The sequence below is a fragment of the Pseudogemmobacter sp. TB195 genome (genome assembly GCF_058313095.1).
On the sequence record NZ_JBZEGG010000001.1, the window covers coordinates 397074 to 454131 of the forward strand.

Annotated in this window: 51 protein-coding genes (2 of these 51 only partly in view); 31 read left to right on the forward strand and 20 right to left on the reverse strand. The window is 63.2% G+C overall.

The features are described 5' to 3' along the window. The 3 genes from AC4FS3_RS01895 to leuB form a co-directional block, all read left to right on the forward strand. A protein-coding gene (locus tag AC4FS3_RS01895) for a homocysteine S-methyltransferase family protein (protein WP_491019122.1) crosses the window boundary here: on the forward strand, positions 1 to 438 show its 3' portion. It extends 603 nt beyond the left edge of the window; only the last 438 of its 1041 coding nucleotides appear in the window; its start codon lies off the left edge, out of view; the stop codon is at positions 436 to 438. Next, positions 435 to 3149 carry a methionine synthase gene (metH, locus tag AC4FS3_RS01900; protein WP_491019123.1) on the forward strand — a complete coding sequence of 905 codons (2715 nt, stop codon included), beginning with the start codon at positions 435 to 437 and terminating at the stop codon, positions 3147 to 3149. Before AC4FS3_RS01895 ends, metH begins: the two co-directional genes overlap by 4 nt. Before the next feature lie 68 nt (positions 3150 to 3217). Beyond that, positions 3218 to 4324, forward strand: a complete 1107-nt coding sequence (gene leuB / locus AC4FS3_RS01905) for a 3-isopropylmalate dehydrogenase (protein ID WP_198835254.1) — start codon at positions 3218 to 3220, stop codon at positions 4322 to 4324. A 50-nt stretch (positions 4325 to 4374) separates the two neighbouring features. Here the strand turns inward: leuB and AC4FS3_RS01910 are convergent, their stop codons facing one another. Next, complete coding sequence (locus AC4FS3_RS01910; RefSeq protein ID WP_491019124.1) at positions 4375 to 5187, reverse strand: 3-deoxy-manno-octulosonate cytidylyltransferase; 813 nt, start codon at positions 5185 to 5187, stop codon at positions 4375 to 4377. An 11-nt stretch (positions 5188 to 5198) separates the two neighbouring features. After that, on the reverse strand, positions 5199 to 6026 hold the full coding sequence (gene kdsA, locus AC4FS3_RS01915) for a 3-deoxy-8-phosphooctulonate synthase (protein ID WP_491019125.1): 828 nt from the start codon (positions 6024 to 6026) through the stop codon (positions 5199 to 5201). Positions 6027 to 6189: 163 nt separating this feature from the next. Between kdsA and AC4FS3_RS01920 the strand changes: the two genes are divergently transcribed. The 3 genes from AC4FS3_RS01920 to hutC all read left to right on the forward strand — a co-directional run bounded on the left by AC4FS3_RS01920 (position 6190) and on the right by hutC (position 9753). Continuing rightward, positions 6190 to 7221, forward strand: a complete 1032-nt coding sequence (locus AC4FS3_RS01920; RefSeq protein WP_491019126.1) for a Gfo/Idh/MocA family protein — start codon at positions 6190 to 6192, stop codon at positions 7219 to 7221. After that, entirely contained in the window at positions 7221 to 8945 is a 1725-nt protein-coding gene (locus AC4FS3_RS01925) for a D-apionate lactonase family protein (RefSeq protein WP_491019127.1), read from the forward strand. Before AC4FS3_RS01920 ends, AC4FS3_RS01925 begins: the two co-directional genes overlap by 1 nt. A 67-nt stretch (positions 8946 to 9012) precedes the next feature. After that, on the forward strand, positions 9013 to 9753 hold the full coding sequence (hutC, locus tag AC4FS3_RS01930) for a histidine utilization transcriptional repressor HutC (RefSeq protein ID WP_491019128.1): 741 nt from the start codon (positions 9013 to 9015) through the stop codon (positions 9751 to 9753). Here the strand turns inward: hutC and AC4FS3_RS01935 are convergent. The 5 genes from AC4FS3_RS01935 to hutI are packed head-to-tail and all read right to left on the reverse strand — an operon-like array spanning position 9714 to position 15512. Beyond that, positions 9714 to 10268 carry a HutD/Ves family protein gene (locus AC4FS3_RS01935; protein WP_491019129.1) on the reverse strand — a complete coding sequence of 185 codons (555 nt, stop codon included), beginning with the start codon at positions 10266 to 10268 and terminating at the stop codon, positions 9714 to 9716. The genes hutC and AC4FS3_RS01935 overlap by 40 nt on opposite strands. Further along, a complete protein-coding gene (gene hutU / locus AC4FS3_RS01940; protein ID WP_491019130.1) occupies positions 10265 to 11959 on the reverse strand; it encodes a urocanate hydratase in 1695 nt (564 codons plus the stop codon). The genes AC4FS3_RS01935 and hutU overlap by 4 nt, the downstream gene beginning before the upstream one ends. Positions 11960 to 11971: 12 nt before the next feature. Continuing rightward, a complete protein-coding gene (gene hutG, locus AC4FS3_RS01945; protein ID WP_491019131.1) occupies positions 11972 to 12772 on the reverse strand; it encodes an N-formylglutamate deformylase in 801 nt (266 codons plus the stop codon). After that, positions 12772 to 14316 carry a histidine ammonia-lyase gene (gene hutH / locus AC4FS3_RS01950; RefSeq protein WP_491019132.1) on the reverse strand — a complete coding sequence of 515 codons (1545 nt, stop codon included), beginning with the start codon at positions 14314 to 14316 and terminating at the stop codon, positions 12772 to 12774. Before hutH ends, hutG begins: the two co-directional genes overlap by 1 nt. Beyond that, entirely contained in the window at positions 14313 to 15512 is a 1200-nt protein-coding gene (gene hutI / locus AC4FS3_RS01955; RefSeq protein WP_491019133.1) for an imidazolonepropionase, read from the reverse strand. Before hutI ends, hutH begins: the two co-directional genes overlap by 4 nt. Positions 15513 to 15635: 123 nt before the next feature. Here hutI and AC4FS3_RS01960 point away from each other — a divergent pair, with 123 nt between their 5' ends. Continuing rightward, entirely contained in the window at positions 15636 to 16970 is a 1335-nt protein-coding gene (locus AC4FS3_RS01960; protein ID WP_491019134.1) for a formimidoylglutamate deiminase, read from the forward strand. A 27-nt stretch (positions 16971 to 16997) separates the two neighbouring features. Here the strand turns inward: AC4FS3_RS01960 and AC4FS3_RS01965 are convergent, their stop codons facing one another. Further along, a complete protein-coding gene (locus AC4FS3_RS01965; RefSeq protein ID WP_491019135.1) occupies positions 16998 to 17387 on the reverse strand; it encodes a TadE family protein in 390 nt (129 codons plus the stop codon). A 579-nt stretch (positions 17388 to 17966) separates the two neighbouring features. Between AC4FS3_RS01965 and AC4FS3_RS01970 the strand changes: the two genes are divergently transcribed. Beyond that, positions 17967 to 18131 (forward strand): hypothetical protein, encoded by a 165-nt coding sequence (locus AC4FS3_RS01970; protein ID WP_491019136.1) that lies wholly within the window; start codon positions 17967 to 17969, stop codon positions 18129 to 18131. Here the strand turns inward: AC4FS3_RS01970 and hisC are convergent. Further along, a complete protein-coding gene (gene hisC, locus AC4FS3_RS01975) occupies positions 18103 to 19221 on the reverse strand; it encodes a histidinol-phosphate transaminase (protein ID WP_491019137.1) in 1119 nt (372 codons plus the stop codon). The genes AC4FS3_RS01970 and hisC overlap by 29 nt on opposite strands. A 146-nt stretch (positions 19222 to 19367) precedes the next feature. On the opposite strand from hisC, the gene AC4FS3_RS01980 reads away from it, so the two are divergent. The 9 genes from AC4FS3_RS01980 (at position 19368) to AC4FS3_RS02020 (ending at position 29232) form a co-directional block, all read left to right on the forward strand. Further along, positions 19368 to 20138, forward strand: a complete 771-nt coding sequence (locus AC4FS3_RS01980) for an SDR family NAD(P)-dependent oxidoreductase (RefSeq protein WP_491019138.1) — start codon at positions 19368 to 19370, stop codon at positions 20136 to 20138. Positions 20139 to 20293: 155 nt separating this feature from the next. After that, positions 20294 to 21391: an ABC transporter ATP-binding protein gene (locus tag AC4FS3_RS01985; protein WP_491019139.1), complete on the forward strand. Its 1098-nt coding sequence runs from the start codon at positions 20294 to 20296 to the stop codon at positions 21389 to 21391. A 37-nt stretch (positions 21392 to 21428) separates the two neighbouring features. Beyond that, a complete protein-coding gene (locus AC4FS3_RS01990) occupies positions 21429 to 22538 on the forward strand; it encodes an ABC transporter substrate-binding protein (protein ID WP_283176546.1) in 1110 nt (369 codons plus the stop codon). A gap of 144 nt (positions 22539 to 22682) precedes the next feature. Continuing rightward, entirely contained in the window at positions 22683 to 23630 is a 948-nt protein-coding gene (locus AC4FS3_RS01995; RefSeq protein WP_283176545.1) for an ABC transporter permease, read from the forward strand. Next, positions 23627 to 24424: an ABC transporter permease gene (locus tag AC4FS3_RS02000; RefSeq protein ID WP_198835274.1), complete on the forward strand. Its 798-nt coding sequence runs from the start codon at positions 23627 to 23629 to the stop codon at positions 24422 to 24424. Before AC4FS3_RS01995 ends, AC4FS3_RS02000 begins: the two co-directional genes overlap by 4 nt. Before the next feature lie 20 nt (positions 24425 to 24444). Then, the gene (gene hisD / locus AC4FS3_RS02005) at positions 24445 to 25770 is read left to right on the forward strand and encodes a histidinol dehydrogenase (protein ID WP_491019140.1); all 1326 of its coding nucleotides are present in this window, start codon (positions 24445 to 24447) and stop codon (positions 25768 to 25770) included. A 3-nt stretch (positions 25771 to 25773) separates the two neighbouring features. Beyond that, positions 25774 to 26772, forward strand: coding sequence for a zinc-dependent alcohol dehydrogenase (locus tag AC4FS3_RS02010; protein WP_491019141.1), 999 nt, complete (start codon positions 25774 to 25776; stop codon positions 26770 to 26772). Continuing rightward, entirely contained in the window at positions 26769 to 28052 is a 1284-nt protein-coding gene (locus AC4FS3_RS02015; RefSeq protein WP_491019142.1) for a hypothetical protein, read from the forward strand. The genes AC4FS3_RS02010 and AC4FS3_RS02015 overlap by 4 nt, the downstream gene beginning before the upstream one ends. A gap of 1 nt (position 28053) precedes the next feature. Then, complete coding sequence (locus tag AC4FS3_RS02020) at positions 28054 to 29232, forward strand: alpha-hydroxy acid oxidase (RefSeq protein ID WP_491019143.1); 1179 nt, start codon at positions 28054 to 28056, stop codon at positions 29230 to 29232. On the opposite strand, the gene AC4FS3_RS02025 is transcribed toward AC4FS3_RS02020, so the two are convergent. Beyond that, positions 29233 to 29544, reverse strand: coding sequence for a hypothetical protein (locus AC4FS3_RS02025; RefSeq protein WP_491019144.1), 312 nt, complete (start codon positions 29542 to 29544; stop codon positions 29233 to 29235). Between the two features lie 551 nt (positions 29545 to 30095). Here AC4FS3_RS02025 and AC4FS3_RS02030 point away from each other — a divergent pair. From AC4FS3_RS02030 to AC4FS3_RS02045, 4 genes are read left to right on the forward strand one after another with little or no spacing between them, the layout of a single operon-like run. Next, entirely contained in the window at positions 30096 to 33755 is a 3660-nt protein-coding gene (locus AC4FS3_RS02030) for an Ig-like domain-containing protein (protein ID WP_491019145.1), read from the forward strand. Between the two features lie 34 nt (positions 33756 to 33789). After that, positions 33790 to 35139, forward strand: a complete 1350-nt coding sequence (locus AC4FS3_RS02035; RefSeq protein WP_491019146.1) for a TolC family protein — start codon at positions 33790 to 33792, stop codon at positions 35137 to 35139. A 26-nt stretch (positions 35140 to 35165) separates the two neighbouring features. After that, positions 35166 to 37364, forward strand: coding sequence for an ATP-binding cassette domain-containing protein (locus AC4FS3_RS02040; protein WP_491019305.1), 2199 nt, complete (start codon positions 35166 to 35168; stop codon positions 37362 to 37364). Further along, the gene (locus tag AC4FS3_RS02045) at positions 37361 to 38539 is read left to right on the forward strand and encodes a beta-barrel domain-containing protein (RefSeq protein WP_198835282.1); all 1179 of its coding nucleotides are present in this window, start codon (positions 37361 to 37363) and stop codon (positions 38537 to 38539) included. Before AC4FS3_RS02040 ends, AC4FS3_RS02045 begins: the two co-directional genes overlap by 4 nt. 54 nt (positions 38540 to 38593) lie before the next feature. Here the strand turns inward: AC4FS3_RS02045 and speB are convergent, their stop codons facing one another. The 5 genes from speB to fliF all read right to left on the reverse strand — a co-directional run bounded on the left by speB (position 38594) and on the right by fliF (position 42820). Beyond that, positions 38594 to 39559: an agmatinase gene (gene speB, locus AC4FS3_RS02050; RefSeq protein WP_491019147.1), complete on the reverse strand. Its 966-nt coding sequence runs from the start codon at positions 39557 to 39559 to the stop codon at positions 38594 to 38596. 61 nt (positions 39560 to 39620) lie between these two features. Beyond that, positions 39621 to 40334, reverse strand: a complete 714-nt coding sequence (gene fliP, locus AC4FS3_RS02055; protein WP_491019306.1) for a flagellar type III secretion system pore protein FliP — start codon at positions 40332 to 40334, stop codon at positions 39621 to 39623. Positions 40335 to 40372: 38 nt separating this feature from the next. Next, positions 40373 to 40642 (reverse strand): FliM/FliN family flagellar motor switch protein, encoded by a 270-nt coding sequence (locus AC4FS3_RS02060; RefSeq protein ID WP_491019148.1) that lies wholly within the window; start codon positions 40640 to 40642, stop codon positions 40373 to 40375. Then, the gene (locus AC4FS3_RS02065; protein WP_491019149.1) at positions 40635 to 41228 is read right to left on the reverse strand and encodes a FliH/SctL family protein; all 594 of its coding nucleotides are present in this window, start codon (positions 41226 to 41228) and stop codon (positions 40635 to 40637) included. Before AC4FS3_RS02065 ends, AC4FS3_RS02060 begins: the two co-directional genes overlap by 8 nt. After that, positions 41228 to 42820 (reverse strand): flagellar basal-body MS-ring/collar protein FliF, encoded by a 1593-nt coding sequence (gene fliF / locus AC4FS3_RS02070; protein WP_491019150.1) that lies wholly within the window; start codon positions 42818 to 42820, stop codon positions 41228 to 41230. The genes AC4FS3_RS02065 and fliF overlap by 1 nt, the downstream gene beginning before the upstream one ends. A 113-nt stretch (positions 42821 to 42933) precedes the next feature. On the opposite strand from fliF, the gene AC4FS3_RS02075 reads away from it, so the two are divergent. The 10 genes from AC4FS3_RS02075 to AC4FS3_RS02120 all read left to right on the forward strand — a co-directional run bounded on the left by AC4FS3_RS02075 (position 42934) and on the right by AC4FS3_RS02120 (position 52671). Beyond that, positions 42934 to 43425 carry a flagellar basal body-associated FliL family protein gene (locus tag AC4FS3_RS02075; RefSeq protein WP_491019151.1) on the forward strand — a complete coding sequence of 164 codons (492 nt, stop codon included), beginning with the start codon at positions 42934 to 42936 and terminating at the stop codon, positions 43423 to 43425. 9 nt (positions 43426 to 43434) lie between these two features. Next, positions 43435 to 43842: a DUF6468 domain-containing protein gene (locus AC4FS3_RS02080; RefSeq protein WP_491019152.1), complete on the forward strand. Its 408-nt coding sequence runs from the start codon at positions 43435 to 43437 to the stop codon at positions 43840 to 43842. Beyond that, entirely contained in the window at positions 43839 to 44402 is a 564-nt protein-coding gene (locus AC4FS3_RS02085) for a MotE family protein (protein ID WP_491019153.1), read from the forward strand. The genes AC4FS3_RS02080 and AC4FS3_RS02085 overlap by 4 nt, the downstream gene beginning before the upstream one ends. Positions 44403 to 44493: 91 nt before the next feature. After that, positions 44494 to 45363 (forward strand): flagellar motor stator protein MotA, encoded by an 870-nt coding sequence (gene motA / locus AC4FS3_RS02090; protein WP_491019154.1) that lies wholly within the window; start codon positions 44494 to 44496, stop codon positions 45361 to 45363. Further along, positions 45360 to 47603: a hypothetical protein gene (locus tag AC4FS3_RS02095; RefSeq protein WP_491019155.1), complete on the forward strand. Its 2244-nt coding sequence runs from the start codon at positions 45360 to 45362 to the stop codon at positions 47601 to 47603. Before motA ends, AC4FS3_RS02095 begins: the two co-directional genes overlap by 4 nt. Before the next feature lie 245 nt (positions 47604 to 47848). Further along, on the forward strand, positions 47849 to 48367 hold the full coding sequence (locus AC4FS3_RS02100) for a transglycosylase SLT domain-containing protein (protein WP_491019156.1): 519 nt from the start codon (positions 47849 to 47851) through the stop codon (positions 48365 to 48367). Between the two features lie 10 nt (positions 48368 to 48377). Beyond that, a complete protein-coding gene (gene flhA, locus AC4FS3_RS02105; RefSeq protein ID WP_491019157.1) occupies positions 48378 to 50450 on the forward strand; it encodes a flagellar biosynthesis protein FlhA in 2073 nt (690 codons plus the stop codon). After that, complete coding sequence (locus AC4FS3_RS02110) at positions 50447 to 51244, forward strand: flagellar biosynthetic protein FliR (protein WP_491019158.1); 798 nt, start codon at positions 50447 to 50449, stop codon at positions 51242 to 51244. The genes flhA and AC4FS3_RS02110 overlap by 4 nt, the downstream gene beginning before the upstream one ends. Further along, positions 51244 to 52329, forward strand: coding sequence for an EscU/YscU/HrcU family type III secretion system export apparatus switch protein (locus AC4FS3_RS02115; protein ID WP_491019159.1), 1086 nt, complete (start codon positions 51244 to 51246; stop codon positions 52327 to 52329). Before AC4FS3_RS02110 ends, AC4FS3_RS02115 begins: the two co-directional genes overlap by 1 nt. 3 nt (positions 52330 to 52332) lie before the next feature. Beyond that, positions 52333 to 52671 (forward strand): hypothetical protein, encoded by a 339-nt coding sequence (locus AC4FS3_RS02120; RefSeq protein ID WP_491019160.1) that lies wholly within the window; start codon positions 52333 to 52335, stop codon positions 52669 to 52671. Here the strand turns inward: AC4FS3_RS02120 and AC4FS3_RS02125 are convergent. The 5 genes in view from AC4FS3_RS02125 to AC4FS3_RS02145 are tightly spaced (at most 6 nt apart) and all read right to left on the reverse strand, a layout consistent with a single transcriptional unit that may run on beyond the window. Next, positions 52629 to 53624 (reverse strand): 5-oxoprolinase subunit C family protein, encoded by a 996-nt coding sequence (locus tag AC4FS3_RS02125; protein ID WP_491019161.1) that lies wholly within the window; start codon positions 53622 to 53624, stop codon positions 52629 to 52631. The genes AC4FS3_RS02120 and AC4FS3_RS02125 overlap by 43 nt on opposite strands. Next, a complete protein-coding gene (locus AC4FS3_RS02130; RefSeq protein ID WP_491019162.1) occupies positions 53617 to 54309 on the reverse strand; it encodes a 5-oxoprolinase subunit B family protein in 693 nt (230 codons plus the stop codon). The genes AC4FS3_RS02125 and AC4FS3_RS02130 overlap by 8 nt, the downstream gene beginning before the upstream one ends. Before the next feature lie 6 nt (positions 54310 to 54315). After that, positions 54316 to 55080 carry a LamB/YcsF family protein gene (locus AC4FS3_RS02135; RefSeq protein ID WP_491019163.1) on the reverse strand — a complete coding sequence of 255 codons (765 nt, stop codon included), beginning with the start codon at positions 55078 to 55080 and terminating at the stop codon, positions 54316 to 54318. A 2-nt stretch (positions 55081 to 55082) separates the two neighbouring features. Then, positions 55083 to 55736, reverse strand: coding sequence for a response regulator transcription factor (locus AC4FS3_RS02140; RefSeq protein ID WP_283176515.1), 654 nt, complete (start codon positions 55734 to 55736; stop codon positions 55083 to 55085). Then, a protein-coding gene (locus AC4FS3_RS02145; RefSeq protein WP_491019164.1) for an ATP-binding protein crosses the window boundary here: on the reverse strand, positions 55733 to 57058 show its 3' portion. It continues 1047 nt past the right edge of the window; 1326 of the gene's 2373 nt are visible here — the last part of the coding sequence; its start codon lies off the right edge, out of view — the gene reads right to left on this strand; the stop codon is at positions 55733 to 55735. The genes AC4FS3_RS02140 and AC4FS3_RS02145 overlap by 4 nt, the downstream gene beginning before the upstream one ends.

The window sequence follows — 57058 nt, forward strand, 5'->3', positions numbered from 1 at the left end:
GCCGCGATCTTCGCCTGTCTCAGCGCCTTTGCCGAACATGGAAGCCGGCTGCCCGTGATGATTTCGGGCACCATAACCGATGCTTCGGGCCGCACCCTGTCCGGGCAAACCCCGACGGCATTCTGGCATTCGGTGCGCCACGCGAAACCTTTCACCATCGGGCTGAACTGTGCGCTCGGGGCGAGCGCGATGCGTCCGCATCTGGCGGAGCTCTCTGCTGTGGCGGAAACCTTCACCTGCGCCTATCCGAATGCCGGCCTGCCCAATGCGTTCGGTCAATATGACGAGGGGCCCGAGGACACCGCCGCCCAGGTGGCGACCTTTGCCCGCGACGGGCTGGTCAATGTGGTTGGCGGGTGCTGCGGCACCACGCCCGGCCATATCCAGGCCATTGCAGAAGCTGTCCGCCCCCATAAACCGCGCGAGATCCAAAAATGAGCCGCTATCTTCGTCTCTCGGGGCTGGAACCCTTCATCCTCACGCCCGACATCCCGTTTGTGAATGTTGGAGAGCGCACCAACGTCACCGGTTCGGCCAAATTTCGCAAGCTGATCACCAATCGCGACTATGCTGCTGCGCTGGACGTGGCGCGTGACCAGGTGGAAAACGGCGCCCAGATCATCGATATCAACATGGATGAAGGGCTGATCGACAGTAAGGCCGCGATGGTCGAATTCCTCAACCTCGTCGCGTCCGAGCCCGATATCGCCCGCGTGCCGGTGATGATCGACAGCTCGAAATGGGAGGTGATCGAGGCCGGGCTGAAATGCGTTCAGGGCAAGCCGATCGTCAATTCGATCAGCCTGAAAGAGGGTGAGGATCAGTTCCGCCACCATGCCGGTCTGTGCCTGGCTTACGGCGCGGCAGTGGTGGTCATGGCCTTTGACGAGACCGGCCAGGCCGATACGTTCCAGCGCAAGACCGAGATCTGCGCCCGGGCCTACCGCATCCTGACCGAGGAAATCGGCTTCCCGCCGGAAGATATTATCTTTGATCCCAATGTCTTTGCGGTCGCGACCGGTATCGAGGAACACAATAATTACGGTGTCGATTTTATCGAGGCGACGCGCTGGATCCGCCAGAACCTGCCGCATTGTCACATCTCGGGCGGCGTTTCGAACCTTTCGTTCAGCTTCCGCGGCAATGAACCTGTGCGCGAGGCCATGCATTGCGTCTTTCTCTACCATGCCATTCAGGCCGGTATGGATATGGGCATCGTCAATGCGGGCCAGCTCGCCGTTTATGACCAGATCGAGCCGGAGCTGCGCGAGGCCTGCGAGGATGTCGTCCTCAACCGCCGTGACGATGCGACCGAACGGATGCTGGAAATCGCGGAGAAATTCCGGGGTGGCGCGCGCGAGGAAAAGGTTCGCGATCTGCAATGGCGCGACTGGCCTGTGGAAAAACGTCTCGAACATGCGCTTGTGAATGGCATCACCGAGTTCATCGAAGAGGATACCGAGGTTGCACGCCAGCAGGCCGCCCGCCCGCTGCATGTGATCGAGGGCCCGCTGATGGCGGGGATGAATGTCGTCGGTGACCTGTTCGGCGCCGGCAAGATGTTCCTGCCCCAGGTGGTGAAATCGGCACGGGTGATGAAACAGGCTGTCGCCGTGCTCCTGCCTTATATGGAAGAGGAAAAGGCGGCTCAGGGTGGCGAGATGCGCCGTTCCGCTGGCCGGGTGCTGATGGCGACGGTGAAAGGCGATGTGCATGACATCGGCAAGAACATCGTCGGTGTCGTGCTGGCCTGCAATAATTACGAGATCATTGACCTTGGCGTGATGGTGCCGCCGCAGAAGATCCTTGAGATCGCGCGCGAACAACAGGTTGATGTTATTGGGCTTTCCGGCCTGATCACCCCCAGCCTTGACGAAATGGTGCATCTGGCCTCGGAGATGGAGCGCGAAGGCTTCAGCATTCCGCTGCTGATCGGTGGCGCGACGACGTCGAAGGTGCATACGGCGGTGAAAATCGCGCCGCGCTACCATAAAGGCCAGGCGATCTATGTGCTGGATGCCAGCCGTGCGGTCGGCGTGGTCAGCCAGCTGCTCAGTGAAACGCAGAAAGAGCCCTATATCGCGTCGATCCAGGCCGAATATGTCGAGGTGGCAGAGCGTCATGAACGCGCCGAGCTGGCGAAAAAACGTCTGCCACTGGAAGCCGCCCGCGCCAATGCGCTGAAAATCGACTGGGCGGGCTATGCCCCCCCTGCCCCGCACTTCACCGGCGCCCGGGTGATTGAGGACTGGGATCTCGCGGAAATCGCGCGCTATATCGACTGGACTCCCTTCTTCCAGACCTGGGAGCTGAAAGGCGTTTATCCCCGCATTCTCGAAGATGAAAAGCAGGGCGAGGCCGCGCGCCAGCTGTTCGAAGATGCTCAGGCCATGTTGCAGCGCATCATCACCGAGCAATGGTTCCGCCCGCGCGCGGTGATGGGCTTCTGGCCCGCCAATGCGACCGGCGACGATATTCGTCTCTATACTGATGACAGCCGCGCAGAAACCCTGGCCATGCTGCACACGCTGCGTCAGCAGACGACCAAGCGGGATGGGCGTCCGAATGTGGCGCTTTCGGATTTTGTCGCCCCGGACGGCACGCCGGATTATGTCGGCGGGTTCGTGGTGACGGCCGGCCCGGAAGAGGCAGAGATCGCCGCGCGCTATGAGCGGGCAAATGATGATTACGGCTCGATCATGGTCAAGGCGCTGGCTGACCGCTATGCCGAAGCCATGGCCGAGATGCTGCATGAACGGGTGCGCAAGGAATATTGGGGATACGGCGCGGCGGAGACCTTCCAGCCGCATGAGCTGATCGGCGAGCCTTATGCCGGCATCCGCCCTGCCCCGGGCTATCCGGCGCAGCCCGACCATACCGAGAAGCTCACCCTCTTCCGTCTGCTGGATGCTGAAAAAAATACTGGCGTCACGCTGACCGAGAGCATGGCGATGTGGCCGGGCTCGTCGGTGTCTGGCTTCTATATCGGCCATCCCGCCAGCTATTATTTCGGCGTGGCCAGGGTCGAGCGGGATCAGGTGCTGGATTACGCAGCCCGCAAGGGAATGGATCTTACCGAGGCCGAACGCTGGCTGGCGCCGATCCTGAATTACACGCCTGATAATGGCGTAAAACTGGCGGCGGAATAGGCCCGACCTTGACCAGGGGTCAGGCATCGGCTAGCCCGCTGCCGACCCCATTCAAACGGAGCGCCCCGATGGCCAACCCCTCCCTCCTGATCCTTGCCGGTGACGGTATCGGCCCCGAAGTCATGGATGAGGTGAAAAAAGTCATCTCCTGGATGGGCACCGCCCGCGGCATCCATTTCGATGTCTCGGAGGATCTGGTGGGCGGCTGCGCTTATGACGCGCATGGCACGCCGCTGACCGACGCGACCATGGCAAAGGCGCAGGAGGTGGATGCGGTTCTGCTCGGCGCGGTGGGCGGCCCGAAATATGACAAGCTCGATTTCAGCGTAAAGCCCGAGCGGGGCCTGCTGCGGCTGCGCAAAGAGATGGACCTGTTTTCGAACCTGCGCCCGGCGCAATGCTTTGACGCGCTGGCCGATTTCTCGTCGCTGAAGCGTGACGTGGTGGCCGGTCTCGACATCATGATCGTGCGCGAGCTGACCTCCGGCGTCTATTTCGGCGAGCCGCGTGGCATCTTCAAAGAGGGCAATGAGCGTGTTGGCATCAACACGCAGCGCTATACCGAGAGCGAAATCGCCCGTGTCGCGAAATCGGCTTTTGAACTGGCGCGCCGCCGGGGCAACAAGGTCTGCTCGATGGAGAAGGCCAATGTGATGGAATCCGGCATTCTTTGGCGCGATGTCGTCACCGAGGTGCATCAGCGCGATTACCAGGATGTCGAACTCAGCCATATGTATGCCGATGCCGGCGCGATGCAGCTGACCCGCTGGCCGAAACAGTTCGACGTGATCGTGACCGACAACCTGTTCGGCGATCTTCTGTCGGATCTGGCCGCGATGCTGACCGGCTCGCTCGGCATGCTGCCCTCGGCCAGCCTTGGCGCGCCGATGGCCAATGGTCGCCCGAAAGCGATGTATGAGCCGGTGCATGGCTCGGCCCCCGATATTGCGGGCCAGGGCAAGGCGAACCCGATCGCCTGTATCCTCAGCTTTGCGATGGCGCTGCGCTACAGCTTTGATCTTGGCGACGAGGCCACCCGCGTCGAACAGGCGGTTGAAAAAGTGCTCGCCGACGGGCTGCGCACCGCAGACCTTCTTGGCCCGGAGGGCGGCTCGCCCATCGGCACAGCCGCTATGGGCGATGCGATCATCGCGGCGCTGAACGCTTCGGTCTGACCTGATTTGTCCCCGGAGCCTTTGGTTCCGGGGACAATTGCTTCGGGCCTTTAGTCCCAGCCCATCTGCTTCAGATAGCCCTCGATCAGCGGCAAGTCAGAAGGGTTGTTCAGCTCCCAGAATTTCGCACCGGGGGCCGATACCTCGACCACATCGACCGGATGGCCGTTTTCCAGAAAACGCAGCTGCTCCAGGCCTTCCAGCGTCTCAAGGGGGCCTGGTTCCCATTGACCATAGGCGGCCAGCGCGGCGGGGCGATAGGCGTAAAGCCCGACATGGTGGAAGACCGGCACCTGACCATCGACCACGCCTTTGCCATTGGTGAACGGGATCACCTCTTTCGAAAAATAAAGCGCCTGGCCCAGTCGGTTCGCGACCACGGTCGTGGCGCCCACGCGCCCGGCCGCGCGGTCGGCGATGAAATTCCGCACGGCGTCTTCGTCACAGCGCAGGATCGGCGTGGCGATGCCGGTGGTCGGTTTCTCGCGCATATGGCGGATCAGCGCGGTGACGAATGACGGCGGCGTCAGTGGCGCATCCCCTTGTAAATTCACCACAATCTGTGGCGAAAGCCCGGCGTTCTTCACTGCTTCTGCCACACGCTCGGTGCCGTTGCGCGCGGTTTCCGAAGTCATGATCACCTCGGCCCCGATCCGCCGCGCCTCATCGGCAATGCGGCTGTCGTCGGTTGCGACATAAAGCCCGATGCCACCGCCGGCCTCTTCGACGGCGCGGCGCCCGGCTATGACGGAGCGTTCCAGCAGGCTGCGCCCTGCCCCGCTCGCGCCTTTCAGCATGGCCAGCGGCTTGGCCGGGTAGCGGGTCGAGGCATAGCGGGCCGGGATGATGATGACCGTATCCATCGCGGCTTCCCTCACTGGCCCTTGGCCAATGCGTCAAAGCTGCGCAAGGTGCCGATCAGGTCTTTCAGCTGATCGACAGGCACCATATTCGGCCCGTCCGAGGGCGCATTGTCGGGGTCCTGATGGGTTTCGATAAAGAGGCCCGAGACCCCGACCGCACAAGCCGCCCGCGCCAGAACCGGCACATATTCGCGCTGTCCGCCCGAGGAATTCCCCTGCCCGCCCGGCTGCTGCACCGAATGGGTGGCGTCGAAAATCACCGGCCATCCGGTTTCGGCCATACGCGGCAGGCCCCGAAAATCGGTGACCAGCGTGTTATAGCCAAAGGACGTCCCTCGCTCGCAGAGCATGATATTGCGATTGCCGGTCGAGGCGACCTTGACTGCTACATTGTCCATATCCCAGGGCGCAAGGAACTGGCCCTTCTTGATATTCACGGCTTTGCCCGTGGCGCCTGCCGCCAGCAAAAGATCGGTCTGACGGCTGAGAAAAGCGGGGATCTGCAGCACATCGCAAACCTCGGCCGCAGGCGCGCAATGGCCCGGCTCATGCACATCGGTCAGCACCGGCACGCCGAATTCGCTGCGGACCAGGCCGAGGATCTCGAGCCCTTTTTCCATCCCGAGGCCGCGCTTGCCGCCCAAGGAGGAGCGGTTTGCCTTGTCATAGCTGGCCTTGAAGATGAACTTCGTGCCCGTGGGCGCGCAGGCCTCAAGGATCCTCTCGGCCATCATCCGCGCGTGGTCATGGCTTTCCAGCTGGCAGGGGCCGCAGATCAGCGCAATCGGGTTCTTTCCGCCGATGGCAATATCGCCGATGGTGACAATGTTCTGGCTCATCTGTGCTTCTCCGGCGCTGCGATCCGCCAGGATTATGGCATGAAATCCCGCCTCTCTGCCAGACAGACCGGTAAGGCGCGAGTGCAAGGGCGGGCCGCCGCTTGCCGCGTGACAAATACATATTATCTCATTATACCAGTTACATTGCAGAAGGAGCCTCACCATGACCCAGACGCTGAAGATCGCGCTGATCGGCGCCGGGTTCTTTGCCCGCAACCAGTTGTTTGCCTGGTCGGGGATCGAAGGGGTCGAGGTCGTGGCGATCTGTGACCGCGACCCGGTTCGGCTCGCGGCAGCAGGCGAGGAATTCGGGATCGCGCGCCGTTACAGGGACGCGGCAGAGCTGTTTGCCGATGGCGGTTTCGACGTAGCCGATATCGCGACCACGGTGGCCTCGCACCGGGCGCTGGTCGAAATGGCGGCCCACGCTGGCAAGCATGTGATCTGCCAGAAGCCGTTCGCGCCAACCCTCGCGGATGCGAAAGCCATGGTAGCGGCGGTGTCCGCAACCGGCAAAACCCTGATGATACATGAGAATTTTCGCTGGCAATCCGCCGTGCGCCATACGATCGACGCGCTGCGCGCCGGTGCGATCGGCGAGCCCTTTTTTGGCCGCGTCTCCTTCCGGTCCGGCTATGACGTGTACTCGGGCCAGCCCTACCTGGCCGAGGGCGAACGGTTCATCATCGAAGATCTCGGGATCCATATCCTCGACATCGCGCGGGCTTTGTTCGGCGATGTGGCGCGGGTCACGGCGACCACGCGGCGGGTCAATCCGAAGATCAAAGGCGAGGATGTCGCCACGATGCAGCTTTTGCACAAATCGGGCGTGACCTCGGTGGTGGATTGTTCCTACGCGACGAAACGCCTCCCCGAGACCTTCCCCGAAAGCCTGATCGAGATTGACGGGACCGAAGGCAGCCTGCGCCTTGATGCCGGATACAAGCTGGTGATCCAGCGTGATGGCGGATCGCAGACCCAGGATGTCAGCCCGCCGCTTTTGCCCTGGGCGGAACGTCCCTGGCACAATATCCAGGAGAGTGTGCTGATCATCCAACAGCATTTCGTGGATTGCCTGCGGGAGGGGCGCCAGCCGGAAACCTCGGGCGCTGACAATCTTGAGACCTTTGCCCTGGTCGAGGCCGCTTACCTTTCCGCCGCTGAAGGCCGCTCGGTTGATCCGGGGATCCTGTGATGGGCGCCCTTGTGCTTTATGGTACTGCCGAGCCGGTGGATGAGACGGAAATCATCCGTCATGGCGATGTCAGCCTCGGGTTTCAGGATGGCGCGCTGCGTCATATCCGCGTCGGCGGCACCGAAATCATTCGCCAGATCGCGTTTCTGGTGCGCGACCGTGACTGGGGCACCGTGCGCCCGGAAATCGGTGTGGTCGGGCGCGAGACCACTGGCGACAACCTGGTGTTTCGTTTCCCGATGGTCTTCCGCTCGAACGGCGCGGAACAGCATGTGAGCCTTTCGCTGACCATTGGCGCGACCAGCCTCTCCTTTGCAGCTGAAGCGCGAATTTCAGGCATGTTCGAGACGAATCGAACCGGTTTTACCGTGCTGCATCCGATCACCGGAGTTGCCGGAGCGCCGGCCCGCGTCACCCATAGCGACGGGTCGGTGGAAGGAAGCCGCTTTCCCGATCTGATCGAGCCATGGCAGCCCTTCATGGACATCGTCCATCTGGAACATGAGGCGCATGGGCTGACGATCAGCTGCGCTTTCGAGGGCGATACGTTCGAGATGGAGGATCAGCGCCAATGGGGCGATGCCTCTTACAAGACCTATAACCGCCCGCTGGCCCTGCCCTGGCCCTATCAGTTGACCGGCGCAGATACGCTGCGCCAGTCGGTCACGCTCAGCTGGAGCGGCGCGGGCAATGCCGTCAAAGCCAAACCGGTTGTGATCCCGGCGGGCACCGTCTTCCCGGATCTGGCGCTGGTCGTGACCCCGGACGAGGCGCGCAACCCCGAGGCTGCTCAGATGCTGGCTCTGGTCGCGCCGCAACGCGTTCTCGCCCATGTCGATGCGACGCTCCCCGAACCGGTTTCAGGTCAGCTCGCCGCTTTTGCCGCTTTGCAGGTTGCTTACCCCGCGGCGCTTTATGATCTGGAGCTGATCTGCCGCTTCCGCGGTGATCCCGCGCCGGAACTCACCTCGCATGCCAGGGATCTTGGCGCATCGGGCCTGGCTGTGGCGTCGGTTTTCGTCTGCCCCTCGGTTGACCGCCAATCGACGCCGCCGGGTTCGGCCTGGCCCGATTGCCCGCCGCTGGACGAGATCCATGCCGCCGCCGCCCGCACCTTTCCCGGCATCAAACGTGGCGGCGGAATGGCGAGCTTCTTCCCCGAGCTGAACCGTAAACGCCCGCCTGCCGGGATCGATTTCATCAGCCACGGCTTTTGTCCGATCGTCCATGCCTCCGACGATCTCGCAGTGATGGAGACGCTGGAAGCCGTGCCGCATATCGCGCGCTCGGCCCGTGCGATCATCGGGGCGGCGGAATACCGGATCGGACCGTCAACGATTGCAATGCGGCAGAACCCATATGGTTCACGCACCATTCCGAACCCGAAGGGCGGGCGCGTGACAATGACCGATGACGACCCCCGCCACCGCGCAGCCTTCGGCGCGGCCTGGACCCTTGGCATGGCGACGGCGCTCGCACCTTTCGCGCCTGCGGTCTGGAGCCCTGCGGCGCTCTTCGGCCCGCGTGGTCTGGGCGATGGGGCATGGCCGGTTGCGCAATTGCTGCGTGAACTCGCGGCCAGCGCCGGGCAGCCGGTCATTGCGGCACAGATTGAGGGCGGTGAGGCGCGGCTCCGGCTTGGCGCACGGCTTTTCCGCGCCAATCTGACCGCTCTTCAGACCGGCGATCTGCCGCCCTTTGGCTGGGTCGTGATGCCGGCATAAGCGGCACCATGGACGCGCGCGCCGTCTCTGCCTAAGAAGGGTCATGCGCCCAATGGACAGTCCCCCGATGAAGCCAGAGAAAGCACGCAGTCTGCATGAGACGCTGCTGACGAAATTTCATGGTTTCATCGTCAGCCAGGAATGGCCGCCGGGCTTTCAGCTGCCGTTCGAGACCGATCTCGCCGAGGCGCATGGCGTCTCGCGGATGACGATGAACAAGGTGCTGACGCAGCTGACGCGCGAAGGCTATCTGGTGCGGCGGCGCAAGCTGGGCACCTTTGTCGCGCAGCCGCGCGCGCAATCGGCGGTGATGGAGATCACCGATATCGAGGCCGAAGTGCGGGCGCTCGGCCTGGCTTGGCGGTTCCAGCTGATGTCACGGGCGCTGCGCCCTGCGGTGGAAGGCGAGATGCGTGAAGCGCGGATTGCTGACGCTGCGGCGCCGGTTCTGGCACTGCGCGGGCTGCATTTCGCAGGCGATCTGCCCTTTTGCCTCGAAGAGCGGATCATCAATCCCGCAGCCGCCCCGGCTGCACTGGACCAGGATTTCAGCCATGAGGCGCCGGGCCACTGGCTGCGGGTGGAAATTCCCTGGACCTCGGCGGAAAACCGGATCCGGGCGGTCAATGCGTCCGAAGCGCTGGCGCGGGATCTGCGCCTGCCTTTGGGCGAGGCCTGTCTGGAGCTGACGCGGCGGACGGAGCTTTCTGGTCAATGGGTGACGCTGGTGCGGCAAAGTTACCCCGGAGAGCGCCACCAGCTGATGGCTCAGTTCGAGCCGCGCGCCGAAGACTCCCGTCCTGCCTGAGTAAAGCGGACCGCGATGGCCAGGGTTCCGGACAGGGAGCGGATAAGACCCGGCTGCTGCGTGAAATCCACAAGATCAAGCCGTTGCAATCCGCCACCGGGTGCCAGCAGCAGGGCAAGGTCGAAGTCATGTTCTTCCGGCAGCGTGCCCTTGCTGACCTCGGCCTGCAAGGGGCGACGGCACATGACGTTGAAATCCAGCAATGCCGGCCCGATCAGCCGTGCCGAGACCGGGGCCTCGCCTGAAAACGCAAAGGGCTGGCTGGTCTGGTCAAGCCGATGGTCGCCTTGCGGGGTGGCAAGCACCATCGGCCCGCCTTCGATCACCGTGAGCACGCGGTCGATGCCGGGAAATTCGGAAAACGGACCGTCAGATGCCACCCAGGCGGTGGAGACGCGCCACATAAACGTCTCTGACCCGGCGGAAACCGGCGAAATGGCGATCTCCGCCGTCTGCCCGCCGCCGTTCTTCCAGGGCCGGAAGGTCCGGCCTTCAGCGGGGTAGATGCCCCTCACTTCAATATGCCCGGCAGGCGCAGACCATGCAGGCGGGCGCAGTCTTTCGCCAGCTCATACCCCGCATCGGCGTGACGCATCACGCCCGAGGCCGGGTCATTCCACAACACGCGTTCCAGTCGTTTTGCAGCCTCGGGTGTGCCATCGGCGACGATGACCACGCCGGCATGCTGGCTGAACCCCATTCCCACGCCACCGCCGTGGTGGATCGACACCCAGGTCGCGCCCGAGGCGGTATTCGTGAGCGCGTTCAGCAGCGGCCAGTCCGAAACGGCGTCCGAGCCATCCATCATGCCCTCTGTCTCGCGGTTCGGGCTGGCGACCGAGCCGCTGTCAAGATGGTCGCGCCCGATCACGATGGGCGCCTTCAGCTCACCGCTTGCCACCATTTCGTTGAACATCAGCCCTGCGCGATGCCGGTCGCCAAGGCCGATCCAGCAGATCCGGGCGGGGAGGCCCTGAAACGCGATCCGCTCAGAGGCCATATCCAGCCAGCGATGCAGGTGCGTGTTGTCCGGGAAGAGGCGCTTCATTGCCGCATCGGTTTTCGCGATATCCTCAGGGTCGCCCGAAAGCGCCGCCCAGCGGAAGGGGCCAATGCCTTCGCAGAACAAAGGCCTGATACAGGCGGGGACGAAACCGGGGAAGGCGAAGGCACGTTCAAACCCTTCTTCTTTGGCCATCTGCCTGATATTATTGCCATAGTCGACCGTGGGCACACCGGCATCATGAAAACCGGTCATCGCCTCGACATGCGCCCGCATCGAGGCCCGCGCGGCGCGCCCGACGCCAGCCGGATCGCTTTCCTGCCGCGCGCGCCATTCGCCAACGCTCCAGCCGGCGGGGCAATAGCCATGTACTGGGTCATGGGCCGAAGTCTGGTCGGTCACGATATCAGGGCCACCATTCGGCAGCGCCTCACCGGCCAGCTGGCGGCGCAGCAGTTCGGGGAAGATCTCGGCGGCATTGCCCAGAAGTCCCACCGATTTCGCCTCGCCCTTTGCGGTCCAATCCGCGATCAGGGCCAGCGCCTCGTCCAGCGTCCGCGCTTTCGCATCGACATATTTCGTGCGGATGCGGAAATCAATCCGGGTCTCATCGACCTCGACCGCAAGGCAGGAGGCGCCTGCGAAAACCGCCGCCAGCGGCTGCGCGCCGCCCATACCGCCAAGCCCGCCGGTCAGCACCCATTTGCCGGTCAGATCGCCATTGTAATGCTGGCGCCCCATCTCGGCAAAGGTCTCATAGGTGCCCTGAACGATGCCCTGCGCGCCGATATAGATCCAGGATCCGGCCGTCATCTGGCCATACATCATCAGGCCCTTGCGATCGAGCTCGTTGAAATGCTCCCAGGTGGCCCAGCGGGGGACGAGGTTGGAATTCGCGATCAGCACGCGCGGCGCATCCGGATGGGTGCGGATGATGGAAACCGGCTTGCCGGATTGCACAAGCAGCGTCTCGTCCTCTTCCAGATCGCGCAGCGCCTCGACGATCAGGTCGAAATCCTCCCAGCTGCGGGCCGCCCGCCCAATGCCGCCATAGACCACCAGCTCATGCGGGTTCTCGGCCACATCCGGATGCAGATTGTTCATCAGCATGCGCAGCGCGGCTTCGGCGCCCCATGTCTTGCAGCTGATCTCAGGCCCGGTCGGCGGGTAGATGTCGCGGGAGTTATGGCGGGTCATGGTCATGGCGGGAACCTCTCAGCGATTGGCCAAAGCGGGCGCGAGTTCGGCAAGTTTTTTGAGTATTTGCGCCAGGGTGAGACGCAAATGGGCGGCTTTCTGTGGATCCGTTGCGAAAGGGGGCGTTTCGGTCGCGAGATAGCTGCTTTGCGCCAGCTCCATCTGAATCGCGTGAACGCCTGACGCGGGCTCGCCATAATGCCGCGTGGTCCAGCCGCCGCGAAAGCGCCCGTTCAGCACCCAGGAATGGCCCGAGGCCCGGGCGATATCGACCACCGCGGCCTCAAGTTCCGGCGCATAGGTCACGCCGCCATCGGTGCCGATGTTCAGATCAGGCAGAACGCCCTCGAAAAGCCAGGGGATTTGCGAGCGGATCGAGTGGCAATCATAGACAATCGCCACGCCATGCAGCGCCTTCACCCGGTCGATTTCAGCCTGAAGTGCTGCGTGATAGGGGCGATGCACGGTTTCCAGCCAATGGCCGGTATCGGTGGCGGTCGGACCGGCCCCTTCGCGCCAGATCGGGGTGTTGTCAAAGGTGGTCTCGGGAATAAGCCCGGTTGTGGTCTGGCCGGGATAGAGGCTGTTGCCATGCGGATCACGGTTCAGATCGATCACATAGCGCGAATGATTGCCGGTGATCGTGGTCAGGCCCGGGATCAGATCAGAATAGAGATGCTGAATATGCCAGTCGGTATCGCGGCTGAGCCGACCCTCGTCATTCAGGCGCTGACCGACATCATGTGGGTAGGAGAACCCGGCATGGGGAAAGCCAAGAATGATAGGACTGTTGCCCTGCCGGAGGGTGAACGGGTCCATCAGCCCACCTCCGGCAAGAGGCCGGCCCCGGCGAGGTCGAGCGCGCCGGTGGCGATCAGCTCGCCTGCCGCCTCCATGTCGGTTCCCATGAAGCGGTCGGATTCAAGCACCGGAATGCGCGCCCGGATCGCCTCGATTGCGGCTTCAAGCCGGGGCGAGGATTTCAGCGGGCCGCGCAGATGCACGCCCTGGGCTGCGATCATCGCCTCGGTGCCGATGATCCAGAACAGGTTCTGCGTCATGGCGAGCAACCTGCGCGCGCCGTGGCAGGCCATCGAGACGTGATCCTCCTGATTGGCGGAGGTGGGGGTGCTGTCCACGCTCGCCGGATGTGCCATCTGCTTGTTTTCGCTCATCAAAGCGGCGGTCGTGACTTCGGCGATCATCATGCCGGAATTCAGCCCCGGCTTCGGTGTCAGAAAGCCCGGCAGCCCGTAAGACAGCGCGGGGTCAACCAGCAATGCGACGCGGCGCTGCGCGATTGCACCGATCTCGGCCACGGTCAGCGCGATCATATCGGCGGCAAAGGCCACCGGTTCGGCATGGAAATTGCCGCCCGAGACCACCTGGCCATCCGAAAGGATCAGCGGGTTGTCGGTGGCGGCATTGGCCTCGATCTCAAGCGTCCGCGCCGCCTGACGCAGCACGTCTAGCGCGGCGCCCGCGACCTGGGGGTGGCAGCGGATGCAATAGGGGTCCTGAACCCGTTCATCCCCCTCGACATGGCTGTTGCGGATCTGACTGCCCTCAAGCAATTCGCGCAGAGCGCGGGCGACATCGATCTGGCCCTGATGGCCGCGCAGGGTGTGGATTTCTGCGGCAAAGGGCGCGGTCGATCCCATCGCGGCATCGGTCGACAGGGCGCCGGTGATGATCGCGGCCCGCAGCGCGCGCTCGGCCCGGAAAAGCCCCGCCAGCGCAAGCGCGGTCGAGACTTGCGTGCCGTTGATCAGCGCGAGCCCCTCTTTCGCGGCAAGCGTCACCGGTTTCAGCCCGGCGCGTGCGAGGGCCTCGGCGCCCGAAAGGCGGGTGCCCTGGTAAAACGCCTCACCCTCACCGATCATTACCGCAGCCATATGCGCCAGCGGAGCCAGATCGCCCGAGGCCCCGACCGAACCCTTTTCAGGGATCACCGGGATTACGTTTTCAGCCAGCATAGCGCCCAAAAGCGCCACAACCTCGGGTCGCGTGCCCGAGGCTCCGCGCCCCAGCGACATCAGTTTCAGCGTCATGATCAGCCGCACCACGGGCTCGGTCAGAGGCGCGCCCACCCCACAGCAATGCGACAGGATCAGGTTCCTTTGCAGCGTGGCGACGTCGCGGGCCTCAATGCGGATCGAGGCCAGTTTGCCAAAGCCCGTATTGACGCCGTAGACCGCCTCATTGCCGTTGGCGACTTCGGCGATCCGCGCCGCTGCGCGTTTGATGCCGGCATCTGCGACCGGATCAAGACCGGGGGTGATCCCGTCCCACCAGATCCGGCGCAGGAGGGAGAGCGGCACCGCGCCCGGAAGCAGGCTTTGGGGGATGAGGGTCTCGGTCATTGCAGGTCTCCCTGGAAGATGCGGGCGTGAAGCGGGTTAAAGCCGATCCGCGCCACCAGCTGCGCAGGGCGCGTGACATCCCAAAGCGCCAGATCGGCGGAAAGCCCGGGTCTGAGGCGCCCGGTCTCGGCGCTCAGACCAAGTGCGCTTGCGGCATTGGCGGTCACCGCCAGCAGGCATTCGGCGACGGTAAGGCGGAACAACGTCGCGCCCATATTCATCACCATCAGGATCGAGGTAAGCGGCGAAGTGCCCGGATTGCAATCGGTTGAAAGCGCCATCGGCACGCCATGATCGCGAAAGGCCCCGACCGGCGGCATCACCGTTTCGCGCAACATGTAATAGGCACCCGGCAGCAAGGTGGCCACCATGCCCGAAGCCGCCATAAGGCGCGCATCTTCCGCTGTCGCATGTTCCAGATGGTCGGCGGAAAGGGCGTTGTAGCGCGCGGCAAAGGCGGTGCCGCCCTGATGGCTCAGCTGTTCCGAATGGATCTTTACCGGCAGACCGAGGGCGCGGGCCGTCTCAAAAAGCGGCTCCAGCTCGGCCGTGTTGAAGGCGATCCCCTCGCAAAAGGCGTCGACGGCATCAACCAGCCCTTCGGCAAAGGCGGCCTTCAGCCCGGCAATCGCGACCTCGTCAATATAGGCACCGGCCCGGCCCGCAAATTCGGGCGGAAGGGCATGGGCGGCGAGCCAGGTCGTCCTGATCCGCACCGGCCGGGTCTGCCCCAGCCGCCGCGCGGCACGCAGCATGTTCAGCTCGGCCCCGACCGACAGGCCATAGCCGGATTTGATCTCGACTGTTGAAACCCCTTCGGCCAGCAGATGATCAAGGCGCGGCAGGCTGGCCGTGACCAGCGCCTCGACGGACAGGGCGCGGGTGGCCGCCATCGAGGCTTTGATCCCGCCGCCCTGGCGCGCGATCTCTTCGTAAGGAACCCCGTCGAGCCGCATCTCGAATTCATTGGCGCGGTCGCCGCCGAAGACCAGATGCGTGTGGCAGTCAATCGGCGCCGGCGTCATCAGCCGGCCGCCGCAATCGACGATCCGCCGCCCGTCACGCGGCAGTGCCCGGCCAAGCGCAGTGATGCGGGTGCCGGTCACTTCCAACTCCAGCGCGCCGGGGTCAGGGTCGCGCGCAACTTCGCCGTCGCAGGTGACGATCCGCGCATTGGTGTAAAGCGTGGCACCCATCTGTGTCTCCCTGTGCAAAGGGCGGGGCCGTTATGGGCTTTTCCCTTCCCCTGGATCTCTTTCAGGTATATACATAATGAGATGAAAAGGGAAGCGGATTCTCGGACCGGGCAGGAGGGGTGAATGGCGATCCATGCAAAACAGGCGTTGCTGCCGGGCGGCTGGACCGAGGATGTCCGGCTGACGACAGCGGCAGGTCGTATCGTATCGGTCGAAAGCCAGGTGGCGGCGCGGCCAGGCGATCACTGTGCTGAAATTCTGGTGCCTGGCATGCCCAACCTCCACAGCCATGCGTTTCAGCGTGGGTTTTCGGGGTTAACGGAATTTCGGGGCGCCGGTCCGGACAGTTTCTGGACCTGGCGCGAGATGATGTACCGCTTCGCCCTCAGCCTGACTCCGGATCAGATGCAGGCCATCGCAGCCATGGCCTGTGTCGAGATGCTCGAGGCGGGCTATACAAGGCTGGGAGAGTTCCACTACCTGCATCATGCGCCGGATGGCCGCCCCTATGCCGATCCGGCCGAGATGTCGGGCCGGATCTTCGCGGCGGCTCGGGATACGGGAATCGCGCTGACACATCTGCCGGTCTTTTACGCGCATGGGGGCTTTGGCCCGACCCCGGCAGGTGAAGGGCAGCGGCGCTTTCTGCACAGCTATGACGCCTTCGCGCGGCTGGTTGAACATTGCGACCCCCTGAGACGCGAGCAGGATCGGGTGGGGATCGCGCCACATAGCCTGCGCGCGGCGAGCATGGCTGAAATCCGGCGGCTGGCGGCCGATTTTCCGGATCACCCCTTCCATATCCATATCGCCGAACAGGTGAAGGAAGTTGAGGATTGCCTTGGCTTTTGCGGCGCGCGCCCGGTGGAATATCTGCTGGCACAGGCGCCGGTTGATCCCTCCTGGTGTCTTATTCATGCGACACATCTGACCAGGGCCGAGTCCAGGGCGATTGCGGATTCGGGCGCGGTTGTTGGCCTTTGCCCGCTGACCGAGGCCAATCTGGGCGATGGGATCTTTCCGGGATCGGACTATCTGACCGCGGGGGGGGCCTGGGGGATCGGCACTGACAGCAATGTCGAGATCACTGTCGCGGGGGAGCTGAAACAGCTGGAATATTCGCAAAGACTGGCCACGCGGGCACGCAATGTTATGACCCCTGGCGGCTCTGTGGGGACTGCCCTGTTCGCAGCGGCATTAAAGGGAGGGGCGCAGGCCCTGTCAGTTCCGGAGCCGCAGATCGCGCCGGGTGCAGATGCGGATCTTGTGGCCCTGACAGACCCGCTGGGCTCGGGTTTTGCCACGGGGAAAATCGTCGATCGCTGGATCTTTGGTCGCGACCTGAAGGTCGCCGATGTCTGGGCTTTTGGCGCTCATGTGGTGCAGGGCGGAGAACATATTTTGCGCGCCCCGGTTGCGGCGGCATATGCATCAGCGCTGCGCGCGGTCCTGGCCTGACCCTGTCACAGGCTGCTGCGAAGCGGGTCACGGGATGAACAGCGACTGCCGGCTGATTGTTCCGATGCTCAGCCCCAGGGTCCGGCCAACGGATTGCACGAAACTGCCGGCGAAATCATAGCTGGCTGTGATAACAATAATCCTGTCCGGACCCTGAGGCGGACTACACGAGATCAGCGTGAAATTCTCGGGATGCAAAAGCAGGCTGGCATTGACGAGAACCGGGACGGCGTCGCGTTCAAGGGCCGCGCAGAGCTGGTTCGCTTCGGGCCTGCCTGCAAAGCGGTAGGAATAGCGGGCAAGTTCATGCACGACCTGCTGCAGATCGCTGGCTGCGGAAATATACATGCTGATAAAGACGATAAGGAAGATCAGCGCCAGCACGAGTGGGAAGATGATCACGAATTCCGCCGTCACAGCGGCATCTGAGCGGAGGAGAAACCTCTGCAACCGGCGCCCGGTCATGGCATGACACCAGGAATTGCCAGCGCGATCAAGGCTTTTGGCGCGGCGATAATAAAACAGCGCGTTGATGGCAGGCGGGCTTCGGCAATCGACAGGTCTGACGGGAAAACCGCCGTGCCGTGCCTTTCTGGCGTCAGGAGTTTCGCCCCGGAAACATTCGGGGTCAGCCTGCCGGACCCGACCGACCCGAACTTCTGGGCACGCGCGACAAAGCGGGCCAGCACTGTCAGGTGGTCGACCGGCCGATTTCCTGAAATGAAAGGCAACATCGGACTCGCTTTCCCGCACCCCGGACTGCCGCCATTCTGCGCAGCACAGCTTTACAGAGTCTCAACGCCGCCAGGGTCATTGATGGCCGGGTCCGGCAAAAAATGTGTCAACTTTTTTGAAAGATGTTTGGCTTAAGGTCGCTTCAGTCGGCTGTTACACGCAGGAAAAGGGCGCCCGATGGCCCGGTCGATTGGGGAATAGGACGAGGCCCGCCTCGCCAATGCCCCTGTTTTTGCGGATCGCAAAAAGGAGGCGCTGGCGATGTCTGAGGCATCACTGATAAAAGCGGAGGCGGGAAAACAGCACAAAACCTTTGCTGCAGTCCACAAACATATTCCTGACGACAATCAGATCGGTGATCTCTTTTCAGAAGGTGGCCGCACCCCGGCAAAGGCAGTCAGGCAAGCAGCGCGCCAAGCGCTGTGAGCACCTGGTCTCCATCTTCCACAGTCCCGGTCGAAACCCGCAGCCAGCTCTCATAACCCTTCTGTTTCCAGGGCTTCACGATGATACCCTGATCCAGCAGCCATTCAGCGACCTGACCAGCAGGCCGCCCGCAATCGACAAAGAGAAAATTGCCACGCGAGGCCAGAACCCGCAGCCCCAGTGACCGCAGCGCCTTTGCCATACGGTCACGTTCCTGGACCGCAAGGCTGACGGCCTGGTGCATCGACGCGGTATGATCCAGCGCGGACCGCGCCGCGACCTGCGCCAGGAGATTCGTATTGAATGGGGTGCGGGCAAGATCAAAGCCGCGCTTCAGGTCTGCTGAGTTGGTCATGGCATAGCCAATCCGCAGACCCGCAAGACCCCAGGCCTTGGAGAAGGTCCGCAGGATCACCAGCGGGCCGGGATGGGTGGCAAGCCAGGGCGCGCCGCTGGCATAATCCGGCCCGTCACCGGGGGCCGAGGCATATTCGTGATAGGCCTCATCCAGACAGGTGATCGCGTCGGGATGAACAGCCGCAAGCACCGACCGCAGCCCGTCCGCATCGAGCCAGAGGCCGGCCGGGTTCATCGGATTGGCGAAAAGCACAAGGCGTACCGGCCGTGACACGGCCAGAAGCAAAGCCGGCAGGTCGATCTCTCCCGCAGCGGTCAGCCCGATTCGCGTGACTGTCGCGCCCATGGCCTGCGCGTAATCCTCATGCAGCGGGAAGGAGGGGAAAAGCGTCACCACCTCGTCCCCGGGCCGCAGAACCGCGCGGGCCAGCACCGCCAGCAGATCCTCAGAGCCGTTTCCAAGGGTGAAATGCTGGGGATCAAACCCGTAAAACGCGGCCAGCGCGGCGATCAGATCGCGCCCCTCCGGATCGGGATAGGCCCCGATGCGACCCGCCGCTTCACGAACAGCCGTGATCACCTCGGGTGCCGGGCCAGCGGGATTTTCATTCGACCCCAGCTTTGCCACCCGTGTCACACCGGAGCGCGACGCGACTGCCGCCGGCGTCAGCCCGGCATTATAGGGGCTGAGCGCCGCCAGCTCGGGGCGCAGAAGCGGGACAGATCCGGTCATGGAGCCTCAGGGGAAAGCGGAGGGCGAGGGCGGTTGACAGCCAGGCCGAAGCTATGTCTCTTGTATATACATGTAAAGAGTGCCGTCTGCTGTTCTCTCTTCCGGCCGGGATCGTTAATCTCGCCGGCAATGAAAGGAAGCCCGCCATGCATACCGCGTCGAGTGTCAACGCGCTCTTCTCTCTTTCCGGCCGTCGTGCCCTTGTGACTGGCGCCAGCCGGGGTCTTGGCCAGGCCATGGCACTGGGTCTGGCGAAAGCGGGGGCGGATCTGGTGATTTCCGCCCGCAGCGTCACTGCGCTTGAGGAGACCGTCGGGCTGATCCGCGACGCTGGCGGCAGGGTCACAGCGCTTGCACTGGATCAGCGCGAGGTTGGTGGCATCGAACCCGCGCTTGCAGGCCTGGGGGATATCGACATCCTTGTGAACAATGCCGGGGTCGAGGAAATCAGCCCCTCGACCGAAGTGACCGAGGCGCTTTGGGACAAGATCGTCGACACCAATCTTAAGGGTGCGTTTTTCACCACCCAGGGGGTGGCAAAGGGCATGTTGGAGCGCGGGCGCGGTACGGTCATCAATCTTTGCTCGCTGACCTCTTATGTCGGCGTGCCGACGGCCACGCCTTACGGGTCGTCGAAATCGGGGCTTTTGGGCATGACGCGGGCGCTGTCATCGGAATGGGCGGGGCGGGGCGTGCGGGTCAATGCTATCGCGCCGGGCTATTTCCGCACCGAGATGACGGAAGTGTTCTACCAGAACGAGGCTTGGGCGGGCGCGATGCTCGACAAGATCCCGCAGCGCCGCTTTGGCGAAGGGGCAGATCTGATTGGCGCGGTGATTTTCCTCGCCTCGGACGCTTCGGCCTATATCACCGGGCAATGTATCGGTATTGACGGCGGGTATCTGGCCTCGATCTGAGCCATCTGCCTGAAATACAGGCGTGATGCTGTAAAATCCGGGCCAAAACCTTTCTCAGGTATATACATTATACCGGTTAAGGGGAAGAAAGACAGCGGAAGGCGCGATGCGATGGGTGAGGACCTACGGAAATGTCAGGCAGGAGCAACGCAGAAATGAGCGGGACGGGCTCGTCTGACGCCGTGGTGGCGCGGAATGTGGATATGGATTTCGGCACCGGCGCGATGGCGGTGAAACAGGCCGGGTTCAGCCTTGCGCGCGGGCGGTTCCTGACCATTCTCGGCCCGTCGGGATCGGGGAAGACCACGCTTTTGCGAATGATCGCAGGCTTTCAGACGCCGACTCGTGGCGAGATCCTGATCGGCGGCAAGCCGGCGGATGCGGTGGCGCCGCATCGCCGCTCGGTCGGCATGGTGTTTCAGAAACTGGCGCTGTTCCCGCATATGAGTGTCGAGGAAAATGTCGCCTTCCCGTTGAAGATGCGGCGTTTCAACCCGCGTGAGATCCCGGGAAGGGTGGCGCAATATCTGGATCTGGTGCGGCTGGGCGGGTTTGCGAAACGGCGGATCAATGAGCTTTCGGGCGGCCAGCAGCAGCGGGTTGCCATTGCGCGGGCGCTGGTATTCGAGCCCGAGCTTTTGCTGCTGGACGAGCCGCTGGCTGCGCTGGACCGCAAGCTGCGCGAAGAGATGCAGCTGGAATTTCGCCGCATTCAGAAAGAGCTGGGCGTCACCACCATCAATGTGACCCATGACCAGCGCGAGGCGCTGGTGGTCTCGGATGAGATCATCGTGATGGACCAGGGTGAGATCCAGCAACATGCTTCGCCGGTCGAGATGTATCGCCGCCCCGCAAACCCGTTCGTCGCGCATTTTATCGGCGTGTCGAGTTTTCTGACGGGCCGGCGGACAGAAACGGGCCTGACCGTGAATGGCAGTGATTGCGCGGGCCAGGCGGTGGCGGATATTGCGCCGGGCGCTGCGGCCCAGGGCGCGATCCGGGCTGAACAGGTGCGGATCGCGGCGCCGGGGGACGCGCTTTCCGGTTGCGATACCGTGCTGGAGGGCCAGGTCAGTGACACGATTTTCGAAGGCGAGCGGCTTTTGTACTTTGTCACCCTGCCGGCGCTTGAGACGACAATTCAGGTTCTTCACCACGATCCGGCAGAACATGCGCCCTATGCGCGGGGTGCGACAGTTTCAGTCGGCTGGACTGCAAGAGACCTGCTGATCTTTCCCGCAAAAGACCGCTAAACAGGCGGCGAGCCATATCAACAAGGAGACCTGAGACATGTCGAACCCTGTTTATCGTCCCAATCGCCGTGCGCTGTTGCGCGGAACGGCTGCTGCAGGGGCAGCGGCGCTGATCGGATCGCTGCCGGCGCGCCGGCTGATGGCGCAGGACGCGCCGGCGAAACCGGCGGAAATCATCGTGCGGGCCTGGGGCGGATCCTGGGTTGAGGCGCTGAAGAAAGGCGTCTCGGACCCGTTCACCGCCGCGACCGGCATCCAGGTGCGTCATGATCTGACCGAGGATAACGAGATCCAGCCGAAGGTCTGGGCCGCCGTGGCGCAAGGACGCGTGCCGCCGATCCATATCAACTGGGACACCACCACCAATGCGACGAAATCGGCGCTGCGCGGTGTGACCGAGGATCTGTCAGATCTGGCGAACCTTGCGAATACCACGGAACTCGCGAAGCCGGTGGGGCTCGACGGCTATCCGATCGTGAACACCTATGGCTATGTCTATGTGCTGGCCTACCGGCCCGGGGCGTTCCCCGATGGCGCGCCGACCTCGTGGAAGGCGTTGCTGGATCCGAAATTCAAGGGGCGGATCGCGCTTTACAATGACGGGATCGGCTTCCACTTCCCGGCCCAGGTGGCCGGCGGCGGCAAGCTTGAGGATATTCCAGGCAATATGCAACCGGCCTGGGATTTCATCACGCAGGTGAAACAGCAGCAGCCGCTGCTGGGCGAAGACCCCGATTTCACCGCCTGGTTCCAGAATGGTGAGATCGACATCGCCTGCACCATTTCCACGAATGCGCGTGAAGCGAAGAAGAACGGCGTTGATCTGGCCTGGACCGTGCCGGAAGAGGGCGCGAAGTTTGACACGGATGGGCTCTGGATCCCGAAAGGCCTGCCGGAGAATGAGCTGTACTGGGCGAAGGAATATATCAACTTCGCCATCAGCCAGGAGGCGCAGCAGGTCTGGTGTGACGGGCTGGGTCTGCCGGGCGTGGTGCCGGGCCTGACGCCGCCGGAAGATCTGGCGGATGACCCGTCCTACCCGGATACGCCGGAAGAGATGTCGCATCTGATCCGCATCTCGACCAAGGTGCAGGTCGAGAATGAGAGCGAATGGTTCTCGAAGTTCAAAGAGATCATGCAGGGGTAACGGGAGCTGACGGCTTTCCCCGGGCCTGAAGGCCAGGGGGCACCGTCAGCGCAGGCCGGGGGGCAGGCCCCCCGGACCCCCCATCCCGCGCCTGCCCGCCGGTGGTTCACCCGGCGGGTGGGGTGACCCTTCCGGATAAAGCCGATGCCGAACCCCTCTCCCGAGTTTCGCTACCCGCTGCACTGGCGCCTGATGGACGCGGTGGAGCGGATTGCCGACCTGGTCTGGCCGCGCCGTCTGTCGCGCCATACCGGCTGGCTGTTCATCGCGCCTGCGCTTTTGCTGGTCGGGCTTTTGGTGCTGGGGCTGATCCAGATCGCGGATGCCTCGCTCAGGACGCTGGACACCTCGACTTTTCTGATGTCGGAGGACTGGTCGACAGAGAATTACCGCAAGGCGCTTTCGTCATCGACCTATCTGACGGTGGCCTGGCGGTCGCTGTCTGCCGCGATGCTGACCACGGTTCTGACGCTCATTCTCGCGTTTCCCTATGCCTATGCGCTGGTGCGGGTGAAAAAGGCCTGGATCCGCAAGGCGCTGCTGATCACCCTGTTTTTGCCTTTTTTCATCGGCCAGGTGGTGCGCGCCTATGGCTGGCTGATCATCCTCGGGAATTCCGGCATGGTGAATGAGGCAATGTCGCTGGTCGGCGTGACCCCGATGCGGCTATTGTTCAATTACGGCGCGGTGGTCTTTGGCCTGGTGCAATATATGCTGCCCTTCGCCGTGCTTTTGCTGGTGCCGGCACTGACCGCAATCCCGGAGGAAACCGAGACCGCCGCCGGATCGCTGGGCGCGAGCTGGCCGCGCATTCTGTGGCATGTTCTGCTGCCAATGGCGAAGCCGGGGCTGATCGGGGCGGGGTTGGTGGTGTTTACGCTGACGCTTACCGACTTCGCGGTGCCGGCGATGCTGGGCGGCGGTGGCCAGGATTTCATCGCCAATGCAATCTATGACCAGTTCTTCCGCACCGCCGATCAGGGGCTTGGTTCGGCCCTGGCGCTTTTGCTGGTGGCGGCGGGGTCGGTGCTGGTGGGGCTGGTGTTCATGATCTTCGGCGCCGGGACGCTGGCGATGGGAGGCCGCAAATGATGTCTTTCAGCCAGAAGATCACCGTCTGGAGCCTCGTCTGGTTCTCGATCATCACGCTGTCTCTGCCGACGCTGGTGGTGCTGGGGGCGAGCCTGACCGCCGGCAATATGGTCGCCTTTCCGCCGCAGGGGCTTTCGCTGCAATGGTATGAGAAGATCGCGCTGGCCCGCGATTTGCAGCAGGCCTTTCTGCGCTCGCTGATCGTTGCCGGGATCTGCACCCTCGTAGCGGTGCCGGTGGGGACGCTGGCGGGTCTTGCCCTGTCGCGGTTCCGCCTGCGCTTTACCACGGCGATCCAGGTCTATCTGCTCTTGCCCTTTACCGTGCCGCTGATCGGATCGGGGATCGGGCTAATGCTGGTTTTCGGCGAATGGCATGTGCTGGGCAGCCTCTGGCCGGTGGGCATGGCCTGCGCGGTCATCAATCTGCCCTTCATCATCTGGTCGGTCTCGTCTTCGGCGGTGCTGCTGGACCCGGATCTTGAGCTTGCGGCGCAGAATTGCGGGGCAGGGCGGGTGCAGACCTTCCTTCATGTCACGCTGCCTGCCGTGATGCCGGGCGTGATCACCGGGGGTCTTCTGATGTTCATCCTCGCGATGAACGAATTCCTTGTGAGCCTTCTTCTCACTGATGCCCGCATCGTCACTTTGCCGGTGCTGATCTACAACTCGATCCGCTCGATCATCACGCCTGATCTGGCCGCCGTCTCGGTGGTGTTCATCGCGATTGCATTGGCGGCGATCTGGCTGCTCGACAAGCTCGTCGGGCTGGAAATCTTTCTTAAATCCAAATGACTATGCGAGAGGGCCTGTCCATGGCTGAGGTCAATTTCAAAATCCTGGCCGATCTGACGGCGGTCGAGCGCGAGGCGCTGTTCGCCCGGTCAGAGACCGATCTGTCGATGTTTCTGGAAAAAGTTCCGGAGATCATTGAGGCAGTGAAAACCCGTGGCGATGCCGCGCTGGTCGAATTCGGCGTGAATTTCGACAAGGCCGATGGGCTGACGGCGGACAAGCTGAAAGTCACCGAAGCCGAGTTTGACGAGGCCTTCACCCTGGTCGAGCCCGAGGTGATCCGCGCGATTGAGCTGGGGATTTCGAACATCCGGTCGTTCCATGAGGAACAGCTGCCCGAGCCGATGACGCTGAAGGAGATCCGTCCAGGCGCCTTTGCCGGGGATCGGTTCATCCCCATCGATTCGGTCGCGCTCTATGTGCCGCGCGGCAAGGGGTCGTTTCCGTCCGTGACCATGATGACCGGCGTGCCGGCAGTGGTGGCGGGGGTGCCGAATATCGCGATCTTCACGCCGCCGATCCCGGGTGGCAAGGTCGATGCGGCAACGCTGGTGGCGGCGCGGCTGGCCGGGGTGAAGACGGTCTATAAGGCGGGCGGGGCCCAGGCGGTGGCGGCGGCGGCTTATGGCACCGAGACCGTGCGCCCCTGCCACAAGATCGTTGGCCCGGGCAGCCCCTGGGTGGTGGCGGCAAAGCGCCTCCTGTCGGGCGTGATTGACCCCGGTCTGCCCGCTGGCCCGTCGGAATCGATCATTTTCGCCGATGAAACCGTGCATGGCGGCCTCGCCGCGCTTGATCTGCTGATCGAAGCCGAACATGGACCCGACAGTTCCGCCTGGCTCGTGACCAATTCCCGCCGCGTCGCCGATGAGGCGCTGGCCGCGCTGCCGGATCACTGGTCGCGGATGAGCGAGCAGCGGGTTGCTTTCTCGAAAGCGGTGCTGTGCGGCAGCCATGGCGGTATCCTCGTGACCGAAACCCTGGCCGAGGCCTATGCCTTCATCAATGATTACGCGCCGGAACATCTCCAGCTCCTCTCGGAAAAACCCTTTGAGCATCTGGGCGAAATCACCGCCGCCGCCGAGATCCTGATGGGGCCGCATACGCCGGTCTCGATCGGCAATTTCTGCCTCGGGCCGAATGCCGTGCTGCCGACCTCGCGCGGCGCGCGTACCTATGGGCCGCTTTCCGTGACCGATTTCATCCGCCGGTCCTCGGTCGGCTACGTCACTGCAAAGGGTTTCCCGGAACTGGCCGAGGCTGCCGGCACGCTGGCGCGCTATGAGGGGTTCGACAATCACGCCAATGCGGTCTCAGACATCCGCAAGCAGTATCTGAAAGGCTGAGATATGCGCGCCGTCCGCCTTTTTGGCGTAAAGGATCTGCGGGTCGAAGACGTGGCTTTGCCGGAGCCTCCGGGCCCGGCAGAGGTGACGCTCAGGGTAACGGCGGCGGGGATCTGCGGATCAGACCTGCATAATTTTGCAACCGGGGCCTGGATCTCGCGCAGCCCTTCGGTTGCGGGGCATGAGTTTGCCGGCGTGGTCACGGCGGTCGGGGCAGGGGTGCGCCATGTTGCCCGGGGCGACACCGTTGCGGTGGACAGCCGCGTGACCTGCGGCAGCTGTGACAACTGCCAGGAGGGCCTCAGCCAGATCTGCGAAAAGCTTGGGTTTCTGGGCGAAGTAATCGATGGCGGCTTCGCGGAATACGTCACTATTCCGGCCAAAAACGTGGTTAAAGCACCCGCCGGTCTGCCGCCGCGCCTGCTTGCGATGGCCGAGCCGCTGGCGGTGGCGCTCCATGCCGCGCATCTTCTGAACGCGCCAGCCGGCGCGCCGGTTCTGGTCACGGGCGCCGGTGCCATTGGCGCGCTTTCGGCGCTTGTTCTCGCGCATAAAGGCCACCCGGTCAGCATCGTTGATCGCAACCAGATCCGCGCCACCCGCGCAGCGGCGGCCTTCGGGGGCGAGGTCGTGCAGCTTGATGACCTCGGCCCGACACCGCCCCGCTATGCCATTGACGCGACCGGCAGCCCGGAGGTGATCGACCATCTGATCCGTTCCCTGCGCGGCGGCGGGGCGATTGCGCTGGTGGGGATCGGCGCGCGCCCGCTCAGCCTGAATCCGACGCTGCTGGTGGAGCGCGAGATCCGGCTGTCCGGCTGTCATGCTTTCGGGGATGAATTGCCCGAGGCCGTGGCGCTGCTCGACCTCATCGGCCCGCAGCTGGAACAGCTGATCGACGCCGAGATCCCGCTCGACGCGGTTCCCGCTGCCTATGCGCGCCATCTTGCGGGCGAAGTGATGGGCGCCAAGACGATTATTCTGCCGGAGATGCAGCCATGACGCTGTCGCGCACCGCCGAAATCCGCGCCACTGCCGCCACCGATCCGGCCCGTGCCGAAGCAATGCTCGCGGCTTTTCTGGGCGAGACTTTTGCGATCACGGCCAGCGATGTGCGGATCAATCACGACCAGTATTCGCTGAACTCGCTAAACGGGTTCTTCACCTGCGAGCAGGGCGAGTGTTTCTTTAAATTCCATCAGGAAGAGGGTGAGGAGGATATGCGCGGCGAATATTACCGCGCTGATATCCTTGCCCGCGCCGGTCTGCCGGTGGATCAGCCGATCCTGTCCTCGACCCTGCCGGGAGAGCAGATCCTCGTCTATCGCCGCCGCAGTGACCCGCGTTTTTCAGATGTGCTGCGCGCGCTGGACCTCGCGCCCGATGCGCCTGCGATGGCCCGCGCGCTGGCGGCAGAAGGCGCGCTGAACGACCACCTGCTCGCGGTGGCAAAGGCCAGCCTGCATGAGATCACACCGGATCAATCCGCCGCCGAACCGATTCACCGTCTGTTTTCCGAACGCCTGATCGACCCCGCGACCGGGCATTACCCCGGCGGACGGCTGGCCTCTTTCTATATCGGCCAGGCCTTTGACCTTGCCGGCCAGAGCGCCTCCTGGGATGAGATCGCGCTGGCCCGACCGGTGATCAATGGGCTTGAATATGACCGTCCCCTCGCCGTTCTGTTCGACGCGGCCCGGACCCGGCTCGCCCCCGCACGGCTGGCGGATGCAGGCGGCATCGTGGCGCATGGTGACGCCCATAACGCCAATGTCTGGTATGCGCGCGGTGAGACCGTCGATCATCTGGCGTTTTTCGATCCGGCTTTCGCCGGCGAACATGTGCCCGCACTGCTGGCCGAGGTGAAATCGACCTTCCACAATATCCTCGCCCATCCGCTCTGGCTTTATGACAGCGATATGGTGCCGGGGCGCTGGCAGGTTACGGCGCGGCTGGCGGATGGCTGCCTTTATATCGACAGCGACTGGGCGCCGGGCGTTCTGCGCGACGCGTTGCTGGCGGTAAAGGCCGAACGCTTCTGGAAGCCCTGGCTCGCCCATCTGGCAGAGCATGACATGCTGCCCGCGGATTGGGAGGAGGTCTTGCGGCTTGCGCTGTTCCTGTGCCCGACTTTGGTGATGAACCTGCGCGCCGGTGCCGGGCGGCATAATCCGCAAAGCTCGGCCATCGGACTGTCCCAGGCGATCCTTTGCGGTGCAAGGCCGCTGGCGGGCGAGGACCGGATGGTGCGGTTCTTCGATTCCATCCGTCCGGAGCCGTAACATGTCGCGCGACCGCCGCTACCAGAATGTCGATGATTTCCGCCGCGCCGCCTGGCGCCGCCTGCCGAAGATCTTTGCCGATTATATCGAGGGCGGGGCCTTTTCGGAGACCACGCTGGCCCGCAACCGGCTGGGTTTTGACCGCTATGCCCTGTCGCAGCGGGTGCTGCAGGACCTTGCGCCGCAGCCGGATCTGAGCACGACCTATCTCGGCCGGCGCTGGTCCTTGCCGTTCTTTCCCGGGCCGGTCGGTTTTCTCGGGCTTTATCGCCGCGACGGCGATCTGCTGGTCGGGCTTGCGGCAAAAGCGGCGGGGGTGCCGTTCGGGCTCTCGACCTTCTCGATCAAAGGAATCGCCAGCCTTGCGCCTCAGCTGGGCGATAACCTGGCGTTTCAGCTTTATCTCGACCGCGATCCGGCGGTGAATGAAAGCTACCTGGCCGCCTGCCATGCGGCGGGGGTCGAGACGATCTTCCTGACCGTCGACACCGCCATCACCTCGGTGCGGGAACGCGATAACCGCAACGGCTTTCGCGCGGTGAAACACATCACGCCGGGCCTGGCCTGGCAATTCGCGAAACGCCCGCGCTGGTCGCTGGATCTGTTGCGCAACGGTTTTCCGGGGGTGGAACTGGTCGCGGGTCGGCCCGAATTCGGGCGCGGCGCGCTGGCCCAGGCCTCGGCCCTGTCGTCACGGCTCGACAAGCACCTGACCTGGGACAAGGTGAAAGCCCTGCGCGATCTCTGGCCGGGGCGGCTGGTGATCAAGGGGGTTTCTGACCCACGCGATGGCGAGATCGCGCGGCAAAGCGGGGTTGATGGCGTGGTGCTGTCAAACCATGGCGGGCGCCAGCTCGATCACGGCCATGCGACGATTGCCCAGGTTGCCGCGATGCGCGCAGCGCTTGGCCCGGGCTGCGAGCTGATCGTGGACAGCGGCTTCCGGCGTGGCAGCGATGTGGTGAAGGCGCTGGCCCTGGGCGCGGATGCGGTGATGATGGGGCGGCCCTTTGCCTGGGCGGTCGCGGCCGAGGGCGCCTGGGGCACCGGGCGCCTGTTTTCGCTGCTGGCCGCAGAAATCGGCATCACGCTGCAACTGATGGGGCTGAATTCCGTCGATCAGCTGAAGGCGGGGCCAGCGGGCGACTATATTACCGGTGGCCAGATCGGCGAAACCTGATCAGCCCGCGCCACGCCGTGCCTCTTCGCGGCCGATCACGACGGCCTTTTGCTGCAGCCAGGCATTCGCGGCTGCCTCACCATCTTTCGAGCGCCGGGTCCAGAATTCCGGCTCCAGTTCTTTCAGGCGTGCAGCAACCCGGGCCTGGCCGGCCGCATCCAGCGGGCGCGCGGCAGGCGCGGCAGGGGCCGCCGCAGTGACTGTCGGAGGGGCTGCGGGCTTTGCGGCCTGGCTTTCCACGCAGCCGGCGGCGCCGATGACACCGGCGCCAAGCAGGCTGACAATTGCGGTTCTGGTCGGGATCAGGGTCATTGAACCATCTCGCTTCACACTACATTCAACCGGTCAGGACGGAGCGCGGCCTTCTGGCATTTGCCCGAATGGCCACCATGAAGGCGGCACCGAAAGCGGCGCAACCTGCAGTCAGACTGTCATGACGCGGCCTGTCCCGCAATGCGGGGACGCCGCATCGGCCTCACAGTGCCGTCAGCAGATTTGTGAGTTGGCAAAGATTTTCTCACCAGCCGCGCCGGGGGCCTTTGCGATTGTGGCCTGAATGGGGCGCGAATGGGGCGGGCGGCAACATCGGCTTGTAGCCCGAGCGGCCAGGGACACAACAGTTGGCGCGGGAAGGCTTATTTCGCGTTCTTCCAGGGGTTGAAAGGCCGGATCTGAGGGTTGCCGAAAAGACCCACTTTGGGGCGAAAGTTGGGAAAAATTGGGGCCAGGCATGTGAAGGACGCCTGATACCTACTGGAAATGAAAGTGAAACCCGGTTATTCAGATCGGCAATAGACGCCGGAAGTGCGTCAATAAAAACATGTCGGGCCAACGAGTCCGGCGGTATGAGGCGGAGTAGTAAAATGGCTAAGGCGATTCAATTCGTCGTCCGCGATTCTGCGGGCGGTACCTCGCGCGGTGCGGTTGCGGGTGATGCAGGAAACAATTTCATTCAGATGGGTTCGGGCGACGCGGTTTCGCTGAATCTTTCCCGGCAGAGCGTCGCCAGCTATGCGCGCCAGGGCGATGACCTTGTTCTGACGCTGATCGACGGTCGTACGGTTGTGCTTGACGGTTATTTCACCGCAGGCACCGCCAACCAGCTGTATCTGTCGCAAAATGGCGAGGTGATCGCGGTTCAGCTTTCGAATTCCGCTGATGGCGGGCTTTACGCCAGCTACGGTGCGGTCGAGGGCTGGGATAAATACTCCAATCTCGATGCGCTGCGCTTCTCGGAGGGCGATGACGTCGCTCTTGCCGGCGGTGCGGTGGATGAGCCGGCTGGCATGGCCATGTTCGCGCCGGGCCTTGTGGGTCTGGGCGGGCTTGGTGCCGGGGCTGCGGGCGTCGGTCTCGTCGGCCTGGCCGCAGTCGGTGGCGGCGGTGGTGGCGGCACTACGGGCCCGACCGGCCCTGTAGACCCGACCGGCCCGACCGGCCCCGTTGATCCGACCGGTCCGACTGGCCCCGTAGATCCGACCGGCCCGACTGGCCCCGTAGATCCGACTGGCCCGACCGGCCCCGTTGATCCGACCGGCCCGACTGGCCCCGTTGATCCGACTGGCCCGACTGGCCCCGTTGATCCGACCGGCCCGACTGGCCCCGTTGATCCGACCGGCCCGACTGGCCCCGTAGATCCGACCGGCCCGACTGGCCCCGTAGATCCGACCGGCCCGACTGGCCCCGTAGATCCGACTGGCCCGACCGGCCCCGTTGATCCGACCGGCCCGACTGGCCCCGTTGATCCGACTGGCCCGACTGGCCCTGTTGATCCGACCGGCCCGACTGGCCCCGTTGATCCGACCGGCCCGACTGGCCCCGTTGATCCGACCGGCCCCACTGGCCCCATTGATCCGACCGGCCCGACTGGCCCGATTGAGCCCGAGCGCCGTCCGCCGACCGTTGACCCGAAAGACACCACCACGGTCATCATCGACACGCCCGACAAGGAGCTCGACGTCTCCGGCACGGGTGAGCCGGGCGATACTGTGACCGTCACCATCGGCACTGTCACCGAGACCACGGTGATCGGGCCGGATGGCACCTGGCATGTCACCTTCCCGGAAACCAACCTGCCGCCCGACGGCAGCCATGAGGCCGTGGTCGTTTTCGATCAGACCGATGGCGTGACCACCACGCTGCCGGGCCCGGATTTCATCCTCGATCTGACGCCGCCGGATGTGGACATCACTGAAGGGTCGCAATCGGTTGGCCATGTTGAAAACGCAGCCGATTACACCGACGGGGTGCGGATCGGCGGCACGGGTGAACCCGGCGCCTCGGTGACGGTTGTGATCGAAGGCCACAGCCATTCCACCGTGATTGCGGGTGACGGCACCTGGTCGGTGGTTTTCACCACCACCGAGATCCGTACCGGCGAATACACCACCGACATCACCGTGACCGCCCGCGATCCGCTGGGCAATACCACGGTGATCACCGACCGCCTCGTGGTGGATACGGTGCCGAACCCGATCGATTTCGACGCTGTGACCCGCGACAATGTGGTCAATAATGGCGAAAATACCCTCGGTTTCGCCGTGACCGGGACTTCGGTTGCCGGAGCGGTGCTGGTGGTGACGGTTCAGGCCGGTGCGACCAGCTACAGCCAGACCGTGACCACCCGTGCGGATGGCACCTGGACGCTGAACATTCCCGCCGGCACCCTGCCGGGCGGCGAATATAACGCGACCGTCACCGCGACCTCGACCGATGCCGCTGGCAATGGCAGCAGCGAGACCCATACCTTCCGCGTCGACACCCAGGCCTCGGTTGCCTTCACCGGCACCGTGGCGGGCGACAATATCGTCAACGCCTCGGAATCGCGCAATGTGGTGCTGACCGGCACCGCAGAGCCGGGCTCGGTGGTCTCGGTCTCGTGGCAGGGCTCGACCCTTCCGGCAACGGTCGCCGCGAATGGCACCTGGTCGGTGATCTTCCCGGCCGTCTCGGGCAGCGCTGTGCTGACCGCCACCACCGCAACCGTCACCGCGACCGACGCTTACGGCAATACCGCGACCGACAGCCGCGTGATCTCGATCGACCTGGGCACTTCGGTGGCCTTTGATCCGGTCCAGGCCGGCGACAACGTGGTCTCGGGGGCCGAGCGTGGCGCAGGCGTGAGCCTCACCGGCACCGCCGAAGCAGGCGCAACCGTGGTGGTCCAGTTCGGTTCCGGCACCCGTACCGTGACGGTTGGCGCATCGGGCACCTGGTCGGCAACCTTTACCGCCGCCGAGATCCCGACCGGCAACGGCCTGGCGCAAACCGCCACCGTCACTTCGACCGATGTGGCCGGCAATGTGGCAACCGCGAGCCATCTGGTGACCATCGATACCCAGGTCAGCCCCTTTGCCATCACCGGCAACTCGACCGGCGCTGACCATGTTCTCAACAATGCCGAGGCGGCCTCTGGCCTGACCATCACCGGCAGCGTCGAGGCGGGTTCGCAGGTTCAGGTGAGTTTCGGCGCTCACGGCCCCTATGCCGCAACCGTCACCGGCGGCACCTGGACCGTGGTCATCCCGCCCGGCGTGATCCCGCCCGGCGAGACCACCGTCAATGTCGTCGCAGTCGCGACTGACCGCTATGGCAATACGGCGACCCTGCCGACCGAGACCATCGTGATCGACCGCGTCGTGACCAATTTCGGGGCAGATGCTCTGATCAGCGGCGACGGCATGATCAACGCCCATGAACGGCTGAGCGGCGTGCCCTTCGGCGGCACGGCAGAGGCCTTCTCGCAGATCGAGGTTGTTCTCTCGAATGGTCAGGTTCTGCGCACCGCCTCGGATGCAAGCGGCCATTGGTCGGTCACCATCCCGGCAAGCTATCTGCCGGTTGGCGATGGCGTGTCGATGACTGCGACGGTCACCGCAACCGACCGCGCCGGCAACACGGCTGAACTGACACGCGAAGTGACGGTGGACACCGTGGCCCCGACCGCGATTGATCCGCTCAAGATCGTGCGCGACGAGGGTGCGCTGACGGGTATCTTCACCGATACCAATGGCGAACAGGTTTCGATTTACCGGGTCGACAACACCGGAAAACCAGTCGACCTGCACGCCACCGTCACCGAAGATATGCCCACGAGGGTCAATGGGACGACGGTCGTCTCCGACTATTATGACCTGCAGGAAGGCGTTCCGGACGGCAGCTATCTGGTGATCCAGAATACCGATGCTGCGGGTAACGAGGCGTCGACGCTGTTCATCGTCAACAACCGTTCGGACGTGGTCGTGAACCTGGATCGTGAAGGTCTGCAAGGCTTCGATTTCGCCTCTATCGATCTGACCATGTCCCAGGCAAAGCTGACACTCAGCAACCATGACCTGCTGGCACTGACCGGAGGCGACAACGAGCTGATGATCCGCGGTGACAGCCTGGATCAGGTCCGTCTGCAGCTGACCAACACCACTCCGGTGGAGGTTCGCGAGATCGACGGTCAGCATTACAACGTCTATGCGATGGATGGTGGGACCGTCCTGGTGGATCAGGATATTCACACCACCTTCTTCTGATCCAGCATCCCGGAAACCACCCGGAGAACCGGAAATGGAAGCCCGCACCTGCAAGGCAGACAAGGCAGAGCGATTTCGCTCTGCCGCTGCCCCCCTCATCTCTGGCGCTCTGGTCCTGGCGCTTGCGGGCTGCTTCGGCGGCCCCCAGGCAACCAGGTCCTCCGCATCGCCGGGTGATCCGGCAACAGCCGGAGAAACCGCTGCCCATCTCGACAGGAAGGGCGAGGTTGTGTCGGATAAGATCGACCAGCTGAAGCTCAGACAGTCGATCCTGCCCGCCAACAGCAGCTTTGGCCGGGTCGGGGCTGCGGTCCTGAAAAGCAGTCAGGCCTCGGCCGAATCCCAGCTGCGCGTCAAACGCCTGAGCGCGCGGGCAAGATCGAAGAACTGGCTGCCGAAACTGGGGCCGGATGTCAGCCTCAGCTCGCTGTCGTCGATTGCGGCCAGCCTCGTGCTGGATACCGCGATCTTTGACCGCGGCCGACGCCAGGCCGAGCGCGATTTCGCGGCGGCCGATGTCGAGATGGCAGCGATTGGGCTTGTCCAGGACCTGAACAAAAAGGTCTATGACGGGCTGAAGCTGTATATCGAGGCACAGCGCGCCGCCGATCTTGCGCAGATCACTGATGGTGCCCTGACGCAGATGACAGAGTTCGAACGTATCACGAAGATCCGCGTCAGCGGGGGGCTTTCGGACGGCTCGGAATACCGGCTTGTCAGCCAGCGCCGCGCCGAGATCGAAGCGACTCTGATGTCTTACCGGCAGGGCGAGAAAAGTGCCTGGGCCGAGCTTGCGGTCATTGCAGGTCAATCGATGGAGGCCGAGCGGGGTCTGACCTCGCTGCCGCCGGACAATGGCACGCCGGAACCTTTGACGGTGGTCTATGCCAAAGGCGAGGCCGCGCGGACCCTGGCCGAGGTCGCCGTGGCGAAATCGGGGCTGCTCGCAGGGATCGGGGCCGGGGCATCGGTCGGCAAGGATGGCGGCATCGACGGCGGGTTGTCGTTGAGTGGTGACATTCTTGGCTTTGGTCGTGCCGACAATCTGGCCTCGCTGGACGAAGCGATCGAAGTGACGCGGCGCAAGGTTGACGAGGCCGACCGCGAGGCTAATCGCAAGATCGTCTCGCTGACCCAGGAGATCAACATGCTGGCGCTGCGCGAGCAGGCCGATGGCGCGGTGATCGCCCAGATGGAAGGCAATATGGGTCTTTATACCGAACAGTATAAAGCCGGCCGCCGCAGCCTGATCGAGCTGACCGGCCAGTTCGAGACCCTGACCTCGATGAAGCGGGATCACGCTTCGCTGAAATACCAGATCGCGCTCGCGCGGCTGGATATCGCGCTGATGCGCGGAGTTCTGGTAGATGGAGGCGCAATGTGACCGATAATCGGGTGATCGCTTTCGAAATGAATGCGGGTCAGGTGGCAGCGGGCGCCCGCCCGGTCATCGCCGCCAGGCCGGCAAGCCAGCGCTTTACCAACCGGGCAAAGAACCGGGCCACGCTGGCCTCGGTCTATGCCGGGCTGATCGGGTCCGAATTGTCGGTCCCTGACCTGCTGGAACGGATTCAGAGCGCTTCCGATGCCACGGGCGCAGCGCCGGGGCTGGATGAGATGGCTCAGGCCCTGACGCAGGGCGGTCTTTCGACGCGCATCCTGCGCTCGGTTCAACTGCCGGTCGACGGCTACCCGGCTTTGGCCGAGACCACCAATGGCCAGGTCGTTCTGGTGCTGGGCGTCGATGGCGAGGGCGCCACGATCTATGACAAGACCGCGCATGACAACCGCGCGGAATTGCTGCTTTCCGACCTGAACAGTCTCTATGCAGGCCGGATCCTGCAGGCGCGTGCCCCGCTGAGCGAGCTGGAAGCCCGCCATATCGAGGTGAAAGCAAAGCCGCATTGGTTCTGGGGCGAGTTCCGTCACTTCCGCCGCCCCTTTGGCGAAGTCTCGGCCGCGTCGATGGTGGCGAATATCCTTGCCGTCGCGATCTCGCTTTTTTCGATGCAGATCTATGACCGCGTCATCCCCTATCAGTCGCAGCCCACGCTCTGGGTGCTGGGGATCGGTGTGCTTCTTGCGGTCTGCCTTGAGGCCACGCTGAAAATCGCCCGCGCGCTTTTGATGGACAATACCGGCCGCAAGGTCGAAATCGCCGTGCAGAAACGGCTGATGAAAAAGCTCCTCGGCATGAAAATGGGCCCCGGAGAGCGCAAACCCTCCGAAGTCTTTGCCGCGATGCGGGAATTCGGCTCGGTGCGCGAGTTTTTCACCTCTGCCACGGTTGGCACCCTGGCTGATCTGCCCTTCCTTCTGCTGTTCCTGGCACTTGTGGCGACCATTGCCGGCAATCTGGTCTGGCTCCTGGTCATCGGCGGCATCCTGATGGTGCTGCCCGGCTTCCTGATGCGCAAAAAGATGGTGCGGCTGGCTGGCGAGACCCAGGGCGCCTCGATCAAACAGGCGAAACTGCTTTATGAGGCGGTGTTCGAGCATGAAACCCTGACCACGCAGCGCGGCGAGGACCGGGTCAACCGCATCTGGTCAGAGCTGGTCGCGGTCAATGCGGTGCAAAGCGCCGAACAGCGCAAGCTGACGACCTTTCTGTCCACCTGGTCGCAGGCGGTGCAGCAAATCACCTATGTCGCCACCGTGATCGCCGGCACCTATCTGGTCTTTGCCGGCCAGTTCACCGTCGGCACCATCATTGCGACCGGCATCCTGACCGGCCGCACCCTTGGCCCGCTGTCGCAGGTCTCGACCATGATGGCGCGCTGGAGCCAGGTGAAAATCTCGCTGAAAGCGCTGGAGCAGGTGGCTGAATCGCGTCAGGCCGAAGAAGAGGGCCGCCGCTATTTGCGCCGCGACCGTATGGCCGGCAGTTTCGAGCTCCGGAACCTCGAATTCCGCTATGACGAGCAAAGCGCGCCGGTGGTCGAGATCAACGGCCTCTCCATTCCGCAGGGGCAGCATGTTGCGGTTCTGGGCTCGAACGGCTCGGGGAAATCGACGCTGCTGCGGCTTTTGGCCGGGCTTTACGAGCCGGGCAAGGGGCGGGTGCTGGTTGATGGGATCGACCTGAACCAGATCCATCCGCGCGACCTGCGCCGCGGCATCGGCTATCTGGGCCAGGAGGTGCGGCTGATCCAGGGCACCATCCGCGACAATCTCAACATGAACCAGCTGGAACGCGATGACGACCGGTTGCTGCAGGCGCTTGATTTTGCAGGCCTCGGGCCGTTTGTCCGCAATCATCCGCGGGGTCTCGATCTTGAGGTCCGCGAGCTGGGCGAGGGGCTTTCCGTCGGTCAGCGCCAGTCGATCGGCTGGGCGCGGCTCTGGCTCCAGGACCCGCAGATCGTGCTGCTGGACGAGCCGACCGCCGCGCTGGATCAGACGCTGGAAACCACGCTGGTCAGCCGTCTGGGCGGCTGGCTCAAGGGCCGCACGGCGGTGGTCGCGACCCACCGTGTGCCGATCCTGCAACTGACCGAACGCACGCTGATCCTGCAAAACGGCAAGCTGGCGGTGGACGGACCGAAAGAGGCGGTGCTGGCGCATCTGGCGAAAGCCCAGGGCGTGAAACTGGCAGGAGCGGGCGCATGACGGCAGTTTGGTCTGACGAATTCGAGAGCCGTTCGAAAAGCCCGTCGATGGTGATCTGGGCCATCGGCGCGGTGATCGCGGTCTTTGTCATCTGGTCGGCCTTCGCCTGGCTGGACGAGATCGTTAGCGCCGAGGGCACAGTCGTGTCCTCGTCGCGGCCGCAGATCATCCAGAACCTGGAAGGCGGCATCCTGGCCGAGCTGAACGTCGCCGAAGGCGATGTGGTCGAGCCGGGAGAATTGCTCGGCCGGTTGCAATCGACGCAATATCACGCGGCGGTGGATGATTACACCGATCAGCTGGCGGGTCTGTCGATCCGCCGCGCCCGGATCGAAGCCGAGATGCGCGGTGAGATCACCTTTACCGTGTCCGAAGACCTCGCGGCGCGGGTGCCCGATATTTTCGCTTCGGAATCCTCACTGCTGAAGGCGCGGATCGACGATTTCACCGCCCGCAAAGAAGGTGCAGAGGCGATCCTTGAACAGGCGAAACGCGAGCTGGATATCATGGAGCGGATGCTGGCCCAGGAGGTCGCCCCCGCCATCGAGGTGACGCGGGCCAAGAAGGCGCATCGCGATGCCGAGAACCAGCTGTCCGACACTGTAACCAAGACGGAACTGGAACGCGCCCGGGAATATGCCGATACCCTGGCCGAAGTGGCGACGCTGGAGCAGAAGCTGAAAGTGGCGCAGGATCAGCTGGGCCGCACCACTCTGGTCTCGCCCATGCGAGGTGTGGTGAACAAGATCGGCATCACCACAATCGGTGGTGTTGTGCGCCCGGGTGAAGAGATCCTGCAGATCATCCCGCTGGATGAAGAGCTGTATATCGATGCAAAGGTAAAACCGCGCGACATCGCCTCGGTGCGCGAGGGGCAGACGGCGGTGATCAAGCTCTCGGCCTATGATTACACGATCTATGGCTCGCTGAAGGGCGAGGTCACCTTTGTCTCGGCCGACACTTTCATCGACGAACGGTCACGGTCGGCAGATGGGGATCCGCATTACATCGTGACGCTGAAAGTCGATATGGCGCAGCTGACCGAGCGGCAGAAGGATCTCGAGATCCGCCCCGGAATGCAGGCGAGTGTCGAGCTGGAAACCGGCGCGAAGACGGTGATGACCTATCTGCTGAAGCCGCTTTACAAATCCAACGAGGCCCTGCGCGAGCGCTGAGGACCCGGCACTGTGACTGGCCCGCGCCCTGATCCGGCGCGGGCTTTTTCGTCTCTAACGCAGCGCTTTCGGCGGGTTTTGCGGCACGCCGGGCAGCACGCAGAGCATCTCGTAAAGCAGGTTTGCCCCGATCAGCGCGGTATTGCCTGAAGGGTCATAGGGCGGCGAGACCTCGACCAGATCACCGCCGACGAGGTTCAGCCCGGCGCAGCCGCGCACGATCTCAAGCCCTTGCCAGATCGTGAGCCCGCCCGGCTCTACCGTGCCGGTGCCTGGCGCGAAGGCGGGGTCCAGACTGTCGATGTCGTAAGACAGGTAAACCGGCGTATCGCCGATCTGCGCCCGGATCTCTGCCATGACCGGTTTCATCGATTTGTGCCAGCATTCCTCGGCCTGGATCACCGTCCAGCCATTCTTGCGACCCCAGTCGAAATCATCGGGACTATAGCCGGTGCCGCGCAGCCCGATCTGGAAGACCTTGTCATTTTGCAGACAGCCATCCTCAAACGCGCGGCGGAAAGGGCAGCCATGCGCGACCTTTTCGCCGAACATCGTGTCGTTGATATCGGCATGGGCATCGACATGGATCAGCGCCACGGGCCCGTGTTTTTTGCGGATCGCACGCAGGATCGGCCAGGTCAGGGTGTGATCGCCCCCCATCGTCAGTGGCAGCGCACTGGCGGCGAGGATCTGATCATAATGCGCCTCGATAATGCCGACGGATTTCTTCAGATCAAAGGTGTTGATCGGAACATCTCCGATATCGGCGCATTGCAGATGGTCAAAGGGCGCGGCGCCGGTCGCCATGTTAAAGGACCTGAGCATCCGGCTTTCATCGCGGATCTGCCGCGGCCCCAGCCTTGTGCCGGGGCGGTTCGATGTGCCGATATCCATCGGAATGCCGCAAAATGCGACATCCAGCCCCTCAGCGGATGGCGCTGCGGGCAAGCGCATGAAGGTGACCGGCCCGCCGAAGCGCGGCATCTCATTGCCGCCGAGCGGTTGGTTGAACGGCATCACAGACCTCCTGGTTTTTCGGGAAGAGGCCACAGCTTTGCGGGCCAGGCAAGGGCTGCTTTCATCAGGTATAACTTCGGACAAGGGCGGCGGCGAGCAGGCTCCAGCCATCCGCCACTACGAAGAAGGCCAGTTTGAACGGCAGCGAGACCACGGCCGGGGGCACCATCATCATCCCCATCGACATCAGGATCGCCGCCACCACGAGGTCGATGATCAGAAAGGGCAGGAAGATCAGGAAACCGATCTCAAAAGCGCGCTGGATTTCCGACAGCAGGAAGGAAGGAACCAGCACCGACAGCGGCGCCTCGACGATCGCGCCAGGCGCGCGCGGCCGCAATGCGTCGAGGCGGGCGAATGTCTCCGGGTCCATCCGCGCCGCCATGAAGTGACGGAAGGGGGCCGAGGCCCCGGCAAAGGCGGTGGGAAGGTCGATTTCATTGCGCGTGAAGGGGCCGATGCCGCGCGCCCAGGCCTCGGTAAAGACCGGGTCCATCACGAACCAGGTCAGGAACATCGCAAGCGTGATGATCAGCATATTGGGCGGGGCCTGCTGAAGCCCGAGGCCCTGGCGCAGAATAGACAGGACAGTCACGATGAAGGGAAAGCAGGTCACCATGATCGCCAGACCCGGCAGGACCGACAACACGGTGATCATCAGCAAAAGCTGCACCGACCGCGCGGCCAGAGTTTCTTCTCCGCCCAGGTCCAGGGTGATCCCCTGGGCCAGCGCCGGCGGGGCCGAGACCAGGAAAACCACCAGAACGGCAGTGATCAGGGCTGCGCATTTCCACGCGGGGACAGGGCAAAAAACGGTCACAATCCGCTCTTGAGATTGGCGACCTCGGTCAGGCGGACGGCAAGCTGCCCGGCTTTGTCGCCCTCCAGCTCGGTCAGCTCACCCCGTGCGATCAGCCGGTCACCGACATAAAGTTCCACCGGATCATCCACGCGGCGATCCAGTGGCAGGACGGTATCCTTGCCCAGACGCAGCAGCTCCTGCACTTTGGGGCGGGCGCGACCAACCGAGATGGTGATCTCGATCGGCACCTGGGCAAAGGGGCTGGAGCTTGCGGGTTCATCCATCGGGGTTCTCCTGCGACAGGGTGAAAAAGTCCTGAACGGATCTGATAATGCTCTCGGTGACACGGCTCAGATTGATGCTGACTTCCCGCGCTCCGAGGCGGAGGAAGACCTGGGACTCGCCGAGACCCGGATCTTCGGAAATCTCGAAAAGCAGGCCCGGCCTGCGCGAAAGAAGCGCCTCAACCTGCGGGCGGGCGGCCGGGTGCAGGGTCAGATTTGCCGGTTGTTCGGCAGTTTCGGCCACCATTGGCATCAGTTGCCCGACGAGGATCGGGCCGAGCGTCTCGCGTGCCAGATCCGGCAGCAGCCGGTTGACGATCTCTTGCAACAGCGGCTCTATCGCGCCAAGGATATGTGCCCGTGCCTCCTGCCAGGTGAAGGCAAGTGTCATGAGGTTCTGCTCCAGCTCGGCCCTGACCCGGTCACCATTCTGCATATGGGCGGCCTCTGAATCGTCCCAGCCGGCGCGGTACCCCTGTTCCCAGGCGGCGGCACGGTTTTCTTCCACCGAAGCGGTGTCGGTGATGACCACGTCCCGCCCCGGACTGCGCCCGGCCTCGAAGACCTCAAGCTGCGGCAGCGGCATCAGCTGCGCTCCTCATCCGGGCCAAGCCAGCCGCGCAGGATCTCGATCGATTCCGCCTGACGTTCGCGGATCAGCCGCTGCAGCCGTTCCACCGGGTCTTCCTGCAAGGTGTCAGAGCTGCTGAAATCCACCATCGGGAGGTCAGGCAGGCTGAACCCATTGTCGATTTCCCCGTTCAGTACCGCGTCCGCTGCGCCAGCCAACGCCATCCCGGGCAATTGTAGCGGCAAAGGCGGCGCCGGCAGCGCCGCCGCGCGACCGGAAGCAAGGATCGGACGCAGCACGAAGAGCATGAGGATCAGCGCCACAATGGTAAGCGCGGCAATCTGGATCAGAGACATCGTATCCAGGGGGCCAAAGCCTGAGAGGAAGCCAGAGGAAGCCTCGGTGCCATCGGGCACAAGCGGCTGAAACTCAAGGGATTTAAGCGTAAGGCTGTCACCACGTGCCGTGTCGATTCCCGCAGCCGCAGTCACCAGCTCTTGCAGCGCAGAGAGCTCGCTTTCGCTGCGGGGCTCCCAGCTCTGTGTCCCGTCAGGCGCGGTCACGGTCTGGCCGTCGATCAACACCGCCACCGTCATCCGGCGAATGCCACCCGGCCCGCGCAACAGTTCGCGCTGCGTCTCGGAGATCTCGTAATTCACCCTTTCGCGGGTCTCATTCGTCTGCGACTGGCCACCGGCGCCGGCACCCGTATCCCCTTCGGGCAGGTTGGACGCGACGGTGACATCACCGCCAGGCTCGCTGTTCTGACTGCTTTTCTCTTCGGTATCGGTTGAAATGGCGACCCGTCCCTCCGGATCGAAACGCCTTTCCGTGATCTGTTCACGCTCGGTCTGCAGCTCCAGTGAGACCTCAACGACTGCCTTTCCGGGGCCGACCCGGGCGGCAAGCAGCCTCTCGACGCTTTGGCGGATTTCTTTCGCACGATCACTGGCGGAACCGCTGGTGCCGTCTTCCGCGGGAGACACCAGCCCGCCGGTGGTGTCGATCACCTGGACATCAGCCGGCGTCATCCCGCTGACCGCCGAGGCGACCAGATGTTTCAGGGACCGCGCCTGATCATCCGATATGCGCCCCGAGGCGGTTGTCACCGTGACGCTTGCTGTTGGTGTTGTGCCGCGCCGGAAAGGGTCTGACGGACCCCGAGATATATGGACCCGCGCCGCCCGCACATCCGGAACAGCCAGAATCGTGCGGGCGAGCTCGCCTTCTTTCGCCCGCCAATAGGCCGCATCGAACATCTGCGCGGTGGTCCCGAAGCCCGAAAGCGTATCGAGCAATTCATACCCGGCGCCGCCCGCCGTGGGCAGACCTTCTCCGGCCAGCGACATCCGCAGCGAGTCGCGACTGGCGGAATCGACCCAGATCGAATCGCCCCGCACCTCGTAAGGGACGCCGCGCTGATCCAGCGCGGTGACCACTTCGCCCGCCGCCCGCCCATCCAGACCGGCGTAAAGCAGAACCGATGGCCCGCCGCCCGAGAGGCGTGAAAGGGCCAGAACCGCAAGAAATACTGCGATTGTCGCGCCCGCAAGGATGAGCTTACGCCGCAACTCCAGCCCGTTCCAGATCGAGATCACGTTCTGCACTTTTCTCTCCGCCGGAATTCTTTCCTGACGGGACCAGAAATGAAGGGTCTGGATTAACAATCGGTTAGTGCCCTTCGATCTATCTTCGTTCTCAAGACGAAACGGAGGCTGACGTGTCGGATACTGCGATTCCTGAAGAGGCTGCCGTGGAGGGGGTCGGAAAAAAACGCCCGAAGCTGTCGCTGCTGATTGGCCTTCTATTGGCCACCGGCGCGGGTGGTGCGGGATTTTATGTCATGAAATCGGGCCTTTTGATGGGCGGGGGGCACGATGCTCTGGCCGGGTCGCAGGTCCACGGGCTGCCGGATATCGCCTATGTTCCGGTCGATCAGATCCTGATTTCGCTGCCGCCGGGGGCGCCCGGGCGGCATTTGCGCTTCGCGGCCCAGATCGAGGTGGCAAGGCCCCATGCGGCCGAGGTCACATTGCTGATGCCGCGTGTGCTTGATGTCCTGAACAGCTATCTGCGCGCCGTCGATCCCGCAGGTTTTGATGATCCGGTCGCGATGACGCGGCTTCGGGCGCAAATGCTGCGCCGCATCCAGATTGTCACCGGCGAAGGCCGGGTGCGCGATCTTCTGATCACCGAATTTGTCATGAACTGAGGGGCTGATATGACCTTGATCGCCGATATTCTGCTGTTGGCCGCGACCTTGGCGGCAGCAGTCTACTGCCATGTTCTGGCGGGCCGCCTGCGGCGCTTTACCGCGCTGGAAACCGGGATGGGGGGGGCGATTGCCGTGCTCTCAGGCCAGGTTGATGAGATGACGCGGGCGCTGGAAAAGGCGCAGCAGGTGGCGGGTCAGTCCGGCCAGCGTCTTGCGGTGCTGACCAGCCGCGCGGAAGAGCTCTCGACCAGGCTCGAGCTTATGGTGGCCTCGATGCATGATATCCCGGCGGCTTCGCCTGGCGGCCTTGCGTTGAAGCCATATGCCGTGGCCAGGACACCAGAGGCCAGCGAGGATCTGCGTCGCGTGCGGCTGGTGCGTCGACGCGGCAGCGTGGTGGAAGCCGCCGAATGAGCCGTCGCGCCGGGCGCGGTACGTTGGTTCTGATCGCCTTTCTGTTCGCGGCATCCGGGGCGGTGAGGTTTGGCGATGGCCTTGGATCCTCGCTTGCCCGGGCGGCAGGCGCCGATCCCGTGCCGGAGGCCGTGGTTGCCGAAGGCTGTGGTCCGTTGCCGCAGGAGCTTGCCGCCGCCCTCTCGGCGCGGGAGGCCAGGGTGACAGCTCAGGAAGCTGCGCTGGCGGATCGCGCAGCGGCCCTGGATCTCGCGGGTGAGGTCCTCGACGGCAGAATAGAAGCCCTCCGCCAGACTGAGACGGAGCTGCGTGCGACCCTCGCGCTCGCGGATGGTGCGGCGGAGGCGGATCTTGCACGGCTGACGACTGTCTACGAATCGATGAAGCCAAAAGATGCCGCCCTTCTTTTCACTGCGATGGAGTCGCAATTTGCCGCCGGATTTCTGGGGCGGATGCGCCCCGATGCCGCTGCGGCGATCCTGACCGGCATGGCGCCGGACAAGGCCTATGCGGTCAGTGCCATTCTCGCGGGCAGGAATGCGGCTGCGCCGCGCGAATAGCTGCGGATCGGCTGGCTGACGGGCGGCAAGCCTGGCGTTTTTTTAACGGCTTGCGTCCAGGCTGGCGTGAACCAAGGCAGGAATATTTCCCATGATCGGTCTGATCGGCATTGCAGTGATCTTTATCATGGTCTTCGGCGGCTATGCTGCGGCTGGCGGTAAACTCGGGATCATTCTGAAAGCCCTGCCGTTCGAGCTGGCCATGATTGGTGGTGCGGCCGTCGGGGCCTTCCTGATATCGAATGGAATGTCCGGCGTGAAACAGGCCATGCGGGACATTGGCAAGGTCTTCAAAGGCCCCAGGTGGAGGCCAGAAGACTACCGCGATCTGCTCTGCCTGTTATTCGAGCTGGTGCGGCTGGCCAGGGCGAACCCCGTCGCCCTGGAGGAACATGTAGAGAATCCCGGCGTTTCGACCATCTTTGGCAAATATCCCCGCATTCAGGCGGATCACGACGCCGTTGATCTGATCTGTGACACGTTGCGCGCGGCCTCGATGAACTACGACGACCCCCATCAGGTGGAGGAGGTTCTCGACAAACGCATGGAAGTGCAGATGAACCACGCGCTGCACTCCAGTCATGCGATGCAGAATATGGCCGATGGCCTGCCTGCGCTTGGGATTGTCGCGGCGGTTCTTGGGGTCATCAAGACGATGTCCTCCATTGATCAGCCGCCCGAAATCCTTGGCAAAATGATCGGTGGCGCATTGGTGGGTACCTTTCTCGGCGTGTTCCTGGCCTATGGGCTCATGGGGCCTTTCGCGGCGCGTGTCCGCGCGGTGGTTGAGGAGGACGGCCATTTCTACAATCTGATACGGGAGGTTCTGATCGCCAACCTGCATCGCCATCCGGCGAATATCTGTATCGAGGTCGGACGCCAGAACACCCCGCATCACATGCGCCCGGAATTCGGCGATCTTGAAGAAGCGCTGCGTGCTCTTAAGCAAGAGGCAGCATGATGCGCGCGTTTCTGAATGCGATTGCGGTCTTCGTCATCCTGCTGCCATTTGCTTCTCAGGCCGAAATTGCCCGGATTCGTGGTGGCGAACATGATGAATTTACACGGATTGTGATCGAAGCGGCGTCGCTCGGCCAATGGAAACTTGGCAAGGAGGGGCGGGGCTACGCCTTCAGGGCTGAAGATCAGCCTGACGGGTATGATCTGAGCAAAGCCTTCGATAAAATCCCGAAATCCCGCATCCGGTCTCTTTGGCAGGACAAAGAGACCGGGTCGCTTCGGATGGATATCGGCTGCACCTGTTATGCAATCGCTTTCGAGGTCAGGCCGGGCATTGTTGCGATAGATGTCAGAAACGGACCCGCGCCCCCCGGATCAGAATTTGAACGCCCTCTGGTGCCCGATGACCCTGCCAAAGGAAGTCAGCCGTCACAATACCCGGCGGCCCCGATTATTGACGCACCGGTTATCAGGCCGCCGAAAGCCTCTCCGGCGTCAGGAGTGGAGCAGAAATTTCGCTACAACTGGCTTGAAATCGCAGGATTCGGTCTGCCATCAGAGCCTTCAAGAAGCGATGAAGATGCCAGCGATGAAGTGCGTTTTTTGCTGAATCCATTGCGCGATGCGCTCTTGCGGCAGATCAGTCTGGGCATCGTCGAAGGGGTTGTCGTGCCCGGAGCTCTCACAGAGTTGCCGGCGGCGGCGAAATCCCCCCTGGCCGAAGCCCCCGGCGTGCGGATTGCGAATGGCGAGATGCCGGGAATACGCGCCGGAACCGACAGGTCCCCGGGGCCAAATCTGACGGCTGACGGTAAACCCTGTCTTCCCGATCACATGACAGATATTGGGGCATGGCTTCCCGACCAATCTCCGCTTACCGCATTGAGCAATCTGCGTACGAATCTCCTGACAGAGTTCGACCAGCCAGTGGTCGAAAATGTGCTCGAGGCGGCCCAGGTTAATATTGCACTCGGCTTCGGCGCAGAGGCGAGGCAAATTCTCACACTTCTTCCTGTGGAAGAGGCGGCTCAACGGCCAGCGCTTTACGACCTCAGTTATCTGGTGGATCTGGAACCTGGGCCTCGCGGTGCTTTTTCGGGGATGGAAAGCTGCGATTCCTATGCTGCCCTGTGGGCAATTCTTGCGCTTGCGACAGCGGGATCTGAGCGAAGTGCAACTGCGCCAGATACGGCCGCAGTTACCCGCAGTTTCTCGGCGCTGTCTCAGGATCTGCGCCGCCACCTCGCACCTGTTCTGGTCAGCTATTTCATGGCGCAGGGCGACGAAACCACCGCCCGGCGCTTGCGGGATGCTGTTCTGCGTGTGCCCGGGCCGACAGGGCAACAGGTTCAGTTAATGGATGCCGGAATTGAACTGGCAACCGGCAATGCCTACGCGGCCGCGGATATTGCGGAAGAAGTGCTCTCCGATCCGGGAGTTTCGGCTGCGGAGGCGGCAATTTTGCGTGCGGAATCTGCTTTCGGGGCGGATCGCCTGGTTCCGCCGGATCTGGCGGCGCAGCTCTCCGCATTGACAGCAGAACTGCGAGGGACAGACGGCTATTCACGCATCCGACGGGCAGAAGTTCTTACTCTTGCCATGTCGGGCGATTTTCGGGCTGCGTTCGATCACCTGCCGGAAGCCCCCGATGCAGTCGGAGACCTGTGGGAACTGGCCTCAGTTGCGGCACCGGATGAGATATTGCTGAAAGAGGCGCTGAAGGTTTCTGTCCCACCGCGCGGAAAAAGAGAAGTTAACAGACAGGTTGCTCAACGGTTGCTGCGTTTCGGCTTTGCTCAGGAAGCGCTGCACTGGCTTGGGCCTGCCGATGGCCTGGAGGCAGAGGCCGACCAAATGCTGGCAGCTGAGGCCGCACTTGCCCTCCGCGATGCCCGGCTTGCGGTTCGGGTCCTTGCGGGCCTCGCCGGTACCGAAGCGGATGCCTTGCGGGCGCGGGCCGCGATACAACTGGGAAACGCCAATGCTGCCGCTGCTATTTTCCTGGCAAGCGGCGACAAGCGCAGAGCGCTGCGGGCGGAGTTCTGGGCCGGCGAATGGAGCTACATTGCCGATCAGGATGCGGCGGGCCTCAGTCCGGCTGCGGCGATGGTGCTCTCATCTCCGGCAGACGGAGCTTCCGAGGGGATGCTCGCGCGCGGCACAAGGCTGGCAGGCGAAAGCGAGGCTGCACGCGAGGCCATAGTCGAACTGATACAGGCCATTCCGCGTCAGTTCCCGTAACCCTTTGGCAACCACCAGGGCGCAATAGTCGAATTGCACGCTTCATCCGGAAATGACCCGGCTCCTGTGGATCAGACAGAATGTCACGATACAGCTTCCCGATTGGCCTTGCGCTTTTCATGATCTGTGCAGTTTTCCTTCCAGCACGAGGTCAGAGTGCTGACTATTCCCGGCAATGTCTGGAAGCAATTCACCGTGCGTCACAGGTCGCCGGTGTGCCGCGTGACATATTGCTGGCAGTCGCAATGACTGAAAGCGGCCGTCAGGGCATGAATGGACCGGAGCCCTGGCCCTGGGCGCTGAACCAGGCGGGCGACAGCAAATGGTTCGACAGCCGGGAGCAGGCGCTGCAATGGCTCAACACTGTCATCGCCAGGGGCGTGACCAATATAGATATAGGCTGTTTTCAGTTAAACTGGCGCTGGCATGGCGAAGCCTTTGCATCACCTGATGCGATGATAGACCCGCAGAAAAATGCCGATTACGCGGCCGGATTTCTGTCAGACCTGATGCAACAGACCGGCAGCTGGGAAAAAGCAGTTGCGGCCTATCACTCTTTTACGCCGGAACTTGCCGAGCGCTATATGAAGCGCTTCAGACCGATCCATGCAGCCGTTCAGGGCCAGCCTTTCGACAGTGTTCTGCTGGCCGCCGATACCCCTCGAGAGAACAATTACCCCTTGTTGCAAATGGGAAATGTTCTGAGCCCGGGCTCGCTCGTGACGGTTTCAGGCTCTGCGCGCCCGCTCTTTGGGTCACCGTGAGGAGGCTGAAATGGAGACTCTGAGAGCGCGCAACCTGTTCCATCCGACCGTCCTGATGGCCGTTGCCCTGATGTCCGTCATCGGCATGATGATCCTGCCGATACCGCCTGCATTGCTGGATATTGGCCTCGCATTGTCTTTCTCGCTGGCGATCCTGATGCTGACTGTCACGCTGTTTGTCGAACGGCCGCTGGACTTTTCGTCTTTCCCAACGATCCTTCTTGCATCCCTCCTGCTGCGGCTTGCGCTGAACGTCTCTTCGACCCGGCTGATCATCAGCCAGGGCCATACCGGCACGGCTGCGGCCGGCCATGTGATCGAGGGCTTCGCAAGCTTTATCATGGGCGGCAATATCGTGCTCGGCCTGGTGGTGTTCACCGTCATCATGATCGTGAATTTTATCGTCATTACAAAAGGCGCGGGGCGAATGGCAGAGGTGGGCGCGCGCTTTGCGCTCGACGGGATGCCGGGGCGCCAGCTGGCGATTGATGCAGATATGTCCGCCGGCGCCATAACGCATGATGAGGCACGCCAGAGGCGTGAAACCGAGCTGGCGGAAACCACATTCTTCGGCTCTCTTGACGGTGCTTCGAAATTTGTAAAAGGCGATGCGATCGCCGGCCTGATGATTACCGCGCTGAACTTTGTGGTGGGCCTGGCCGTCGGTATCGGGATGCACGATATGGATGCCGCCCGCGCCTTCTCGACCTACGCGATTCTTACGGTTGGGGATGGTCTGGTGGGTCAGATCCCCGCGGTGATTATCTCGGTTGCAGCAGCCCTCCTCCTCGCGCGCGGCGGGACAAAAGGCGCCGTCAATATCAGCCTGGTCGAGCAGCTTGGGCGCTATCCCGCCGCCCTTGCAACAGTTGCCGGGCTGATGGCGGTTCTAGCGGTTTTGCCCGGCATGCCCTTTCTTCCGTTCATCTGCACGGCGGCAGGGCTTGGAGGGCTTGCGCGCATGGTCTGGAAAAAGCCTGTCGAAAAGGCCGAGCCAGAGCTCAGCAATAGCCAGACCACTGCAAAACACCATATCGGGGATGTGCTTGATTTTGACGAAATTCATATCGAATTCTCGCCAGATCTCGTGGATATGGCGCTGGATCCTGCGACCGGCCTGGATGGGCGGATTGCCAGTATGCGAAATCACATCGCCTCGACCTATGGGCTGATTCTCCCCGAAATTCGCCTCACAGATGAGGCCATGCTGCCGGGCGGCCACTACCGGATCCGCATTCAGGGCGTCGCAAAGGTGACCGACCGGCTGGTTCCGGATTGCGTGCTGGTGCTGATGTCTGATGGTGCCAGCGCGCCTGAGGGTGAGGATGTCAAAGAGCCCGTCTATGGCGCGCCTGCCCGCTGGATCCGGCCGGAATATCAGGAGGATGCGGTTCTCTCCGGTCTGACGGTGGTGTCGCCGGCCGAAGTCCTTGCCACCCATTTGCTCGAAGTGCTGAAATCCAGCCTGTCGCGTCTGCTCTCACTGCGTGGTCTGCGCCGTCTGCTCGATGAGTTCACCGATCTTTCAGACCGTGGCAGGGCGGAGGCGAACCGCCGTCTGCTCGACGACATGATCCCGGAAAAAGTGCCGATGGATCTGCTTCATGCGGTGATGCGCCTGCTGCTGGAGGAGCGGGTTTCGGTCAGAAACCTGCCGCTGATTTTGGAAGCGGTCGCCGAGGCGCGCAGTTTCGGATCTCCCGAAGCGGTCTGCGAACATGTCCGTCAGCGTCTCGGTTTCCAGATCGTTGCCGAATTCCGCCGCGAAGATGGGACCGTGCCCCTTATCCAGCTTGCCCCAGAATGGGAGCGGACCTTCCAGGCCCATCAAACCGACGGGGACCGCGGATTGCGCGATGTCGCCCTCCCGCCGGATATTTTCGCAAAACTTGCCAATGGGATAGCGGAAAAAATTGGTCAGGCCGGAGAGAGTGGCGCCTCGCCTGCGATCGTTACCTCGGCGGCAAGGCGACGGTTCCTGCGGACCGTCCTTCAGGCGCGGGGGCTCAGGGTTCCTGTCCTCTCCTATGAGGAAATCGGCGCTGACAATCGCCCCGCGCTTTTCGGGCAGGTCGCAGCATGACCGGTCTGATCGCGCAACTCAGCGGCGTTTTCGGCATCGCGGAGGGGTTGATCTGGCAGGCGGCCCTCGTGTTTCTGCGCGTCGGCGCGGCGGTCGCACTGCTCCCCGGTTTCGGCGAAAGCTTCCTGCCACAAAAGGTTAAGATCACCGCCGTAATGGTCATGACGGCGATTGTGTTTCCTGCCGTTCTCGAGGCGCCTGCCGGCCTGCCGGGCTCTGATCCGCAAAGCGCCATCTTTACCCCTCTCACCATTGCGGCCGAGGTTGTCGCGGGCCTGCTCCTTGGTTTCACGCTGCGCCTGATGATCCTTTGCCTGCAAACCGCAGGAACGATGATCGGTCAGTCGATTTCACTCGCCCAGATGTTCAACGGAACCGGGCCCGAGCCCCAGCCCATCGTCTCCAATCTGCTGACACTTGGCGGGCTCGTGCTGTTTTGCTCTATGGGCGGGCTGGCACGATCTGTGGAATTGCTGGTCTGGTCCTATGAGGTTCTGCCGCAAGGGCAGATGCCCGATCCGGGCGAGATCTCGCGCTGGGCGCTGGGGCTGACTGCGCGGGCTTTCTCCCTCGCATTCACGCTTTCTGCACCGTTCATCCTGGCGGCCTTGCTTTATAATCTTGCGCTCGGGGCGATCAACCGCGCCATGCCCTCTCTGATGGTGACCTTTATCGGGGCGCCGGCCCTCACCCTTGGCGGCCTGATCCTGCTTGCCCTGGCCAGTCCTTTCCTGCTGCAAAGCTGGCAGGATGTCATGGGCGTCCGCCTGCTTGACCCGTTCGGACCCTGGTGATGTCTGGCTCCGACAGCGATCAGGATGAAAAGCAGTTCGACCCGACCCCCCGCCGGCTGGAAAGGGCGCGGGAAGAGGGCGATGCGGTCAGATCCGAGGATATTCACGCCGCGCTTGCAGGTGCGGGCATTCTGCTGGCCGCTGCCATTTTTGGCAAAGTTGCCATCACCCGGGCCGGAGAGGTGGCGGCGGCGTTTTTTGATCAGGCCGACCGCCTTCCGGGACCCGGAGATCAGGGAGCGGCGGCGGTGATCGGCAGGGCTGCTCTGTCGATGGTCGGCCCGGTCCTCGCGCTGCTTCTGGTGCCGGCGGCATTGATCCTGATCTGGCTGATTGCGTCAAAAGGGTTTGTATTTGCGCCGTCGAAACTGAATATGAAGATGTCCCGCATTTCGATCATCAGCAATTTCGGGCAGAAATTCGGCCGCGGCGGTCTGGTCGATTTCTTAAAGAAATCAGCGAAAATGGTCCTGATTTCGCTGGCCCTTGCGCTGTTTCTGACCAGCCGCGCCGATCAGATCATTGGCAGCACCCGGCTCGAGGCCGGGCAGGTGGCCCTTTTGCTGGTCAGACTGCTTGCCGGATTCCTTGCGCTGGTGATTGCGCTCAACGCGGTTATCGGCGCGGTGGATTACCTCTGGCAACGGGCCGAATTCATGCGGCGCAACCGGATGACACGGAAAGACCTGACCGATGAGATGAAAGACAGCGAGGGCGATCCGCATATGAAGGCTGATCGCCGGCGTCGGGCGCAGGAGATTGCGACGCGGCAGATGCTTGCCGATGTGCCGGGCGCGGATGTGGTGATCGTCAACCCGACCCATTACGCCGTCGCGCTGAAATGGGACCGGATCAGGGGCGGCGCACCGGTTTGTGTTGCCAAAGGCATCGATGAAATCGCGGCGCGGATAAGGGAACGCGCGCAGGAGGCCGGGGTGCCGATCCGGCGCGATCCTGCCACCGCGCGCGCGATCTATAGGATCACCGAGATCGGCCAGGAGATCCGGCGCGAGCATTATGCCGCCGTGGCCGCCGCGATCCGGTTTGCGGCCATGATGCGGGAAAAAGCCAGAAGACGGAGGTGAGCGATGAATCGGGCCGAAAAACTGCATCGGCTGCGCAGGATGGCCGGCATGGTGCTTGACCTTCGGGCGGCCAGCCTCGCCAAAGCTGCGGCAGAGCGGGATTCAGTCAGGGAAAGGCTGGCGGCGCTGAACCGGGTTCCGGATGAGGCGGCGATGGCGGATATGACCGAGGCGCAGAGGTTTCTGATTTATGAAGGATGGGCGGCCGGGCGCAGGACAAAACTGAACCAGCACCTGGCGCGGCAAGAGGTGATCTGGCGTACTGAGCTCGCGGCGGCGCGACAGGCCTTCGGAAGAGATCAGGTTCTCGCCCGGCTGCAGGAGGGCAAGAAGAGACCCTGAACCGGCTGACTAAGGAAAGAGAGGCGGGCTAAGTAGCGCCCCGAGGCGGCCTGGTGCTGCCGGGCAAAAGCAATGGCCTGTCCAGGCGAAACCGGCAGGAAGGCGACCCTCTGGCCCGGCGCCACCTGCGCAAAGGCGTCAAGGTCGCAATCGAGCACCGTCGCAATCCGGGGATAGCCGCCCGTCGTCTGATGATCGGCGGTGAGGATCGTTGCCACCCCGTCCCCCGCCACCTGGATCGAGCCGCGCGTGAGCGGCTCTGAGGCCATATCAAGCGGCGCAAGCGGTGCAATTGCGGGGCCGTTGAGCCGGGTTCCCATCCGATCCGCTGCAGTCGTCACCTTCCAGGGGCCGGCATAGAGCGCCTCGATGGAACTTTTGGGAAAGTAACGCTCCTGCGGGCCGGGTGTTACACGCAAGATGTGGCGGGGGCGTGCCAGGATCGGGCACGGGATGCGCGGTGACAAAGGAAGGCGCGGCCCGATCGGGGCAAAATGCAGCTTTGCTCCCGTCACAAGCTTGCCACCCCCGAAGCCAGAGGCCCCATGGGTCGCGGCGCTCCCCAGCCAGGTGTGTACCAGGCTTTGCCCGGCAAAGGCCAGATAGCACCAGTTGCCCCAGATGCCAGGCCGGATCACCAGGGTTTCGCCGGCCCGCAGCAGCCCGCGTGACCAGGATCCCAGGCGCTTGCCGGCATGTTCCAGGATGAAACCACCGCCGGTGAGGGCAAAGGCGATCTCTCCCGCCTCGCAGCCGATCTGAACGCCGCCGCGCGAAATCTCGATCACCGGCGTGCCGGGGGCGTTCCCGATGGCCGCATTCGCGGCCCGCATCGCCAGCCGGTCCATCGCGCCCGATTGCGGCACACCAAAACGCGCCCAGCCTGGCCTGCCCTCGTCCTGGATCGAGACATGCGGACCGGCAAAGCGCAGGCAGAGTTCGACCTCAGACATCGGTCATTTCCGGGGCCATTTCCGGATCGTCCTGGCGAATACGGCGAAACCGCACCCGGTCGCCGGGATCGAAGAGGAAGGGGCGGGCCGTGTCGGCCGTGAGAATGCTTGTGGCCGAACGGCCAATGATCCACCATCCGGTCGGCATTTTAAGTGTCGAAACAATGCATTGCGAACCCGCGATCAAAACGGATCCGGCCGGGATGTCACGGATGGCAGCGGATTTGCGAGGCAGGCGGATCGAATCTGGCACGCCGGTCAGATAGGCATAGCCCGGTGCAAAGCCGTAAAGGCTGACCTGATACGCGCCGCCAAGATGGGCGGCGATCACCGCCTCCGGGCTTTGCCCCGTCATCGCCGCAACCGAAGCCAGATCCGGAGAAAAGGGCGCGTCATAGCATACCGTCACGTCATGCAACCGGCTTTCCGTCACCTGCGGCCGCCCGGTGTCGAGCCGCTGACGGATGTCTGCCTCGACCCTGGCATGATCGGTCTCCAGGCAATCGAAACGCACCAGCAGACAGGCATTCCCGGGCACGGTTTCGATCATGGCCTGCGGTGGCGCCGCGTTCAGTGCGGCATCCAGCGCCATCACACAGTCATGCAGCGCCGTATCCACACCCTCGCCGAATTCCACCAGCAGGCCATGTTCGGCGACGGGACGAAAGCGGGGCGCGTCGGTCATCATTGCTCAGCCGGCCAGGAAGGGACGGATCACCACGCCCGCCGCGCTCAGCCGCTGGCGCAGATCGGTGGCAAGATCGACGGCGCCCGGCGTATCACCATGGATGCAGACCGACTGCGCATTGAGCGTAATCGGCGCCGCGCCTGCAACCGGCATCATCCCGCTGTCGAGGAACCCGATCAGGCGTTCGGCAATCTCGTCAGCGTCATGCAGCACGGCGCCGACCTGGCCGCGTGGCATCAGCTGGCCATTGGGCAGATAGGCGCGATCTGCGAAAATCTCGGAATAAACGGTAAGGCCGCGCGCGCGCGCTGTGCTTTCCAGCGCCGTCCCCGAGATCGCCAGCAATGCGAGGCTGCCCGGCAGCGCCGCAATCGCATCCGCGATGGCGCCTGCTACTACCGGATCCCCGGCGGCCAGGCCAGACAGCGCGCCATGGGGCTTGAGATAGCGGATCTCGGCCCCGGCCAGCGCGGCCAGACCCTGCAAAGCGGCGGTCTGGGCCACCACCATCCGGGTGATTTCGGCCGGCTGCATCGGGATCACCCTTCGGCCAAATCCCTCGCGGTCGGCATAGCCGGGATGGGCGCCGATCACGACATCGCGGGAAACCGCCAGCGACAGCGCGGTGAACATGGTCTCGGGATCACCGGCATGGCCGCCACAGGCGAGATTTGCCGAAGTCACAAGCTCAAGCATCCGGGCGTCCTCGCCCATCGTCCAGGGCCCATAGCCTTCGCCGAGATCGGAATTAAGGTCGATCTGCCCCATGTTCAGCCCTTTGCGAGGAAATGCTGCGCCATCGAGATCAGCTCGGCCACCGAGCGGATTTGCAGTTTTTCCAGGATCCGCGCCCGGTGGTGATCGACGGTGCGCGGGCTGATCCCGAGCCTCGCGCCGACCTCTTTGCTGGAGGTCTCGGACGGGTTTGACACCATATGGCTGACGATTTCCATTTCGCGGCTGGTAAGCCGGTCGAATTTCGCCCTGAGCCGCTCGGTCCCGGCGCGGGCGGCGTGATGTTCGGCAACCATCGCGAAAGCGGTCTCGATCCGTTCGATCAGCACAGACTGACGGAAGGGTTTCTCAAGAAAATCCAGCGCGCCCGCCTTAATCGCCTGCACCGATTCCGGCACGCCGCCATGGCCGGTGATGAAGATGATCGGCAGGGCATGGCCAGCCCTGGCCAGCCAGGCCTGCAATTCCAGCCCGTTCATCCCCGGCATCCCGTAATCGAGGATCAGGCAGCCGGGGGCCTCTCCATCATAGCGGAGCAGGAAATCCGCCGCCGAGGCAAATGTCTCGACCCGGTAATCGCGTTTTTGCAGCGCACGGGCGAGTGAATTGCGGATCGCCTCGTCATCATCGACCAGAAAGACCGTCAGCCCGGCTACGGGGTCCTGCTGTGCAATCGACTGCTCTTTCATACCGCCTCCGCAGCTGTGTTCAGCGTGAAACAGAATCTTGCGCCCCGCGTGCCTGGCTTTTCATGCCAGAGCGTGCCGCCATTGGCCTCGATGATCGACCGGCAGATCGAGAGGCCAAGACCCATGCCTTCGGGCTTCGATGTGTCGAACTGGGTAAATAGCGTGATGGAGTCGCTGACGCCGGGCCCGGTATCCTCGACCGTCACGACCAGCATGTCGCGGCTGTCCTGCAGAAAAGGCCGCACGGTCACGGTCACCTGGCGAGTGTTTTCGCTGTCAGAGGCAATGGCTTCGATGGCGTTGCGCAAAAGATTGACCAGCACCTGCGCCACCTGGATCCGGTTGCCCAGAACTTGCGGCAGCACGCCGAGATCCTCGACAATCCGGACCCCGGAATCGCTGGCCTCGGCATGAACGAGGCGCAGCGTCTGGCCCAGAAGTTCAGCGAAATCAAAAGGCGTAAGCGCTCCTTCGTCCTTGCGGATAAAACCCCGCAACGCGCGGATGATATCCCCGGCGCGCAGAGACTGGCTTTCGATTTCGGTCAGAAGTTCGCGCAGTTCGGTGTCGGTCCATTTGCCCAGTTGCAGCGCCAGCAAGGCGGTATCGGCATTTTGCGAGATGGCGGTCAGCGGCTGGTTCAGCTCATGCGCGAGGCCGGCCGCCATTTGCCCCATCGTATTGCCGCGCGCCATATGGGAAAGGTCGCGGTTCAGCTGCTCGATCTTGGCGGCGCGGGCCTTTTCCTCGGTGACATCATCGACGGTCAACACGCCATGCAAGGGCTTGCCTGCCTCATCGCGGATGATGATCGAATTCAGCTTGACCCAGATCAGCGAGCCGTCACGCCGGAACCAGCGCATCTCGTGGCTGGCCTCGGTGCCGTTGGTGTCGAAGATCAGTGGGTCATCGGCGCAGGGATAGTTGGTGAGATCATCAGGATGCGCGACATCCGTCACCTTACGCCCGATCACCGCCTCGGGCGAGGGGGCGCCGACCAGTTCGGCGAACTTTGCATTGGCGCGGATGACCGAACCATCCACCGGAGAGATCTGCGCCATCGCGCGGGTGGAAAGCTCGAACGTCTGGCCATATTCGCGCTCTGCTTCGCGGCGGGCCACGATTTGCTGCATCAGGGTGGAATTTGCCTTTTCCAGCTCTTTATAGGTGCGCGGCGGCGGTTTAGTGGGGTCGACTTCACCCTGAGAAATCAAGGCATTGCGAACCGCAAAGGCGCGGACGGGGCGGTAGATGTAATCGGCCAGCAAAAGCCCGACAATGCCGGTGGTCGCGGCAACCAGCACCGCGATCCAGATATTCTG

Bases quoted from the DNA above. Each gene is read 5' to 3' on its own strand.
- AC4FS3_RS02085 (WP_491019153.1), top strand. From the start codon at position 43,839: ATGAGCCGTCGCGCCGGGCGCGGTACGTTGGTTCTGATCGCCTTTCTG.
- motA (WP_491019154.1), top strand. From the start codon at position 44,494: ATGATCGGTCTGATCGGCATTGCAGTGATCTTTATCATGGTCTTCGGC.
- AC4FS3_RS02125 (WP_491019161.1), bottom strand. From the start codon at position 53,624: ATGTCTGAGGTCGAACTCTGCCTGCGCTTTGCCGGTCCGCATGTCTCG.
- kdsA (WP_491019125.1), bottom strand. From the start codon at position 6,026: ATGAGCCAGAACATTGTCACCATCGGCGATATTGCCATCGGCGGAAAG.
- AC4FS3_RS02060 (WP_491019148.1), bottom strand. From the start codon at position 40,642: ATGGATGAACCCGCAAGCTCCAGCCCCTTTGCCCAGGTGCCGATCGAG.
- AC4FS3_RS02115 (WP_491019159.1), top strand. From the start codon at position 51,244: ATGTCTGGCTCCGACAGCGATCAGGATGAAAAGCAGTTCGACCCGACC.
- AC4FS3_RS02045 (WP_198835282.1), top strand. From the start codon at position 37,361: ATGACGGCAGTTTGGTCTGACGAATTCGAGAGCCGTTCGAAAAGCCCG.
- AC4FS3_RS02110 (WP_491019158.1), top strand. From the start codon at position 50,447: ATGACCGGTCTGATCGCGCAACTCAGCGGCGTTTTCGGCATCGCGGAG.
- AC4FS3_RS02140 (WP_283176515.1), bottom strand. From the start codon at position 55,736: ATGAAAGAGCAGTCGATTGCACAGCAGGACCCCGTAGCCGGGCTGACG.
- AC4FS3_RS02020 (WP_491019143.1), top strand. From the start codon at position 28,054: ATGTCGCGCGACCGCCGCTACCAGAATGTCGATGATTTCCGCCGCGCC.
- AC4FS3_RS02120 (WP_491019160.1), top strand. From the start codon at position 52,333: ATGAATCGGGCCGAAAAACTGCATCGGCTGCGCAGGATGGCCGGCATG.
- AC4FS3_RS01980 (WP_491019138.1), top strand. From the start codon at position 19,368: ATGCATACCGCGTCGAGTGTCAACGCGCTCTTCTCTCTTTCCGGCCGT.
- AC4FS3_RS01925 (WP_491019127.1), top strand. From the start codon at position 7,221: ATGGGCGCCCTTGTGCTTTATGGTACTGCCGAGCCGGTGGATGAGACG.
- AC4FS3_RS02010 (WP_491019141.1), top strand. From the start codon at position 25,774: ATGCGCGCCGTCCGCCTTTTTGGCGTAAAGGATCTGCGGGTCGAAGAC.
- AC4FS3_RS01990 (WP_283176546.1), top strand. From the start codon at position 21,429: ATGTCGAACCCTGTTTATCGTCCCAATCGCCGTGCGCTGTTGCGCGGA.
- hutC (WP_491019128.1), top strand. From the start codon at position 9,013: ATGAAGCCAGAGAAAGCACGCAGTCTGCATGAGACGCTGCTGACGAAA.
- hutU (WP_491019130.1), bottom strand. From the start codon at position 11,959: ATGACCATGACCCGCCATAACTCCCGCGACATCTACCCGCCGACCGGG.
- AC4FS3_RS02040 (WP_491019305.1), top strand. From the start codon at position 35,166: ATGAATGCGGGTCAGGTGGCAGCGGGCGCCCGCCCGGTCATCGCCGCC.
- AC4FS3_RS02130 (WP_491019162.1), bottom strand. From the start codon at position 54,309: ATGACCGACGCGCCCCGCTTTCGTCCCGTCGCCGAACATGGCCTGCTG.
- AC4FS3_RS02095 (WP_491019155.1), top strand. From the start codon at position 45,360: ATGATGCGCGCGTTTCTGAATGCGATTGCGGTCTTCGTCATCCTGCTG.
- hutG (WP_491019131.1), bottom strand. From the start codon at position 12,772: ATGGACCCGTTCACCCTCCGGCAGGGCAACAGTCCTATCATTCTTGGC.
- hutI (WP_491019133.1), bottom strand. From the start codon at position 15,512: ATGGGTGCCACGCTTTACACCAATGCGCGGATCGTCACCTGCGACGGC.
- flhA (WP_491019157.1), top strand. From the start codon at position 48,378: ATGGAGACTCTGAGAGCGCGCAACCTGTTCCATCCGACCGTCCTGATG.
- AC4FS3_RS01985 (WP_491019139.1), top strand. From the start codon at position 20,294: ATGAGCGGGACGGGCTCGTCTGACGCCGTGGTGGCGCGGAATGTGGAT.
- AC4FS3_RS02025 (WP_491019144.1), bottom strand. From the start codon at position 29,544: ATGACCCTGATCCCGACCAGAACCGCAATTGTCAGCCTGCTTGGCGCC.
- leuB (WP_198835254.1), top strand. From the start codon at position 3,218: ATGGCCAACCCCTCCCTCCTGATCCTTGCCGGTGACGGTATCGGCCCC.
- AC4FS3_RS02015 (WP_491019142.1), top strand. From the start codon at position 26,769: ATGACGCTGTCGCGCACCGCCGAAATCCGCGCCACTGCCGCCACCGAT.
- AC4FS3_RS01910 (WP_491019124.1), bottom strand. From the start codon at position 5,187: ATGGATACGGTCATCATCATCCCGGCCCGCTATGCCTCGACCCGCTAC.
- AC4FS3_RS02135 (WP_491019163.1), bottom strand. From the start codon at position 55,080: ATGGGGCAGATCGACCTTAATTCCGATCTCGGCGAAGGCTATGGGCCC.
- AC4FS3_RS01920 (WP_491019126.1), top strand. From the start codon at position 6,190: ATGACCCAGACGCTGAAGATCGCGCTGATCGGCGCCGGGTTCTTTGCC.
- AC4FS3_RS02100 (WP_491019156.1), top strand. From the start codon at position 47,849: ATGACTGAAAGCGGCCGTCAGGGCATGAATGGACCGGAGCCCTGGCCC.
- hisC (WP_491019137.1), bottom strand. From the start codon at position 19,221: ATGACCGGATCTGTCCCGCTTCTGCGCCCCGAGCTGGCGGCGCTCAGC.
- metH (WP_491019123.1), top strand. From the start codon at position 435: ATGAGCCGCTATCTTCGTCTCTCGGGGCTGGAACCCTTCATCCTCACG.
- AC4FS3_RS02030 (WP_491019145.1), top strand. From the start codon at position 30,096: ATGGCTAAGGCGATTCAATTCGTCGTCCGCGATTCTGCGGGCGGTACC.
- AC4FS3_RS01960 (WP_491019134.1), top strand. From the start codon at position 15,636: ATGGCGATCCATGCAAAACAGGCGTTGCTGCCGGGCGGCTGGACCGAG.
- hisD (WP_491019140.1), top strand. From the start codon at position 24,445: ATGGCTGAGGTCAATTTCAAAATCCTGGCCGATCTGACGGCGGTCGAG.
- AC4FS3_RS02000 (WP_198835274.1), top strand. From the start codon at position 23,627: ATGATGTCTTTCAGCCAGAAGATCACCGTCTGGAGCCTCGTCTGGTTC.
- AC4FS3_RS01970 (WP_491019136.1), top strand. From the start codon at position 17,967: ATGTCTGAGGCATCACTGATAAAAGCGGAGGCGGGAAAACAGCACAAA.
- hutH (WP_491019132.1), bottom strand. From the start codon at position 14,316: ATGACCGAGACCCTCATCCCCCAAAGCCTGCTTCCGGGCGCGGTGCCG.
- AC4FS3_RS02080 (WP_491019152.1), top strand. From the start codon at position 43,435: ATGACCTTGATCGCCGATATTCTGCTGTTGGCCGCGACCTTGGCGGCA.
- AC4FS3_RS01995 (WP_283176545.1), top strand. From the start codon at position 22,683: ATGCCGAACCCCTCTCCCGAGTTTCGCTACCCGCTGCACTGGCGCCTG.
- AC4FS3_RS02065 (WP_491019149.1), bottom strand. From the start codon at position 41,228: ATGCCGCTGCCGCAGCTTGAGGTCTTCGAGGCCGGGCGCAGTCCGGGG.
- AC4FS3_RS02035 (WP_491019146.1), top strand. From the start codon at position 33,790: ATGGAAGCCCGCACCTGCAAGGCAGACAAGGCAGAGCGATTTCGCTCT.